The organism is Hamadaea flava, assembly GCF_024172085.1.
Lineage (GTDB): Bacteria > Actinomycetota > Actinomycetes > Mycobacteriales > Micromonosporaceae > Hamadaea > Hamadaea flava.
On the sequence record NZ_JAMZDZ010000001.1, the window covers coordinates 7,364,953 to 7,422,623 of the forward strand.

At 70.9% G+C, this 57,671-nt stretch carries 41 protein-coding genes, 2 tRNA genes and 1 CRISPR repeat array (2 of these 44 only partly in view); of the genes, 21 read left to right on the forward strand and 22 right to left on the reverse strand.

Annotation, left to right across the window (positions count from 1 at the left end; all coding sequences use genetic code 11):
- The 4 genes from HDA40_RS34520 to HDA40_RS34535 form a co-directional block, all read left to right on the forward strand.
- A protein-coding gene (locus HDA40_RS34520; protein ID WP_253761983.1) for a hypothetical protein crosses the window boundary here: on the forward strand, positions 1-48 show its 3' portion. It extends 318 nt beyond the left edge of the window; 48 of the gene's 366 nt are visible here — the last part of the coding sequence; its start codon lies off the left edge, out of view; the stop codon is at positions 46-48.
- 142 nt (positions 49-190) lie between these two features.
- Positions 191-550, forward strand: coding sequence for a hypothetical protein (locus HDA40_RS34525; protein ID WP_253761984.1), 360 nt, complete (start codon positions 191-193; stop codon positions 548-550).
- Positions 551-694: 144 nt separating this feature from the next.
- A CRISPR array of direct repeats spans positions 695-1,088; the repeat unit is 28 nt; unit sequence GGATCACCCCCGCGTGCGCGGGGAGCAG.
- Positions 1,089-1,376: 288 nt separating this feature from the next.
- Positions 1,377-2,123, forward strand: coding sequence for a sigma 54 modulation/S30EA ribosomal C-terminal domain-containing protein (locus HDA40_RS34530; RefSeq protein ID WP_253761985.1), 747 nt, complete (start codon positions 1,377-1,379; stop codon positions 2,121-2,123).
- 239 nt (positions 2,124-2,362) lie between these two features.
- A complete protein-coding gene (locus HDA40_RS34535; RefSeq protein WP_253761986.1) occupies positions 2,363-3,622 on the forward strand; it encodes an SGNH/GDSL hydrolase family protein in 1,260 nt (419 codons plus the stop codon).
- Between the two features lie 25 nt (positions 3,623-3,647).
- Here HDA40_RS34535 and HDA40_RS34540 read toward each other — a convergent pair whose 3' ends face one another.
- Positions 3,648-3,998 carry a winged helix-turn-helix transcriptional regulator gene (locus HDA40_RS34540; RefSeq protein ID WP_253761987.1) on the reverse strand — a complete coding sequence of 117 codons (351 nt, stop codon included), beginning with the start codon at positions 3,996-3,998 and terminating at the stop codon, positions 3,648-3,650.
- Positions 3,999-4,052: 54 nt separating this feature from the next.
- On the opposite strand from HDA40_RS34540, the gene HDA40_RS34545 reads away from it, so the two are divergent.
- Positions 4,053-4,640, forward strand: coding sequence for an NAD(P)-dependent oxidoreductase (locus HDA40_RS34545; RefSeq protein WP_253761988.1), 588 nt, complete (start codon positions 4,053-4,055; stop codon positions 4,638-4,640).
- A 15-nt stretch (positions 4,641-4,655) separates the two neighbouring features.
- Here HDA40_RS34545 and HDA40_RS34550 read toward each other — a convergent pair whose 3' ends face one another.
- On the reverse strand, positions 4,656-5,411 hold the full coding sequence (locus HDA40_RS34550) for a class I SAM-dependent methyltransferase (RefSeq protein WP_253761989.1): 756 nt from the start codon (positions 5,409-5,411) through the stop codon (positions 4,656-4,658).
- Between the two features lie 154 nt (positions 5,412-5,565).
- On the opposite strand from HDA40_RS34550, the gene HDA40_RS34555 reads away from it, so the two are divergent.
- The 6 genes from HDA40_RS34555 (at position 5,566) to HDA40_RS34580 (ending at position 23,744) form a co-directional block, all read left to right on the forward strand.
- Positions 5,566-6,081, forward strand: coding sequence for a GNAT family N-acetyltransferase (locus tag HDA40_RS34555; protein WP_308197799.1), 516 nt, complete (start codon positions 5,566-5,568; stop codon positions 6,079-6,081).
- A 124-nt stretch (positions 6,082-6,205) separates the two neighbouring features.
- Positions 6,206-6,676: a GNAT family N-acetyltransferase gene (locus HDA40_RS34560; RefSeq protein WP_253761991.1), complete on the forward strand. Its 471-nt coding sequence runs from the start codon at positions 6,206-6,208 to the stop codon at positions 6,674-6,676.
- Positions 6,677-7,081: 405 nt separating this feature from the next.
- Positions 7,082-16,915 carry a LamG-like jellyroll fold domain-containing protein gene (locus HDA40_RS34565; protein ID WP_253761992.1) on the forward strand — a complete coding sequence of 3,278 codons (9,834 nt, stop codon included), beginning with the start codon at positions 7,082-7,084 and terminating at the stop codon, positions 16,913-16,915.
- A gap of 48 nt (positions 16,916-16,963) precedes the next feature.
- A complete protein-coding gene (locus HDA40_RS34570) occupies positions 16,964-19,294 on the forward strand; it encodes a DUF8189 domain-containing protein (protein WP_253761993.1) in 2,331 nt (776 codons plus the stop codon).
- 67 nt (positions 19,295-19,361) lie between these two features.
- On the forward strand, positions 19,362-21,683 hold the full coding sequence (locus HDA40_RS34575; RefSeq protein ID WP_253761994.1) for a DUF8189 domain-containing protein: 2,322 nt from the start codon (positions 19,362-19,364) through the stop codon (positions 21,681-21,683).
- Between the two features lie 114 nt (positions 21,684-21,797).
- On the forward strand, positions 21,798-23,744 hold the full coding sequence (locus HDA40_RS34580) for a tachylectin-related carbohydrate-binding protein (RefSeq protein WP_253761995.1): 1,947 nt from the start codon (positions 21,798-21,800) through the stop codon (positions 23,742-23,744).
- A 40-nt stretch (positions 23,745-23,784) separates the two neighbouring features.
- Here the strand turns inward: HDA40_RS34580 and HDA40_RS34585 are convergent, their stop codons facing one another.
- Positions 23,785-26,685: an AfsR/SARP family transcriptional regulator gene (locus HDA40_RS34585; RefSeq protein WP_253761996.1), complete on the reverse strand. Its 2,901-nt coding sequence runs from the start codon at positions 26,683-26,685 to the stop codon at positions 23,785-23,787.
- Between the two features lie 41 nt (positions 26,686-26,726).
- On the opposite strand from HDA40_RS34585, the gene HDA40_RS34590 reads away from it, so the two are divergent.
- Complete coding sequence (locus HDA40_RS34590; RefSeq protein WP_253761997.1) at positions 26,727-30,116, forward strand: BTAD domain-containing putative transcriptional regulator; 3,390 nt, start codon at positions 26,727-26,729, stop codon at positions 30,114-30,116.
- 14 nt (positions 30,117-30,130) lie between these two features.
- On the opposite strand, the gene HDA40_RS34595 is transcribed toward HDA40_RS34590, so the two are convergent.
- Positions 30,131-30,865: a D-Ala-D-Ala carboxypeptidase family metallohydrolase gene (locus HDA40_RS34595; RefSeq protein ID WP_253761998.1), complete on the reverse strand. Its 735-nt coding sequence runs from the start codon at positions 30,863-30,865 to the stop codon at positions 30,131-30,133.
- Positions 30,866-31,089: 224 nt separating this feature from the next.
- On the opposite strand from HDA40_RS34595, the gene HDA40_RS34600 reads away from it, so the two are divergent.
- The gene (locus HDA40_RS34600) at positions 31,090-32,139 is read left to right on the forward strand and encodes a ParB/RepB/Spo0J family partition protein (protein ID WP_253761999.1); all 1,050 of its coding nucleotides are present in this window, start codon (positions 31,090-31,092) and stop codon (positions 32,137-32,139) included.
- Between the two features lie 20 nt (positions 32,140-32,159).
- Here HDA40_RS34600 and HDA40_RS34605 read toward each other — a convergent pair whose 3' ends face one another.
- Positions 32,160-33,059, reverse strand: a complete 900-nt coding sequence (locus tag HDA40_RS34605; protein WP_253762000.1) for an esterase/lipase family protein — start codon at positions 33,057-33,059, stop codon at positions 32,160-32,162.
- Between the two features lie 170 nt (positions 33,060-33,229).
- Between HDA40_RS34605 and HDA40_RS34610 the strand changes: the two genes are divergently transcribed.
- From HDA40_RS34610 to HDA40_RS34625, 4 genes are all read left to right on the forward strand, one after another.
- Entirely contained in the window at positions 33,230-33,778 is a 549-nt protein-coding gene (locus HDA40_RS34610) for a hypothetical protein (RefSeq protein WP_253762001.1), read from the forward strand.
- Positions 33,779-33,856: 78 nt separating this feature from the next.
- Entirely contained in the window at positions 33,857-34,837 is a 981-nt protein-coding gene (locus tag HDA40_RS34615; protein ID WP_253762002.1) for an acetylxylan esterase, read from the forward strand.
- Positions 34,838-34,945: 108 nt separating this feature from the next.
- The gene (locus HDA40_RS34620; RefSeq protein WP_253762003.1) at positions 34,946-35,449 is read left to right on the forward strand and encodes a SigE family RNA polymerase sigma factor; all 504 of its coding nucleotides are present in this window, start codon (positions 34,946-34,948) and stop codon (positions 35,447-35,449) included.
- Positions 35,446-36,765 carry a TolB family protein gene (locus HDA40_RS34625; protein WP_253762004.1) on the forward strand — a complete coding sequence of 440 codons (1,320 nt, stop codon included), beginning with the start codon at positions 35,446-35,448 and terminating at the stop codon, positions 36,763-36,765. The genes HDA40_RS34620 and HDA40_RS34625 overlap by 4 nt, the downstream gene beginning before the upstream one ends.
- Positions 36,766-36,973: 208 nt before the next feature.
- Here HDA40_RS34625 and HDA40_RS34630 read toward each other — a convergent pair whose 3' ends face one another.
- The 13 genes from HDA40_RS34630 to HDA40_RS34690 form a co-directional block, all read right to left on the reverse strand.
- Positions 36,974-38,497 (reverse strand): FAD-dependent monooxygenase, encoded by a 1,524-nt coding sequence (locus HDA40_RS34630; protein ID WP_253762006.1) that lies wholly within the window; start codon positions 38,495-38,497, stop codon positions 36,974-36,976.
- 281 nt (positions 38,498-38,778) lie between these two features.
- Positions 38,779-41,550 carry an AfsR/SARP family transcriptional regulator gene (locus tag HDA40_RS34635; protein WP_253762008.1) on the reverse strand — a complete coding sequence of 924 codons (2,772 nt, stop codon included), beginning with the start codon at positions 41,548-41,550 and terminating at the stop codon, positions 38,779-38,781.
- A gap of 50 nt (positions 41,551-41,600) precedes the next feature.
- Positions 41,601-42,788 (reverse strand): vWA domain-containing protein, encoded by a 1,188-nt coding sequence (locus HDA40_RS34640; RefSeq protein ID WP_253762010.1) that lies wholly within the window; start codon positions 42,786-42,788, stop codon positions 41,601-41,603.
- The gene (locus tag HDA40_RS34645) at positions 42,788-43,957 is read right to left on the reverse strand and encodes an AAA family ATPase (protein WP_372503067.1); all 1,170 of its coding nucleotides are present in this window, start codon (positions 43,955-43,957) and stop codon (positions 42,788-42,790) included. Before HDA40_RS34645 ends, HDA40_RS34640 begins: the two co-directional genes overlap by 1 nt.
- On the reverse strand, positions 43,954-45,099 hold the full coding sequence (locus HDA40_RS34650; protein ID WP_253762011.1) for a leucine-rich repeat domain-containing protein: 1,146 nt from the start codon (positions 45,097-45,099) through the stop codon (positions 43,954-43,956). The genes HDA40_RS34645 and HDA40_RS34650 overlap by 4 nt, the downstream gene beginning before the upstream one ends.
- A 165-nt stretch (positions 45,100-45,264) precedes the next feature.
- The gene (locus tag HDA40_RS34655; RefSeq protein ID WP_253762013.1) at positions 45,265-46,509 is read right to left on the reverse strand and encodes an ankyrin repeat domain-containing protein; all 1,245 of its coding nucleotides are present in this window, start codon (positions 46,507-46,509) and stop codon (positions 45,265-45,267) included.
- A 35-nt stretch (positions 46,510-46,544) separates the two neighbouring features.
- A tRNA-Val gene (locus tag HDA40_RS34660) sits at positions 46,545-46,617 on the reverse strand.
- A 112-nt stretch (positions 46,618-46,729) separates the two neighbouring features.
- Entirely contained in the window at positions 46,730-48,817 is a 2,088-nt protein-coding gene (locus tag HDA40_RS34665; RefSeq protein ID WP_253762015.1) for a hypothetical protein, read from the reverse strand.
- A 13-nt stretch (positions 48,818-48,830) separates the two neighbouring features.
- Complete coding sequence (locus tag HDA40_RS34670) at positions 48,831-49,760, reverse strand: CU044_5270 family protein (protein ID WP_253762016.1); 930 nt, start codon at positions 49,758-49,760, stop codon at positions 48,831-48,833.
- A complete protein-coding gene (locus HDA40_RS34675) occupies positions 49,757-50,335 on the reverse strand; it encodes an RNA polymerase sigma factor (RefSeq protein WP_253763914.1) in 579 nt (192 codons plus the stop codon). The genes HDA40_RS34670 and HDA40_RS34675 overlap by 4 nt, the downstream gene beginning before the upstream one ends.
- Positions 50,336-50,551: 216 nt before the next feature.
- Positions 50,552-52,054 carry an ankyrin repeat domain-containing protein gene (locus tag HDA40_RS42330; RefSeq protein ID WP_253762018.1) on the reverse strand — a complete coding sequence of 501 codons (1,503 nt, stop codon included), beginning with the start codon at positions 52,052-52,054 and terminating at the stop codon, positions 50,552-50,554.
- Positions 52,055-52,081: 27 nt separating this feature from the next.
- Positions 52,082-52,156, reverse strand: a tRNA-Arg gene (locus HDA40_RS34685).
- 48 nt (positions 52,157-52,204) lie between these two features.
- A complete protein-coding gene (locus HDA40_RS34690; protein WP_253762019.1) occupies positions 52,205-52,486 on the reverse strand; it encodes a hypothetical protein in 282 nt (93 codons plus the stop codon).
- On the opposite strand from HDA40_RS34690, the gene HDA40_RS34695 reads away from it, so the two are divergent.
- Complete coding sequence (locus tag HDA40_RS34695; protein ID WP_253762021.1) at positions 52,485-53,663, forward strand: alpha/beta hydrolase; 1,179 nt, start codon at positions 52,485-52,487, stop codon at positions 53,661-53,663. The two genes, HDA40_RS34690 and HDA40_RS34695, sit on opposite strands and share 2 nt — an antisense overlap.
- A 50-nt stretch (positions 53,664-53,713) precedes the next feature.
- Here the strand turns inward: HDA40_RS34695 and HDA40_RS34700 are convergent, their stop codons facing one another.
- Genes HDA40_RS34700 through HDA40_RS34710 form a run of 3 tightly spaced genes read right to left on the reverse strand, consistent with a single transcriptional unit; the run spans position 53,714 to position 55,378 of the window.
- Complete coding sequence (locus HDA40_RS34700) at positions 53,714-54,136, reverse strand: GNAT family N-acetyltransferase (protein WP_253762023.1); 423 nt, start codon at positions 54,134-54,136, stop codon at positions 53,714-53,716.
- Between the two features lie 31 nt (positions 54,137-54,167).
- On the reverse strand, positions 54,168-54,509 hold the full coding sequence (locus HDA40_RS34705; RefSeq protein WP_253762031.1) for a hypothetical protein: 342 nt from the start codon (positions 54,507-54,509) through the stop codon (positions 54,168-54,170).
- Between the two features lie 50 nt (positions 54,510-54,559).
- Positions 54,560-55,378 carry an alpha/beta fold hydrolase gene (locus HDA40_RS34710; protein ID WP_253762032.1) on the reverse strand — a complete coding sequence of 273 codons (819 nt, stop codon included), beginning with the start codon at positions 55,376-55,378 and terminating at the stop codon, positions 54,560-54,562.
- Between the two features lie 72 nt (positions 55,379-55,450).
- On the opposite strand from HDA40_RS34710, the gene HDA40_RS34715 reads away from it, so the two are divergent.
- The 3 genes from HDA40_RS34715 to HDA40_RS34725 all read left to right on the forward strand — a co-directional run bounded on the left by HDA40_RS34715 (position 55,451) and on the right by HDA40_RS34725 (position 56,609).
- The gene (locus tag HDA40_RS34715) at positions 55,451-55,606 is read left to right on the forward strand and encodes a hypothetical protein (protein WP_253762033.1); all 156 of its coding nucleotides are present in this window, start codon (positions 55,451-55,453) and stop codon (positions 55,604-55,606) included.
- Positions 55,607-55,731: 125 nt separating this feature from the next.
- Complete coding sequence (locus tag HDA40_RS34720) at positions 55,732-56,013, forward strand: hypothetical protein (RefSeq protein WP_253762034.1); 282 nt, start codon at positions 55,732-55,734, stop codon at positions 56,011-56,013.
- 11 nt (positions 56,014-56,024) lie between these two features.
- On the forward strand, positions 56,025-56,609 hold the full coding sequence (locus tag HDA40_RS34725) for a cadmium resistance transporter (protein WP_253762035.1): 585 nt from the start codon (positions 56,025-56,027) through the stop codon (positions 56,607-56,609).
- Positions 56,610-56,622: 13 nt separating this feature from the next.
- On the opposite strand, the gene HDA40_RS34730 is transcribed toward HDA40_RS34725, so the two are convergent.
- Positions 56,623-57,671, reverse strand: the end of a protein-coding gene (locus HDA40_RS34730) for a bifunctional polysaccharide deacetylase/glycosyltransferase family 2 protein (RefSeq protein WP_253762037.1). 1,078 nt of this gene lie beyond the right edge of the window; only the last 1,049 of its 2,127 coding nucleotides appear in the window; the start codon falls outside the window, past its right edge — the gene reads right to left on this strand; its stop codon occupies positions 56,623-56,625.

Genomic DNA, 57,671 nt, shown 5'->3' on the forward strand with positions numbered 1-57,671 from the left:
AGCTTCGCGCCTCGCTACGCGACGGCGCAGAAACTGGGGCACCGGTAAGCAGTTGGCCTGCCTCGGGACCGCGAGCAACCGTTGGGTCGCGAAAGGCTACGGCACCGCGAACGGGTTCCTGTTCACGCCGACCTACATCTGGAGCAGCGTCTATACCTTCCCCTGCGAGTAAGGCTCATAGGCTGACGTGATGACGATTCTGCGCCGTAGCTGGTATCACCCGCGCAACCGGCCTAAGACCGTTCCGGAGATCTTCGCGCTAGTGGTCGCGTTCGAGAATGGGCGCGCTCTGCACGTGGTGGTAGAGGGGCCGGCTTCGGCCGATGAGGACAGCTATCAGCTGATGGCTAGCGGGCCGGATGGGCTGCTTCGGCGTACCCATCATGAAGGTCACGGCGACCGCTGGGGACGAGTGCTGGTCGGCACCTTCGACCTTCCCCCAGCGGGATTAGTTCCGCTGACGGTTCAGGTCACCGCCACAACGCCGGATGGCGAGACGCGAACGGTGATGTCGGTCGAGACGACGACGTTGGCGTACGAGTCCGATTGAGACTGCGGCCCGGCCTCACCTTCCGGCCGGGCCGCGCAAGCGGCTCGACACCCTGACAGATGAAGGGTCGCCCTCCGCCCGCGCGGATCACCACGCGTGCGCGGGTAGTAGGTCAGCGATGCCACGATCCGCGACCTCGACACGGGATCACCTCCGCGTGCGCGAGGAGCAGCGCAGCGCGGCCGGGAGCGTCCCCACGAAGTCCGGATCACCCTCGCGTGCGCGGGGAGCAGGCTCGGGGACGGGGCCGGGCTGAAGCTGGGCAAGGATCACTCCCGCGTGCGCGGGGAGCAGAGTCTGCGTGGCCAGCCGCGTGTCGAGTACCACGGATCACCCCCGCGTGCGCGGGGAGCAGTATGGCCATCTGGCCGCGATCATCGACCCGGCGGGATCACCCCCGCGTGCGCGGGGAGCAGCCTTGGATCTTCGCCGTCGGCGATGATGTTCGCGGATCACCCCCGTGTGCGCGGGGAGCAGAGCTGATCGGCCTGGAACGTCTTGGTGCCCGCCGGATCACCCCCGCGTGCGCGGGGAGCAGGCTTGTTCACCTGCGCCGATGAAGATCCAGATCGCGGATTTCCATCACTTTGATTTCCCATCGCCGAGCAAGCGAGCCCCCTAATCCTACGTGGATGGCCGCCGCCACGCACGAGCCATACCTCGCGCTGTCTGCACCGAGGAACGCGCCGAATCGCGAGCGAACGAGGCCGCGTACGGGACCGTAGACCTGCCCCAAGTCGGGCCCTTATGCCCTGGTCGCCGATGCGCCGCCCCCAGCAGGCTGATCGCTGGAGGCCAGCTGGCCGGATGATCAGGAGGTCCACACATGCCGGGGTCCGTCACACCGACTTCGCCGACGGTACGCGTCGACGGCAGCGTCTCAGCCGACGAGCGCGATTGCGCCGAGGCGATGATCGGTGCGGTGCTGGCCCATCACAGTGGCGTGATCGACGATGCGCGACTACGCGTGACGGGCAGCCCGTGTGCGGGTGGTCCGGGGTTGGTCCAGGTGAACCTGCGTGTTCATGGCGCGCCGGCTCGCGTACAGGTGCCGGGGCGGACGGTGGTCGAGGCGATTTCCGCTGCGGCTGCGCGGCTGGATCGGCAGGTTCACCGGTTGGCGACGGCGTGGGAGCAGTGGCCGTGGCCGGATCCCGAGCGGCGTGCGCTCGGTTTGCCGGGTGGTGGGACGGTCGCCCGGGTCAAGAATGTTCGGCTGCATGTCGGTATGCCGTGCCAGGCGGCGTCGACGCTGAGTGCGATGGACTACGACGTCTACCTCTACACCGATGCCGAGACCGGCGAGGACGCGGTGGTCTACCGGTCGGGGCCGACCGGCTTGTGTTTGGCGCGGCAGCGGACGATGCGGCCGCCGTCGCTGCGGTCGGCATTGCCGTTGACGGTCAACCCTCGCAAGACGTCGGCGATGACGGTCGGTCAGGCGGCGGCTCGGCTGGCCGAAGGCTGGCTGCCGTTCGTGTTCTTCACCGACGAGCCGACCGGGCGGGGCAATCTGCTCTATCGCCGATACGACGGGCAGTTGGGACTTGTCACGCCGATCGAAGGCGCCTGATCGCACGGAGAGCCCGTGGGACGCCCCTGACCGCGCGGGGGGCGGGACTGCGCTGATCCGCCACGACTGACCGCGCCGGGGCGAGACAAGCGCCGATCGGAAACGCCTGGCCGGACGACCGTGGGACACGCGGGAAGCGGGCGGCATTAACAGATCTCGCGTGAACGGCGAGAATCGTTGACGGTGAAGATTCTTCATGATTCGATGTGGGCCACCCTGTCCCCATTGGAGATGTCCCTGTGTCAATCCTTCGCCGAGCGGCGTTGGCCGCCGCACTTCTCCTCGCCACGGTGCCCGCCCGCGCCATGGCCGCCCCCGTCGCCGAATTGGACGCTCTGCCTGTCGCCGCCGTCGTGATGGGCGACAGCTTCGTCAGCGGCGAAGGCGCGGGCAACTACTCGAACGTCGTCGACGTCAACGGTGTGTCCCAAGGGTTCCCCGGCTGGTCGGCCGCGAACTCGAACGCGTACTTCTGTCACCGGTCGCCGAACGCGTCGATCTTCCAGGCTTCGCTGCCTGGCATTCAGAACCGCTTCAACCTGGCCTGCTCGGGCGGTCGCCCGTACGACATCACCAGTGCCTCGTCCACTCGCGACAAGGGCCGCTCGGTCAAGTCGCAGATCGACCAGGTGCGCGCGGTCGCCCAGACCAACGACATCGACCTCGTACTCATCGGGCTCGGCTCCAACAACAGCTCGTTCAGCTTCGGCGATGTGGCGAGCAAGTGCGCCAACCGGTTCATCGCCGACGCCTGGACCGGGTGGTGGGAGTTCTGGGCGTACATCAACGGGCCGGTCGAGCAGGACCCGTGCACGTCTGATGATCTGGCCACCGCGGCGCAGGTGAGCAGCGCGACCGCCGAGACGATCACCGCGCTGCGCCAGCTGCTGACCGTCCTGGACCAGGTCGACGCCGACCACCAGCACCGGATCGTGCTGCAGGATTACACCAACCCGCTGCCCTTCGACGTGCTGCCCTCGCTGGTCGAGGCGGACGGTCGCCAGGACGACCGGGACAAGTTCCGCGACCTGGGCGCCGCCCGCTATGCGGCCGGCTGCCCGATCCACCGGGCCAGCCTCGCGCCCGGCCACCAGTTCTCGGCCAACCTCGGCACCATCGTCAAGACCGCGTACACGACGCTCGCGGCTGAGTTCCCGGCTGATGATCTGGTCTATCTCAACGTTCAGCAGGCCTTCGACGGCGCGCGGCTCTGCGAGGCCGCCACGAACCCGGCCACGGCGTTGGCCACGCCGGTACGCGTCCAGGACGGGCCGTCCGGTGTGCCGCTCACCAGCCTGTCCGGCAAGGACAAGCTCGACATCAAGCGGTACGCCGACACGTGCATCACGTATTTCCAGACGTGCCAGGAGTCGTGGCACCCGAACGTGGCCGGGCACGGCGTGCTCGGTCAATGTCTCGCCGGAGCGTACGCCGCGAGTGCGCATTCGGTGAAGTGCGTACGCCAGTCCAACGGCACGATCGTGGTGTCGGCGGCCTGACGTCGCGTCCCGCGATCCCGTCGAACTACACCTCGACGGGGTCGCGGGCGTCCAGGATCTCGTCCCAATGTTCGGCCGTCCACGCGTACAGCGCTTTGAGCGGGCCGAGCAGGCTGCGGCCGAGCGGCGTCAGCTCGTAGGAGACGGCGCGACCGGCCGCGGAGCGGACCACGAACCCGTCGCGTTCGAGCGTACGCAGCGCCCGTGTCAGCTCCTTCGGGCTGGTCCGGTGCAGCACCGTACGCAGTTCGCTGAACCGCAGCGGTCCCGCTTCCAGCGTCCCCAGCACCAGCGGCCCCCACTTGTGATCCATCCGCACCGGCAGGAACGCCGACGGGCACAGCTCGTCGAACAGGTCGGGCTTCGAGTGGATCATAGATCGAGGATAGCTACCCGATCGGTAACCATGCCCGGAACTACGGTCGTCGCCATGTTGAAGATCGTTGTTTTCGGGGCGGACGGCAAAGCCGGCAGCGCTGCCGCCGCCGAGGCGAAGTCCCGTGGTCACCAGGTCACCTCGCTCGACCGGCCGGACACCGACGTCACCGATCCGACCGTCGTGGCCGGCGGCGCGGCCGGGCACGACGTGGCGATCATGGCGGCGGCCGATCCCACCGCCGATCCCGCGGTGTTCTTCCGCTCGGCCGCGGAGAGCCTCATCACCGGGTTGGGTCAGGCCGGGGTCAACCGGCTCGTCTGGATGAGCCTGGCGTCGCTGCTGCCCGACGCCAACGGCGTACGGCTGATGGACATGGACGGGTTCCCGGCCGAGTTCCAGCCGTTCTCGCTGGCACATCGGGCGGCCTTGGAGATCGTGCGCGGCTCCGACCTCGACTGGGTCGCGGTCAGCCCCGCCGGCAACTTCGACACTGGCGGACAGCCTGTCGGTGCGTACAAGATCAAGGAGGGTGACCTGACCGCGAGCGTCACGTATCCCGATCTCGCGCGGGCGCTGATCGACGAGGCCGAGCGCGAGCAGTTCCGCCGCACGCACATCGGGGTGGTCGGCGCGCTGTAGCCGGTGAACGCCGGCTCACGGCTCGCCGTGAGCCGGCACGCCCAGGGTGAGGTACGCGAAGCCCATCACCCCGCGATGCCCGCGCAGCCAGATCGACCGCTGTGCGTCGAGCTTGTCCCGCAGACCGGCGGTCTCGGGATGATCTGGATGATCGAGGATCCATTCCTCGATGTCGGCCGCCAGCCCGGACTCGAACTCTGCCCACTCGTCCGCGGTCGCGGTTCCGATCCGCAACGGCCGGAACCCGGCGGTCACCGCCGCGTCGACCAGATCCGCGAGGTACAGACAGGCGTCAGCGTCGATGCCCGGCCACATCCGGCCGAGCTCGGCCTCCGTCGGCGGCCGCTCCCAGAACTCTGCGCCGAACAGCAGCCGCCCGCCCGGGTGGACCAGCTTCCTCAGCTCCGCCAACGCCTCCGAGATCGTGCCGAAGGCCTGATAGGCGCCGATGCTGATCACCAGGTCGGCGGCCTGCGCGTGCCGCCCCGCCTCACCGGCCACAAAGGACGCTCGGTCGGCCAGGCCGCGCTGTTCAGCCGAGGCCCGGCCCCGGTCCAGATCCGGGCCGTGCGTGTCGATCGCCACCCCCTGCGCCTCGGGCAGCGCGGTCAGCAACCGCAGCAGCAACTCGCCCCACCCCGAGCCGACGTCGACGATGGTCGCCGGTCGGCGGACGGCCAGCCCGGCCACCAGATCCGCCGCCCGCTGCGCGGACAGCGGCGCCATGAACTGCAACTGCGAGCCCGTGCCGAGCGCTGGGGGATCGATCATCGCGCGAGGCTATTCGAGCTGGTACGCAGAGCGCCACCGATTTGCGGGGCGACTCGACGTCCCCTTCTGAGCAGCGGCTGGCCGCCTCTCGCCTCAGTTCGTCCGTAGGCCCGTTTTGTGCCAAGATGGTAGGCCGCCCATTCCCGGAGGACGAGTGAATACTCCACAGATTCCGTCACCCACGTCGAGGTTGGCGTTTCGGCTGATGACCGCCGACGACCTCGACGACATGGCCGGACTGCTCGGCGATCCCGCGGTGATGCGGTACTACCCCAGCCCGAAGACGCGGGCCGAGGCGCTCGCGTGGATCGAGTGGAACCAGCGGCTCTACCGGGAGCACGGGTATGGGCTGTGGGTGGTCACGCTGCTGGACACCGGCGAGTTCGTCGGTGACTGCGGGCTCACGCCGCAGGAGATCGAGGGCGTGGTCGAGCTGGAGGTCGGCTACCACGTCCGGACGGATCTGCAGGGATTGGGATACGCGACCGAAGCCGCGGCGGCATGCCGCGACTACGCGCGGGACGTCCTCGGGGCGGAGCGGCTCATCGCGATTATCCGGCCGGACAACCGGCCGTCGCAGCGGGTTGCGGAGAAGATCGGACTGCCGTTGGAGCGTATGGCTATGTCACGGTCGGGGTTGCCGGTGCAGGTGCATGCCACGGCGTTCTGACAACCTTGCGGCGTGAGCCCTTGGGTCGTGGCATCGGCCGCTGCTGGGCCCCCGTGGTCGGGGACTGGCGGTTCGCGGCGCTGGCCGCTGGATCCAGTCTTTGCCGATCTTGTAGGTTCCTGGCGTGAGTGATGACGGCGAGACACGGATCCGATTCGCGGAGGAGGCAGACGCAGGCGTGATCGCGCGCATCCACATGACCTCCCGGTCGGCGACCATGCCCTATCTGCCCCCGCAGAAGCGCAATCATGAGCAGGTGACCCGATGGGTCCAGGACGTCCTGCTCAAGCACTGCCGTACCTGGGTCGCAGTGCGTGATGCGGAGATCGTCGGCTACGCGGCCCTTGACGGTGACCTGCTCGAACACCTCTATCTACGCCCGGACGTCCGTCGGACGGGAATCGGCACGCTGCTGCTCGACGAGGTCAGGCGGCACAGCCGCGGCGGGGTGTCCCTGCACGTCTTTCAGCAGAACACCGAGGCCCGCGCGTTCTACGAGCGCCACGGTTTCACCGTCCTCGACACGAACGACGGTGATCGCAACATGGAGAACCTGCCCGACATGACGCTTCGCTGGACGCCGCGGCTGCCTTGAAGATCGTCCTTCGGCGCATTGCATCCTCCCCGGGAAGTCCTGAACGGACCTCGCCGGCGGGGATGCTATTCCGTCGAATCGCTCCGCGCGATCGTTCACCATCACTCCCTCCCACCGCCGCGCGTGCTCGATGTGGATCACGGTTACGCATGCCAAACCGGCTCGGTGAAGCATGCGTAACCGTGATCTGCACCCGGTCGCGTCGACGCGTACGCGGGGGGAGCGGGGGAGCGGAGGGAGTGGCGGCTGCAGGGGATGTTCAGCCGAGTGCGGGGAGTGGTTGAACGCTCACGCTTCATAACGATTCGATGTACGCGAATTTTCGCCGCCAAGCGCCGCGATATCTAACTGGATACATCGCCATCCGGCGATGTGACCAGGACGACTTGCGCGCGGAGGTCTGCGATGCATGGCGGCTACCCCGAGATGCCCGGCCGACCCAAGACGATGTGGTCGCGCCGCTTACAGCTCATTGCTCTGTCGCTGTCCGGGCTGATGCTGTTCACCACAGCCGCCAGCGGGGTGTCGGGCATGCAGAAGTGGACTCGGCCGGACACCCCGGGCACCACCGCTGAGGGGGCCGGTGCGTCGCCGCAGCAGGAGTGGACCGGAGCGAAGGGTTCGGGTAGCTCAACCTCTCGTGGAGGTGGGGCTGCGCAGAAGACGAACCGCGTCATCCCCGCTTCGCAGCGGTCGCGGTATCCGGAGCACGAGCTGTCGCAGGACGCCGTCGCGCCGTCCAACGTCGCCTCGGTCGAGACGGGGCCAGTGACCAAGGCGCAGGGCTATCTGGCTGGAAGCAGCCAGGAGCTGTCCGACCGGCGGGACGCGTACCAGCAGGTTTATGTGAACCCGGACGGTACGCAGACGACCGTGTTCTCCACCGCGCGCGTCAACTACAAGTCCGCCGCAGGCACGTGGGAGCCCATCGACGCCCGGTTGTCCGGTGACGCCGTCTCGGGCTGGCGTAACACCGCCGACGAGGTGCGGATCGGGTTCGCTGGTCGCGCCGACGCGCGGGCGTTGGCGAGCTTCACCGTCGCAGGTGGGCAGTCGATCGCGTACGGGTTGTCGGGCGCGGCTGCGGTCGCCGGTCGGTCCGACGGATCGCTTGTGGCGTACCAAAACGTGTTGCCTGGCATCGACGTCGAGCTTCAGTCGCTTCCGGGTGAGCTGAAGGAGACGCTCGTCCTGCGCTCGGCGGCGGCCGCGCGTAGCTATGACTTCCCGCTGCGCCTCGACGGGCTGTCCGCCTCGGTGCGTGACGGCGCGGTGGTGCTGGCCGACGCCAGCGGTACGGCGCGCGCGGTGATTCCGCCGGGCTATGTCGTGGACGCGACAGGCGCGAGCGCCCCCCAGAGTGCGGTCCGCTATGAGCTGCTGACCGTCGGCGGCTCACCGGTGTTGCGGATGAGCGTCGACAAGGCTTGGCTGCTCGATCGAGCCCGAGTGTTCCCCGTACGCGTCGACCCGACGGTCAAACTACCGGTCGCCAGCGACGGCGCCGACTCCGCGATGTACGTCAGCGGCTCGAGTTCCGCCTCGGGTTCCAGCGAACTGCGCGTCGGCACGGTCAACGGCGTCAACACCGCGTCCTACATCAAGTTCGCCGGCCTGGTGGACCGGCTGCGGTACCACACGATCTTCGGCGCGCAGCTGGTAGTGGTCAACTACGACTCGGACTCCTGCTCGGCCCGCCCGGTGACGGTGCACCCGGTGACCTCGGCGTGGAGCCCGGGCACCGGGTACTCGTACCCGGGTCCGTCAGTGGGCGGCTCGCTGGCGCGCAAGTCGTTCGCCCACGGCTACGTCGCCTTCGGGGAGAGCACGTCGCGTTGCCCGGCGGCGGGGGAGGTGTTCGACCTCGGCGGTTCCGGCGCGGACCTGGTGCAGCGGTGGGTCAACGGCGATCAGGCCAACTACGGCCTGTCGTTGCGGGCGCTCACCGGAGCATCGAGCGGCAAGCGGTTCGCCGGTCCGTCGACGGCCAACCCGCCCCGGTTGTACGTGACGCACAGCCCCTACAACGCGTCGTACCAGATCTCCAACCCGGTGCCCAACCCGCCGGTGCTGCAGAACCAGGACGGCCGGGTGAATGTGACGGTCACCAACCGCAGCGCCGAAGCGTGGTCCGCGGGTGGCTACTACCTCGCCTATCGCGCGTACAACGCCAGGACGGGTGCGGCGGTCGGCCAGCAGCGCGCCGCGGACCTCACGGGCAGCGTGGCACGCGGGGCGAAGGTGACGCTGAGCGCGACCATCAAACGGCTGCCGCCGGGGCGGTACTTCCTCGACTTCACCATGGTCCGCGCCGGCGGGGTGGTCTTCACCGACCACCAGGTCGCACCGGCGCGCATGGTGCTGGAGGTCATCGACATCCCGCCGGTGGTGCAGGAGCTGTACCCGCCCAACGGCTACTCGGCGCAGACGCTGTCGCCGCAGCTGTGGGCGCGGGCGGTCGACATCGACGCGCCGCCCGGCGTCACGCTGAGCTACAAGTTCGAGGTCTGCCAGCAGACCGCCACCGGCGGCACGACCGGCTGCTTCGACTCGGGCTTCCAGGCCAAGACGGCCTGGACCGTGCCCAGCGGCAAGCTGACGTGGAGCAAGACCTTCGTCTGGAAGGTCACCGTCAAGGACGGCTCCAACGAGACGCCGTCGCCGCAGTCGACGCTGCTCACCGCCGTGCCGCAGCCCGAGATCACGTCCCGGATCGCCGCGTCGGCCAGCGCCGAGCAGGACCGGGAGTTCGACGCGCAGACCGGCAACGTCACGACGGTCGCGATGGACGCCACGGTCAGCACCGTGGGTCCCGAGCTGAACCTGGTACGCACCTACAACAGCCTGGACCCCCGGCGCGACAGCCTGTTCGGGGCCGGCTGGTGGACCCGGTACGACATGCGGGTCGTGGCCGACGACGACGGGTCGGGCAACGTCACCGTCACCTATCCCGACGGGCAGCAGGTGCGCTTCGGCAAGAACCCGGACGGCACCTTCGCCGCGCCGGCCGGCCGGACCGCATCGCTGACCTGGAACGGAACCGTGTGGGCGCTGACCGACAAGGCGAAGATGGTCTACCAGTTCTCCGGAGGCGGTCGCCTGGTGAAGATCACCGACGCCGCGCTGCGGTCGATCGTGCTGACCTACAGCACCACCGACGGGAAGCTGGCCCGCGCCCGGGTCTCCAACAGCCAGACGAACACCGCCGGCCGGTCGATCGTGTTCACCTGGTCCGGCAACCACATCGCCACCGTCGCCACCGATCCGGTCGGCGGCACCGCGCCGACGTGGACCTACACCTACAGCGGCGACCAGCTCACCTCGGTGTGCGCGCCGGGCAACGCGTGCACGCGGTACGCGTACACGGCCGGATCGCACTATCGCAGCGGGGTGCTGGACGCGAAACCGGAGTCCTATTGGCGGCTCGGTGAGGCGCAGGGCACCGCCGCCGCCAGCGAGGTCGCCGTGAACCTCGGCAAGGACGCGGCCACCTACGCCAACGTCACGCTGGCCCAGGCCGGTGCGCTGACCGGAACCCAGGAGACCGCCGCCGGTTTCAACGGCACCTCCTCCGCTGTCACCTTGCCCAAGGGCGCGCTGAAGAAGTCCCGGGACGGCGCGGTCGAGCTGTGGTTCAAACCGACCGCGACCGGCGGCGGTGGACCGCTGCTGGGCTACCAGGACAAGGACCTGAGCGCCACCTCCACCACCGGTGTGCCGCTGCTCTACGTGGGCACCGACGGCAAGCTGTACGGGCAGTTCGGCGGGACGACGATCGCCCCGCTGGCGTCCACCGCCACCGTCAACGACGGCCGCTGGCACCACGCCGTGCTGTCGATCATGGGCGGTACGCAGACGCTGTGGCTCGACGGCGCCAAGGCCGCTGAGCGTACGGGCATGACGGTGGAGCATTCGCTGCTCACCTTCAACCAGGTGGGCGCGGCGTACGCCACCACGCCGGCGTCCTGGCCGGGCTGGGGTTCGGCGTCGCGGCGCTACTTCACCGGCGCGATCGACGAGGTCGCCGTCTACTCCCACCCGCTGGGCCTGACGGCGGTCGCCGCGCACTACAGCTACGGCGCGGGCGCCAGCCAGCTGTCGTCGATCACCCTGCCCAGCGGCAAGGTGGCTGCCGAGTTCAGCTATGACACCGCGGCCGACCGGGTCGTCAAGCACACCGACCGGCACGGCGGCACGTGGCAGATCGGCGCCCCGCTGGTCTTCGGCGGTAACGACGACCTGCGCCGCAGCGTGCAGATCCTGGACCCGTCGAACCGCCCCTACCTGTTCGAGTACGACGGGATGACCGGCCAGCTGCTGCGCTCGGGCTCGCCGATGGGGCTGGAGACCCGCGAGGAGGACCTCTCCCTGCCGGTCGACCCGCCGGCCGAACCGCCGACCGAGGTCTGCACCGCGCCCGACCCGAGCGACCCGTCGTTCTGCACCGTCATCCCCGGGGACGCCGGCGGGCCGGTGTTCGTCCGGCATCCGCTGGAGGGCATGGCGATCCGCACGTTCGAGTACGACGCCGACGGCAACCAGACGGTGGTCACCAACGAGAACGGCGACGCCGCCCGGATGACCTACGACGCGCGCGGCAACGTCGTCTCGACGCGTACCTGCCGCACGTCGACCGTCTGCTTCACCAGCTACTCGACCTATCCGGCGACCGTGACCGACCTGTTCGATCCGCGTAACGACCTGCCGACCGAGACCCGCGACGCCCGCTCCGCCAGTGCCACCGACGCGACGTATCGCACGACGTACGCGTACACGTCGTTCGGGGAGCTCGCCACCCAGGCGAACCCCGACGGCAGCACGGTGAGCCACACCTACAGCACCGGCGGGGAAGCGGCGTACGGCGGCGGCAGCGTCCCGGCCGGGCTGCTGCTGACCACGACCGACGCCCGCGGCAAGATCACCCGGTACGCCTACTACCAGAACGGCGACCTGTACCGCGTCACGCAGCCGTCCGGGTTGCAGACGAGCTACACGTACGACGCGCTGGGCCGGACCGCCACCGAGACCGAGATCTCTGACGCGTACCCGTCCGGGCTGGTCACGACCTACACCTTCGACGCTCTGTCGCGGCCGGTCACGACTACCGAACCCGTGACGAGCGACGCCGTGACCGGGCAGACCCACCAGAAGAAGTCCATCACGACCTACGACGCCGACGGCAACGTCATAAAGGTCGAGGTCGACGACGTCGCCGGCGCCGACGCCACCCGGGTGAGCACCTGGGAGTACGACGACTTCAACCACCCGGTGCGCATCGTCGACGCGGCCGGCAACGAGACCGTGAAGAACTACGACCGGTACGGCAACGAGACGACGGTCGTCGACGCCAACGGCAACCGGTACGACTACGCGTACACCGCCCGCAACGCGCTGTCGGAGGTCCGGCTGCGCGACTACAAGGGCGACGGCGGCCCGACCGTCGGCGACTACCTGACGCTGCACACCTACTCCTACGACTACGCCGGGCGGCTGGCCAGCGACACCGACGCCATGGGCCGCCGGCTGGAGTACGAGTACTACGGCGACGACCTGCTGTACCGCATCGTCATGAAGAACCTGCGCAACCCCGACGGCACGACGCGGGACTACGTCGTGGAGGAGGACACCTACGACGGGGCCGGCAACCTGTCGCGCCAGGCCGCCGCCAACGGCACCCAGGTGACCCAGCGGACCTTCACCAAGGTCGGCAACATCGCCAGTCTCGTCACCGACCCCGGCGGCCAGGCGCTGACCGCCACCTACACCTACGACCTGATGGGCAACGTCACCCGCACGACCAGCACCGGCCGCCCGTCGAACGTGCCGTGGGTGCTCGCCACCACGACCGAGCAGACCGACTACGTCTACGACGACACCGGCAACGCCATCCGGCAGACGGTCACCGCCGGTTCCACCACCCGCGTGAGCACCAGCACCTACGACCAGCGCGGGCTGCTGACCTCCACCACCGACCCGCTGGGGCGCACCACCACCTACACCAACGACGAGCTCGGCCGCCGGATCAGGGCGATCTCGCCCTCGGTGAGCGTCGAGCAGGACGGCGGCGCGCCCACCACCGTCACGCCGACGATCCTCACCGGATTCAACACGTTCGACGAAGCGGTCAGCTACCGCGACGAGCGCAGCAACATCACCCGGAACGACTACGACCAGCTCGGGCGGGTCGTCAGCAGCGTCGCGCCGTCCTACCGGGCGCCCGGCGCGCTGACCGCGACCGAGTCCACCGTCACCGCCCGCTACGACGCCGCCGGCAACATGCTCGAGAAGATGGACGGGCTCGGTCACGCCACCCGCTACACCTACGACCAGCTCGGGCGGCTCACCGCCACCGACGAGCCCGGCGCGACCGACACCGAACGCGCGATCACCCGGCGCACCTATACGCGTACGGGCGAGCTGCTCTCGGTGACCGGACCCAACGGGGCGCGCACCGAGGCGACCTACGACGACCTCGACCGCCAGGTCACCTCGACCATCGTGGAGCGATACCCGACCGCCCGGACGCTGACCACCCGGTACGCCTTCGACGACGCAGGCAACGTCACGTCGATCACCTCGCCCAGCGGCAACGTCACCACCAACGCGTACGACGGGCAGGGTCAGCTGATCCAGGTCACCGACCCCAGCGGGACGAAGATCTCCTACGGGTACGACAACGACGGGCGGCAGGTGCGGACCAGCGACGGGCTCGGCCGCACCGAACGGGTGGACTACGACCCGCTCGGTCAGGTGACCGCCGAGTCCGACGTCGCCCCGGACGGCACAGTGCTGCGTACCCAGACGTACACCTACGATGCCGTGGGCAACCAGCTCTCCTCCACCAGCCCCGGCGGAGTCACCACGACCTACGCGTACGACGCGCTCGATCGCCTGATCCGCCAGGTCGAGCCGGTCACCGACACGACCTCCATCACCACCGGCTTCGGCTACGACGCGGCCGGCAACCAGACCCGGTACACCGACGGCCGGGGCAATCAGACCCTCATGACCTACAACAGCCTCGGCCTGCTGGAATCGCAGATCGAACCGGCGACCACCGCCCACCCGACCGCCGCCGACCGGACCTGGACGCTGACCTACGACGCGTCCGGGCAGCCCGTGCGGCTCGCCGCACCCGGCGGGATCACCACCAGCCAGACCTACGACGCGGCCGGGCGGGTCATCACCGAGGCCGCCGCCGGGGCCGGCACAGCCCAGCAGTCGTTCGGCTACGACATCGCCGGCCGGATGACTCAGGCCACCTCCGCGGCCGGCACCGACACGTTCACCTACGACGACCGCGGCAACCTGCTCACCTCCGCCGGGCGCGGCGGCTCGGCCAGCTTCGGCTACAACGTCGACGGACAGCTGACCAGCCGCACCGACGCGGCCGGGGCCAGCACCTACGCGTACACGAAGGGGCGGTTGTCGTCGACCCGCGACGGGATCACCGGCACCAGCCAGAACTACACCTACGACGCGGCGGGATTCCTCAAGAGCATCGACTACGGCTCCAGCCGCGTCCGGTCGGTCACCTACGACAACCTCTCCCGCGTCGCCACCGACACCACCCGCAACGGCGGCGGCACCGCGGTCGCGTCGATCGCGTACAGCTACGACGTCGACGACCACCTGACCCGCAAGATCACCACCGGCACGGCCGGGGCTGGCGACAACACCTACGCGTACGACAAGGCGGGCCGCCTCACCTCGTGGACCGGGCCGCAGGGCACCGTGGCCTACGCGTGGGACGCCTCCGGCAACCGCACCCGCGCCGGCTCGAAGACCGCCACCTACGACCAGCGCAACCGGCTGCTGTCGGACACCGACTACACCTACACCTACACGGCGCGCGGCACGCTCGCCTCGCGTACCAGCTCCGGCCTGACCGAGAGCTACACCTTCGACGCCTTCGACCGGCTCACGACGGCCGGCAGCCAGACCTACACCTACGACGCCCTCGACCGGGTGGCCACCCGCAACGGCATGACCTTCTTGTACGCGGGCATGGGCGACGACGTCGTGTCCGACGGTTCCGGCCAGTACGCCCGGGGCCCGTCCGGCGAGGTAGTGGGCATCGCCAAGGGCGGCGAGGAGATGCTGGCGATCCGCGACGGGCACGGCGACGTGGTGGCCGGCATCGACCCGGACGACACCACGATGTCCCGGGTCGCCGACTCCAAGGCGTACGACCCGTTCGGCCAGGTGACCGCCAAGGAGGGCGACACCGGCGACCTCGGCTTCCAGGGGGACTGGACCGATCCGGCCACCGGCCAGGTCGACATGGGCGCCCGCTGGTACGAGCCGGGCACCGGGGCGTTCACCTCCCGCGACACCGTCGACTACGACACCGGGGACTCGATCCTGGCCAACCGTTACACCTACGGCGCGGGCGACCCGCTGGCGAATGCCGATCCCGACGGGAACTGGCCGTCCTGCGGCTGGTGCCGGTCAGTGGTCAACACGGTGAAGCGAACCGCCTCCCACGTCTGGTCGGGCGTGAAGCGAGTCGCCTCGTCCGTCTGGTCGGGCGTCCGGCGCGCGGCGAGCTACGTGTGGTCGGGCGTCCGGTCGGTGGCCAGCTGGGTCGGCTCGGCAGTCAAGCGGGCGGCCAGCGCCGTCTCCTCGGCCGCGAAATGGGTCTATCACAAGGCCAAGAGCGCCGTCCGCTGGGTCGGCAGCAAGGTCAGCACCGCCTATCACTGGGTGAGCCGCAAGGTCTCCTACGCCTACCACCGGGTGTCCTCGACGGTCCGCAGTGTGGCGTCGTCGACGGCGGCCTGGGCCCGGCAGAAGGCCGAGCAGGCCCGCCGGGCGGTGTACGAGGCCAAGAAGCGGATCACCGAGAAGGCCCGCAGCGTCATCGAGTACGCCGTCAAGCACAACCCGGTCAAGGTCGTCGCGGCCGTGCTCAAACCGGTCGTGAACACCATCAAGAAGGTCGTGTCGGCGGCCGCGCACATACCCGCCGCCGTGGTCGCCGTCGTACGAGACGTCGTCGTCGACACGGTGAAGGCCGCCAAGGCCGTCTACCAGACGGCGGTGACCGCAGCCGGCGCGGTGGTGCAGACGGTGTCCCAAGCCGCCGAAGCGGTGGCCGACTTCGCCCAAGCCGCCGCCCCCTACGTGAAGACGGCGTTGAGCGTCGCCGCCGACGCGGTGGGCGTCACCGACCTCGTCAACTGCGTGACCAAGGGCGACCTGGAGGCGTGCGCCTGGACGGCGGCCACCATCGCCGGGTACGCCCTCGGCGGCGCGGGCGGTGGCGCAGTACGCGCCGCTCGGGCCGCGAGCCTGGTCGTGCGGCACGGCGACGACGTGGTCGACGCGGTCAAGACGGGCTCCAAGGTCTTCGACGAGGTGAAGAAGGTCGGCGACGACGTGGCGGACCTGGGTTCCTGCGCCGTCGGCAACAGCTTCGACGGAGCCACCCTGGTGCGGATGGCCGACGGGTCGACCAAGCGGATCGACGAGGTGGCTGTCGGGGACAAGGTGCTGGCCACCGATCCGACGACCGGGCGTAGCGGGGGCTTCGCCGTCACCCACGTCATCGTCGGCGAGGGCGGCAAGGACCTCGTCGAGGTCACCGTCGACACCAGCACCGGCACGGGCGTCGCCAAGTCTGACGCGGCGACCGCCACCGTCACCGCCACCCGGGGACACCCCTTCTGGGACGGCGAGGCCAAGCGGTGGGTCGAAGCCGGCGACCTGCACCCCGACGAGGCGTTGCAGACCTCCACCGGAGGCGTCGCCACCACCGTCGGCACCCGAGAGTGGACCGAGCACAAGCGGGTCTACAACCTGACCGTCGACACCCTGCACACCTTCTTCGTGGTGCTCGCCGGCCTGAACCTGCTGGTCCACAACGACGGAGCCGGGGCGTGCCCAGTCCACCAGGCGGCGTCGCTGCCGGCCGCGCTGAAGGCCAAGAAGCCCGGCGGCAAATGCACCTGTTTCGACGGACCCCCGCAGGTGCTCAAGCGCCAACCGGTGCAGATGGCGACCAACAGCACCCGCAAGTCCGCTATGGACGCCGCCGAGCACATCGCCGACGAGTTCGCCCAGGACGCCCACGAGTACTCCGCGTACGTCCAGCACGGCGGAAACGCGATCGACGACCTCGTCGGCGGCCAAGTCCCGATAGGACACTCCGGCTTCGAGGTCGCACTCGTCGCCGGCATGGTCGGCGCCCGGGTGGGCATCCGAAAAGTCGGCCGGCTGCTGAGCCGAGCCAGATAGCGACGAACCATCAGGCGTGATGACCGAAGCGAGCCCTGGAGAGAAGACGTGACAACCGACGGACGAAGACGAGAAGTCCGCCTTCCGCGGCTGCTGGCGGTGCTGGCACTGCTGCTGACCACGGCGGTGGCGGTACGACCTGGTGCGGCGGCCGCCGACGCGGCCGGCCTCGGCGGCGACTACGTGGCACTACCCAAAGGCGCCGAGTTGCTCGACACTCGCGACGGGACCGGCGGGCGTACCGGCGTGGTCGGCGCGGCCGGGGTGGTGAGCTTCCCGGTGCTCGGCGTAGGCGGCATCCCCGCCTCGGGAGTCAGCGCCGTGCTGGTCCGGCTGGTCACCACGAGCGGCACCGGTTCCAGCTGGCTTCGGGTCTATCCGGACGGCACCACGCCCAACGGTGTGTCGCACTTGAACATCAGCGGCACCGAGCAGGTCTCGAACACCGCGGTCGTGCGTCCCGGCGCCAACGGCCGGATCGCCGTCCGCAACAATTCCGGCAGCGTGCACATCGTCGTCACCGCGCAGGCGTACTTCCTGTCCACACCTGGCGGCGGGGGCGGGTTCGTCCCCGTGTCGCAGAACAAGATCGTCGACACCCGGGACGGCCTCGGCACCACCAAGGCCAAGATCGCAGCGAAGGCCACCCGCACGATCACGCTCACCGGTGGGGTGATCCCCACCGGCGCGAAGGCCGTGCTGGCCGATGTCATCGCGGTCAACGTGACCGCCGCCGGATGGCTCGGCGCGGTACCGGCCGGCGCGGCCGGACCGACGCAGTCGGCGCTCAACTTCGTCCCGACAGGGCATCACTCGCATGCCTTGTCCCTGCCGCTGTCCGCTTCCGGCCAGGTGACCTTCCTCAACCAAAGCTCGGGCGCGATCGACCTGGTCATCGCGCCGTACGGCTACATCACCGCCAGCACCAGTGAGGGCGCCGGCTACCGCTATGTCCCGACCACCCGGCTGTATGACAGCGGCAGCGCCCTGGCCGCCGGCGCGACGGTGGACGTGCAGGTGGTCGGCAAGCTGGGCATGCCGACTCGGGGGGTGGCCGCGGCGATCGTCAACGTCACCGTCGCGAGCCCCAGCGCCGCCGGCAGTGTCAAGGTATGGCCCACCGGCACCACGGAACCCAACATCAGCCAGGTGCACAACCGAGCCGACAAGACGGTGGCCTCCCTCGCGATCGTCAAGCCGGGTGCCAACGGCACGATCCGGATCAAGAACAACGCCGGCACGGCCCGGATCGTCGTCGACATCCAGGGGTACTTCGGTGACCCGGTTCCGCCGGCTCCGACCGAGTCGTACGCCGCGACCGTCGGCCTGCAAACAGGTCCGGTGGCGGGCGCCGCGCTCGGCATGGTGGAGTACGCCTACACCGACAACATCGGCCGGGTCCTGATCGGTCACCAGACCGATGTGGACAATTTCGGCTCCGTGCAGTGGACTGTCGTGTCGGGCAGCGAGGCGTTCTCCGGCCAGCCCTCCCTGGCACTGCTCTCCGACGGCAAAGCTCAAGTCGCCGTCCGCTATTCCGACTCCGACGTGTGGTCGCGTACGCAGTCGGCGTTGGGCTCGGCGACCTGGAACGCGTGGGCGGACTTCGGCGGCTCCATGGCTGCCGCGCCCGCGCTGACCCGGCTGCCGAACAACGTCATGGCGGTGTTCGCGGTGGACACCGACGGAGCGTTGTGGGTATACCAGCAGGCCGGCACCATCCCCGCTTGGAAGTCCCTGGCGAAGCAGAGTCTGGTCGGTACGCCGACGGTCGTGGCCACCCGAACCGGGGTCCGGCTGTTCATCCGGACCGTCACCGGCACGGTGAAGACCGCCGAGTACTCCGGCGACGTCCTGTCGGCGTGGGTGGACCTCGGCGGGACCGGTGCGACCAAACCTGCGGCGGTCGTCTACCCCGGTTACCGGATCCGGCTGTTCGCGCAGCAGGCCGACGGCACGATCGCGACCAAGTATCAGGACGCCGACGGCGTGTTCCCCGAGGCGTGGACGTCATTGGGCGGCTCCCCGGCAGCCGGTGCGCCGTCCGCCGTCCTCGACCCGGTTCTCGGTCGCACTGCCGTGGTCGCTCGGGACTCCGCCGGGAACGTGCTGGTGTCGTGGGAGACGCTCCAGGGCTCGGGCGAGTTCGCCGTTTGGTCGCCGGCGATCCCGGACCTGTTCGAGCAGGCCGCGACGGATCCGACGATCGTGCCGCTGACCAATACCACCGGACAGACCTGGGCGATCCTGTTCCGCACCGTCAACAACGCCACCCGCGTCTATCAGCGGGCGAGCGCCTCCGGTCTGTCGTCGCCGGCCGCCCGTTCGGCGGGCAGCGGGGGATTCACCGCCCACACCCTTCCCGCACCGCCGGTTTAGCCGGAGATCACCCCTGAGCGCCCCGCCGTGCCCCACGGCGGGGCGCTCCCATACGCAAGGAGAGACAGTGAAGTTACGCAATATGTTGGCCGCCCTGGGGCTGGTCCTGGCACTGGGCGCGGTCGACCTCGCCCAGTCCACGCCGGCCGGGGCCGACGCCGCCGGCCTGGGCGGCGACTTCGTCCCGTTCAGCGCCCCGATCGTCGTCATGGACACCCGCGACGGCACCGGTGGCTTCACCGGCAAGGTCGGCGCGGACGTCACCAAGGCGTTCCCGGTGCTCGGCGTCGGCTCGATCCCGGCCACCGGCGTGAGCGCGGTATTGCTGAAGGTCGCCACGGTCGACCCGACCGCCGGCACATACCTGCGGCTGTGGCCCGACGGCCAGAGCGACCCCGGCATCACCATGCTGACCGTGGCCGCTGGGCAGGACATGTCCAACGCTCTCACCGTGGCGCCCGGACCCTCCGGCAAGGTCGTCGTCAGCAACGCCAACGGCAGCACGCACGTGGTCATCGTCGCGCAGGGCTACTTCCGCACGACGGTCGCCAGCACCGGCGGCGGATTCGTCCCGGTCACCCAGACCAAGGTCGTCGACACGCGTACCGGGGTCGGCACGACCGAAGCCAAGATCGCCGCCGGGGCGACCCGGACGATCTCCCTCACCGGCAGCCTGGTCCCGGCCGGCGCCGCCGCGGTCGCCATCGGCATCTGCGTCCCCAGTGCCACTGACGCCGGTTACCTGACGGTGCTCCCCGCCGGAACGTCATCCAGCCGGTCCACCTTCAACTTCGAGACCGGCACGTCATCGTCGTTCGCCGCGGTGAAGCTCTCCTCGGCCGGTCAGATCACCGTGACCAACCGCAGCAGCGCCGCCGTCGACCTGGTGATCGTGATGGAGGGTTACTTCACCGCCTCGCCGACGACCGGCGCCGGATTCCGCCTGGCCACCGGGCGCATCCTCGACACCCGGCAGACCACGGCGATCCCCGCCAACGGCACCATCGACTTCCAGCTGACCGGACGGCTGGGCATGCCGACCCGGGGCGTGGCGGCGGTGGTGGTCAACCTGTCCGCGGTCGGGCCGACCGGCACCGGCTGGCTACGGATGTGGCCGGTGGGCAGCTCCGAAGCCCCGGCGGCGGGCCAGGCGCACTTCAACGCCGACAGCACCAGCGGCAGCCTGGTGATCGTCAAACCCGGCACCGACGGCAAGGTACGCCTGCGCAACGGTGGAAGCACTGCCATCGACGTGGTCGCTGACGTGCAGGGCTACTTCGCCGACCCGATCCCGGTCGCGCCGGTGGAGGCGTACGCGCCGACGGTCGGCGTCCAGGCCGCCCCGGTTGCGGGAGCCTCGCTCGGAACGGTGGACTACGCCTTCACCGACAACATCGGTCGGGTCCTGATCGGACATCAGACCGACGTCGACAACTTCGGCTCCGTCCAGTGGACCGTCATGTCCGGCAACGAGGCGTTCACCGGACGGCCGGCACTGACGAAGGCCGCCAGCGGCAAGCTCGAATTGGCCGTGCGCTACTCCGACTCCGACATCTGGTCGCGGGGCCAGACCGCGGTGGGCGCGGCGACCTGGACCGCCTGGTCCGACCTCGGCGGCTCGATGGCGGGCTCGCCGACGCTGGCCGTCACCGACGGACTGACCTCGGCGCTGGCCGTCGACGCCGACGGCAAACTGTGGATGCGTACGCCGTCGGGCCTGGCGCCCGCCTGGCGCAACCTCGGCGACAAGAACCTGACCGGTACGCCGGTCACGGCGGCCACCCGCGACGGCATCCGCGTCTTCGCCGTCGACACCGACGGAGCGGTGCAGACCGCGACCTACACCGGCGGAATCCTGTCGGCGTGGACCAGCCTCGGCGACGTCGACGCCACCGGGACGCCAGCCGTCGTGGTGTCTCCGGGTTACCGGATGCGGGTCTTCGTGCGTACCGCCACCGGGGTCGTCCTCACCAAGCAGCAGGACACCACCGGCGTCTTCCCGGCCGAGTGGACCACCTTGGGCGCGTACCAGTCGGCGGGCTCGCCGTCGGCGGTGCTGGACCCGGTCCTGGGCCGCACCGCGGTCGTCACCCGCAGCCCGGACGGCCAGATCATGCTGGCTTGGGAGACCGCACAGGGCTCGGGAGTCTTCGGCGACTGGTCGCCGGCGATTCCCGACCTGTTCGAGACCGCCGCGGCCGATCCCACCCTGGTGCCCATCACCAACACCACCGGGCAGACCTGGCTGATCCTGTTCCGCAACACCAACAACGCCAACCGGATCTACGAACGCCAGCCGGTCAGCGGGCTGGCCGGGTTGACCAGCCGGACCGCGGGCGGCGGCGGGTTCACCGCGCACACGCTGCCCACGCCGCCGGTACGGGACTAGGTACGGGAAGCGCGATGAAGGTCGCGTTCCACCACCGGTCGCTAGCGTGCCCGCCATGGGCTACGCAATCGGCAAGTGGGACCTCTTGGCTTCGATGATTGTGAATCCAGAGGGATGAAGACGCCTCTCCGGCGACCGGGGCTGACCGTCGCACTCGTCATGGCACTCGCCACGACGGTGCTCACGGCGGTCGGCCCCGCCCCCGCCCAAGCGGCCGACACGGTCACCTGCGCACCGCAGGCGACGGTCTTCGCCGCCGACACCGCCGGCAGATTGTGGCGGTATCCGCTCACCAATCCGGGCAATGCCAGCTCGAGCTGGTCCGCCCGCAGCCAGATCGGCAACGGCTGGCAGACCTACGGCCGCGTCCTCGGCGGACCCGGCGGACGGGTCTACGGGATCAAGTCCAGCGGCCTGTTCCGTTACCGGTGGACCGGCAGCGCCTGGGAGGTCGTCAACGGCAGCCCCGCGGTGAACATCAGCACCGGCTTCACGCAGTACGCCACCGCGAGCTTCCGCGACAAGATCACCGTCGACGAGCGCGGCGACTTCTTCGCCGTCGACGGCAACGGAAAGCTGCGAACCTTCCGCTACAACGAGGCCACGAGCAGTTGGACCTTCTCCGGTCGGCTGCTGGACAGCGACTGGGGCAAGTACAACCTCATCGTCGCCGCCGGAGCCGGGGTGCTATACGCCCGCAATGCCACCACGGGCAGCTTCTACCGGTTCCGGTACGAGGCCGACAGCCAGCGCTGGATCGAGTACAACGTCCTCGTCGGCACCGGCTGGCAGGTCTTCACCAAGGGCATCTTCTCGGTCGGCGGGGACACCCTGTTCGGCATCAAGGCCGACGGAACGCTGTCCCAGTACCGGTTCCGTGAGGACACCCACGCCTGGGTCATCTCCGGTCATCTGGCCGGAAGCGGCTGGGCGGGGTTCGCCAACGTCCTCGCGGTGACCGACACCTGCCGGCTGGCCGTCTCCCACGTGCCGGACCGGCCCGCCGTGTCCGTGACGCGCAACGCGCCGACCACGATCACGCAGGCCGCTTCGACCTCCATCGAGCTGGCCTACACCGACAACATCGGCCATCTGATGCACGGGCGGATGAGCCCGGACAACTTCAGCTCGCTCCAGCTCACCCCGATCTCCGGCAACGAGGGATTCAGTGGGCGACCGGCTCTGTCCGAGACCACCGCGAACCTCGTCCGCGTCACCGCCCGCAACCTCAACAGCGACATCTGGACGCTGACCCAGTCCAGCGCGGGCAGCCCGGGCTGGAGCGCCTGGACCGACCTCGGTGGCCGGATGTCGTCCGCACCAGCGGTGGTGCGCCTGTCCAACCAGCGTGAGGTGATCTTCGCCGTCGACGCCGGCGGCGCTCTGTGGGCGCGCTGGCAGGACCCGGTGCAAGCCGATCTGCTCGCCTGGCGCAAACTCGGCGGCACCGCTCTCGCGGGCACCCCGGTGGCCGTTCCGCTGGCCGACGCCGCCGCGATGGTCTTCGTCACCGACACCACCGGCGCGCTGCAGGCGGCCCGCTACTCGGGCGGGACGCTGCAACCGTGGACCAACCTCGGCGGTGGTTCCACCGAGCCGCCGTCGGTCATCACACTGCCCGGTTACCACCTGCGGCTGTTCTCTCGCGACGCCACCGGCCGGGTGGTGACGACGGCGGCCGACTCGACCGGCGTCTTCGGCAGCGAGTGGGCTCCGGTCGGCGGCACGGCGACGACTCCGGCCGGAGCACCGAGCGCGCTGCTGAGCCCGGTCACCGGACGGATCGGCGTGTTCGTCCGCGGCACCGACGGCTACATCCACTACGCGCCCGAGACGGCACAGGGCTCCGGCGTCTGGGGCGACTGGATTCCAGCGCAGGAGATGTTCGAGACGTACGCCACCGACCCGACCGCGTTCGGCTTCCGCAACGCCAACGGCGCCAACGCGGCGTACGTGGTGCGAACTGCGGCGCAGACGGTGCGGCTCTACACGGTGCAGGAACCGATGAACCTCACGCCGTTCGGCACGCAGTACCCGTCCGCGAGCGCCGAACAGCCGTAGGCGGCTGCGACGACGTGTTCTTCGGCCGCTGACGTCCAGTTCAGAGGCCGAAGAACGCGGCGTACATGGGGGAGCGGAAACCGGTGAGGCGCTTCAGTTCCGCGTATGCCTCCTCCGCCGGCTGATGCGCTCGCGGGTCGTCGCCGGACGCGACGGCCATCGCGTGCGTGGCGACCGCCCGCAGATACCGGTCGCCGATCCGCCCGGCCAGGTCGCGGGCGGCGGCGGCATCGTCGACCGCGTCGCCCCGCCCGACGCTCAGTCGGACCGCGCAGCGGGCCAGCGTCGCCTCACACTGAGTCGGCAGATCCCCGGTCGTCGCGGTCAGCTCGATCGTCTCGGCCAGTGTCCGCTGGGCCGCGACCGCGTCGCCGAGCCGGAACTCCAGCTGACCCAGCATGGCCAGCGCGGCGCCCTCCACCCCGGTCGCGTTGATCCGCCGGGCGATCTCCAGCGCCTCCCGGACCCCGACCAGCGCCTGCCGCTGACGGCCCGCGTCGAACCGCGCGTCGGCCATGTTGCTCAGGCTGGCCGCCACATGCAGCGGTGTGCCGTGCGTACGCCGCAGCCGCAGCGCCTGGTCGTGGCACCGCAGCGCCTGCCGTGGATCACCCCGCAGATAGAACAGGTTTCCCAACGCGTCCAGGCAGCCCGACCGCCGAAGCTGATCGCCGAGCCGCCCGGCCAGCTGCGCACCCGACCGCAGGTCGGCCTCGGCGCCGACGGCGTCTCCACCCGCCTGCCGGAGCTTGGCCCGGTAGTACAGGGTCACCGCATGCTCTGTGGTCAGGTCCAGCGCCGCCGTCATGGCCAGGCTGCGCTCGATGAGCCGGTGCGCCTCGGCCGGCGCGCCGCCGCGCCAGAACAACGCATAGCTCAGCCACGCCAGGCGTACCGCTGGGCGGGTGGCCACGCCGCCGATTTCGCTGGCCCGGGTCACGGCGGCGGCGATGTTCGGCTGCTCGGCGTCCAGCCAGGCCGGCACCTCGGCGGCGTTGCCCGGCAACGGCGACCATGGCGGCGACCAGGGCCCGTCCGGTGCCGGACGGACCGGATCCGATGGGGAGTTCGCCGGTGTCCAACCACCGTTGAGCAGCGCCGTCGCGTGCTCCACCGCGAACGCGTACGACTCGATCAGCCGCACCAGCGCCGCCGCCCGCTCCGGCGCGCTCTCCCGTGCCCGCGCGTCCTCCCCGGCGAGGATCCGCAGCAGATCGTGCAGCTCGTAGCGGCCCGGCAGCCGCGGCTCCAGCAGCCGCTGATCGGCCAGCGTCTCCAGCACCTCATGCGCCTGCCGGGGCGCGACGCCGAGCAGCGCCGCGGTCGCCCCGACCGTCACCACCGCCAGCGGCACCTCGCCGATCAGGCGGAACGCGCGAGCGCACAACTGCTCATGCGGGCCGCCCTCCGACAACGGCTCATACCCCAGCCGCAAGGTCCGCCGGACGCCGACGTCGTCATAGGACAGCTCGTCCAGCCGCCGGGCCGGGTCGTCGAGCCGCTCCACGAACGCCTGCAACGGCCACCCCGGCCGGCTCGCCAACCGGGCTGCCGCGATCCGCAGGGCCAGCGGCAGGTTTCCGCACAGCTCGGCCACCCGCCGAGCCCCGCCGGGATCGGCCGCGATCCGCTGCCCAGCCCCGGCCTGCCCCAGCAGCTCGACCGCGTCCCGCTCGGCCAGCACCTCCACCGCCAGGTGCCGGCCACGGGGGAGCGTGGCGAGATGTCGGCGGCTCGTGATCACCGCCGCCGCCGGACCGGCCGGCAACAGGTCCGCGACCTGCGCGGCACTGTCGGCGTTGTCCAGCACCAGCAGCAGCCGCCGGTGCGCGGTGTGCCGGCGGAACGCGGCGGCCGCCTCGGCCTCCTCACTGGGCACAGCAGCAGCTGGTACGCCGAGCGCCCGCAGCAACCGGGCGATCGCGTCGACCGGGCGTACGGGGATCGCACCCGTCTTGGCCCCCCGCAGGTCGAGGTAGAGCACGCCGTCGGGAAACCGAGCCGCCAGCTGATGGGCGACGTGCACCGCCAGCGCCGACTTGCCCACCCCACCGGGCCCGTGCAGGGCGACGACCGATCCGGCGTCGCCGTGCAGATCCTGCAGAATCGTCGCCGTCTCCGCCGCCCGCCCCACGAACGGCTCCACCGCCGGGGGCAGGTCGTGCACGGCCGGTCGGCTGGACACCGTCGCGACCGGATCACGATGGTGCAGGATGTCGTCGTGCAGCCGCTGCAATCGCGGCCCCGGATCCAGCCCGGTCTGCTCGACCAGGACCCGCCGCGCCGTCCGGTAGGCGTCCAGCGCACCGGGCACGTCGCCCAGCCGATACAGCCCGAACATCAGCTGCTCCCAGGCCCGCTGCCGGAGCGGGTCGTCGTCGAGCAGCGCACGCGACAGGCGTACCGCCTCGGCGATGGCGCCGTCGCGCAGCGTCGCCTCGGCCAGATCCTCCGCCACGAGCATCCGCCGTTCCCGCAGCAAGCCGATCCGGCGCGTCAGCAGCGGCGACGGCGGTACGTCGGCCAGCGGCTCGCCGCGCCACAAGCCCGCCGCCTCGCTCAGCTCCGCCCGAGCCCGGGTCGTGTCGCCGGACGACAGGTACGCCCGGCCGCGTTCGGCGGCGGCGTCGAACCGCTCCACATCCCGTTCGTCCGGCCGCACCCGCACCAGATATCCGCCGCTGCGGGCGGCGATGCGCGGCGGCGTACCCGGTTCCTCCAGCAGCCGCCGCAGCCGCAGCACATAGGTACGCACATTGGCCGCGGCCGACGCGGGCGGATCCGCGTCCCACAACGCCGCCATCAGGTCGGCGGCGGTCAACGCCTCGTTGGGCCACAGCAACAGCGCGGACAGGACCGTGCGCTGCTTGGCGGACGGCAGCGGCACCGGTTGTCCGGCGGTGTTCTCGACCGTCAACGGACCGAGCAGGTTGAACCGCATCGAACCCAAAGCCTTTCGCCTGCGCCTTGTAGCATCAGCGGGTGCCGAGAGCGACCTGGGGAAGCTCGCCGGAGCCGTTGGCCGGGCTACTGCGGCGGTTACGCGAACAGCTCAACCTCACCCAGCAGCAACTGGCCACAGCCGCTGTGGTCAGTGTGGCCGCGATCCGGGATCTGGAACAGGGGCGTACGCATACTCCGCGTACAAAGACCGTCCAAGTGCTGGCAGAGTACTTCCGCCAGGCCGGGGTCGACGGCGACGCCTTGCTGGCCCGGGTCGCGCCGGCCATCCCCGCTGCACGCCGATCGACCGCCGAACCGGTGGACACCGGACCGCTGACGGTGGCGGTACTCGGCCCGCTGCGGATCGCCCGGGGTTCCGTCGAGGTGAAGCTCGGCTCGGACAAGCTGCGCTGCCTGCTGGCCCGGCTGGCGCTGGCCGCCGGGACGGCGGTCGGCCGGGAAGAACTGATGGACCTGCTGTGGGGCCCGACCCGCCCACCGTCGGCCACCAACCTGCTGCACGGCTACCTCGGCCGGCTGCGGCGACTGTGGACCGGCGACGACGGGGCACCGGTCCTCGCCGCCGCCGGCCGCGGATACCGGCTCGACTTGACCGCCGACACCCTGGACCTGCTGCGATTTCGCCAGCTCGCCGAGGCCGGTGCGGCGACCGCCGCCGCCGATCCCGCCCAAGCGCTCGGGCAACTGCTCGCCGCCGCCCGGCTGTGGCGCGGCGAGACCGACGTCGAGCAACTGCGCGACAGTCCGCTGATCGCCGCCCTGACCGAGCAGTACGCCACCGTGCTGTGTCAGGCCGCCGCGCTCGGCCGGCGCCTCGGCGAGACCGACCAGGTGTTGCCGCTGCTGCGCGACCTCGCCGATCGGCTGGAACTGCACGAACCGCTGTACGCCGAACTCGTCGCGACGGCGGCGGCCGCCGGACGGCAGGCCGAAGCGCTGGCGGCGTACGACCGCATTCGGCGGGCACTGTCCACACAGCTCGGCGTCGACCCTGGCGTCCACCTGCGACAGACGCACGAGGACGCGCTTCGGCCCCGGGCCGCGACAGTCGCTGACGCAGATCAGCCCAGCCCGCCGATCCGTCAAGTCCCCGCCGGGCCGACGGACCTCGTCGGCCGCCACGCCGAGCTGGACCGCATCGACACGGTGCTCGCCCCGACCGGCGACCTGACGGTGCGGCTGGTGCTGATCAGCGGCCCGGCCGGGGTCGGCAAGACCGCCCTGGCGCTGACAGCGGCGCAGCGGCTCAGCTCGCGCTACCCCGACGGGCAGCTCTACGCCGACTTGCGCAGCGGCAGCAGCGAGCCGGTCGCGCCGATGGACGTGCTCGGCCGGTTCCTGCGTGCGCTCGGCGTACCGGCCCGGCGGGTGGGCGCGGACGAGGCCGAGGCGTCGGCCCTGCTGCGCAGTGTGCTCGCGGATCGCCGGATGCTGCTGGTCCTGGACAACGTCCGCGACGCGGCCGCGGTACGCACCCTGGCACCCGGTCCGGGCGGCTGCGACGTGCTCGTCACGAGCCGCCAACGGCTGCCCGACCTGCCCGCGACCACGGTCGTCGACCTGTCGACGCTGTCGGTCGCCGACTCCATCGAGCTCATGGACGCGACCGTGGGCGCGGGCCGCATGTCGGCCGACCCGGCCTCGGCCGACGAACTGGCCGTCGCCTGTGGACAATGGCCGCTGGCCTTGCGCATCGCCGCCGGTCGGCTGGCCAGCCGACCCGCCTGGACCGCTGCGGAGCTGGCCCGGCGGCTGCGCGACGCGAACCAGCGGCTGACCCAGCTGAGCGCCGGAGACTCCAGCGTGCTGGCCAGCTTCCAGCTCAGCTACCAGGATCTGAGCGAACCCGCCCGGCAGGCGTTCCGGCTGTGCGCGCTGCACCCCGGCGACGACTTCGGCACCGCCGCAGCCGCCGAACTGCTCGGCGTGGACCCCGCCACCGCCGACGACGTGCTCGGCGAACTCCTCGACGCGAACATGCTCCTGCAGTACACCGCCGAACGCTTCCGCTTCCACGACCTGCTCGGCCTCTACGCCGCCCGGCTGCTCGGCGACGAGGACCCGCAGATCGTCGACGCCGCCCGGGACCGCCTGCACCGGTGGTCGCTGCGGATGGCCACCGCCGCCGTCGACCTCATCTACCCCTCCGCGATACGGCTCGTCACCGACCGCGACGAAGGCTCCTTCCCCGATCAGGACGCCGCCGTACGCTGGATCGACGCCGAAGCCGGGTCGCTGGTGGCGCTCGTCGAGCGTACGGCGGGGACCGAATGGCATCGGCTCAGCTGGCTGCTCGCCGAACAACTGCGCGGCTACTTCCTGGTACGTCGGCACGTCGACCGGTGGCTGCGTACCGCCGAAGCCGGGCTGCGGGCCGCCACGGCCGACGGCGATCCGACCGGGCAGGCCGTCATGCTGCTGAGCCGGGGCCAGGCGCGATGGGTATTGGGCTGGCACGCCCAAGCGTTGGAGGACTTCCGCCGGGGAGAGCAGTTCGCGCATTCCGCCGACTGGCCACCCGCCTCGCCCTACCTGTGGCACAACATCGGCGTGATTCACGCCGAGCAGAGCCGGTTCGACGAGGCGGAGTCCGCCTATCGGGAGGCGCTGCGCCGGTGCGGGGAGGATTCGCAGCTGGCCCCGGTGCGGGCGCTGGCCCTCAACGGGCTCGGTGCCATGTACGCCGACCAGGGCCGGCTCGCCGAGGCCGCCGACTGCCTGGAGGGTGCGGTGCGGATCAACGAGGCCGCCGGGCGGACGGAATCGGTCCTGTCCACCCGCGGAAACCTGGGGATGGTGCTGCGCCAGCTGGGCCGCGAGCAGGAGGCCGAGGAACACCTGCTGGCCGCGCTCGAAGGCTACCGTAAACGCGCCAACCCGCACGGCGAACTGTCCAGCCTGGACGAGATCAGTCAGCTGCACGCCCAGCGCGGCGAGGCCGAGGCCGCCGTGGCCACCGCCCAGCGCGGCTACGAACTGGCCGTGCTCGTGCGTGACCAGCGCGCACAAGTGGCCCTGCTGTGCACCCTCGGCGAGGCCCACGGCGTCGGCGGCACGACGACCGAGGCGCTGCGCTGCCTCGACGAGGTCCTGACGCTGGCCACCGAACACGGCTACCCCTATTTCGCCGCACGAGCACAGGTCGCCCTGGCCGGCGTACACCTTGGTGCTGGAGCGCGGGACGCGGCCGCGAGATGCGCGCGAAGCGGCCGGGACCTCGCGGCCGCGCACGATTTCCGGGTGGTGGAGGCGACCGCGCTCGCCGCGCTGGCCCGCTGCCTGGCCGGCGGTTCCACGGGCGAGGCCGCAGCTGCGGCCGCCGTCGAGGCGTTCCGGGCCACCGGGGCCGACGAGCTGGCCGATCGGTTGCGGGACCAGCTGGCGGTGGGCGACACCGACCCGCGGTGACGCCCACCGGCTGATCAGATCCCGCAGGACGACGCGGACCAGAGCTTGACCGGGTCGTTCGCGACGTGCGCGTGGTCGCTGTGGTCGGGATATCCCGGCCCGAGGATCTCCCGGAAGCCGTGGTACCGAGCCTCCTGCGCGAGCTTGCAGAACGACGGCGTCCCCGTCAGGTCGGCCGCGTCGCCGAACAGGTGACGGCTGTTCGACGCCCCACCGACCGCGTTGTTGCACGCGTAGCTGCGGAACCCGCTGCTGATGGTGATCGGCACACTGCCGAGCGCCTTGCGCAGCGCCTGCAACTTCCACATCGTCACCAGCGCGTTGAACTTCGCCTGCGTGGCCGAGACCGCCCCGCCGGCCCACGTCGAGTTGCACTTGTTCAACTCGGCGTAACTGAAGTTGATCGGGGTGCAGTCGTTGTCCTGCAACGCGTAGATCTTGGCGTAGGTGTCCTCCCCGGCGACGCCGTCGGCGGCCAGACCGTACGCCTTCTGGAACCGGACGACCGCGGCCTCGGTGGCCGGGCCGAACTCTCCGTCGAGCGCGAGCGTCGCGTTGTAGCCGGGGTAGCCGGAGACGCGGATCTGCAACTGCCGTACGTCCTCGCCGCTGGTGCCTTCCTTCAGCACCCGCGACCAGGTGTAGCAGCCGTCGGCGTGCGCGGGGGCCCCGGCGGCGAAGACTGCCGTGATCGAGGCCGTGAGCGTCATGAAGGCCGCGAGGGCGAGACTGATGATCCTTCTGCGCATAGATACTCCACGGTGGTGAGTAGCTGCTGTGCCCGACCAGCGCACCTTGCGGGAGATCGCGCGAAAGCGTCAAGGACGTTCAGGCTCTTCGATGAACACTGCGCGCGTGTACGCCGCGTGTACGGCCGTTGTACCTGACCAGCCCGAAGATTCGTTAGCGTTCACGCGCACCGGGCAGCACCGCCGGGTGCCCGTGAAGCGGCGTCCGACAGGAGCACGAATCCATGGGGCGTATCGAGGACATGCTCGCGCGGATCGGCGACCAGATCGACTGGGTCGACGCCGAACTGCTCAGGGACGGACTGTCCCCCCGGCTGGACGGGCTCACCGCCGCCCACGTACGCCATCTCGCCGAGCTGCAGCAGGACCTGCCGCCGCTGGTGGTGCAGCGCGCCACGATGCGCGTCGTAGACGGCGCCCACCGGCTCGCCGCCGCGCGCAGCCGTGGCCTGACCCGGCTGCCGATCGTCTACTTCGACGGCGCCGACGACGAGGCGTTCGTCATCGCCGTACGCCTCAACGTGGTGCACGGCAAGGCGCTGCGGCCGAGAGACCGATCCGCCGCCGTACGCCGCATCCTCGACACCCACCCCGAATGGTCGGACCGGTGGATCGCCTCGGTCTGCGGCGTCGCCCCCCGCACCGTGGCGGCGCTGCGCCGGACCTCGGCCGACGACGGCCACCGCCTGGCCACCCGGGTCGGCCGCGACGGCCGGCGTCATCCGCTGTCGGCCCAGGAGGGCCGTCAGTCGGCCGCGGAGATCATGCGCGAGGAACCCGGGATCAGCCTGCGGCAGGTCGCCCGGCGGGCCGGCGTCTCCATCGGCACCGCCCTCGATGTACGCCGGCGCCTGCTGGCCCAGGACCCCGCCCTCACCCGAGACCCCGCCCTCACCCGAGACCCTGCGGAACCCGGCGGCCGGCCCGGTGGGGCCACCCTGCGGGCGGTCCAGCGCTGGGGCAGCCCCGACGACGGCCAGCGCAGCGGGCCGACAGTACGCGACCAGCTGGAATGGCTGTCGCGCGAACCGTCGCTGCGCTACACCGACCGTGGTCGTGCGCTGCTCCGGCTCGTGACGATGACGCTGGCGTTCCTCGACCCGGGCAGCCCGCTGGCAGGCGCCGTCGCCGGCCACTGCCGCCCGTCGCTGCAATCCGTCGCCCGGTCCTGCGCCCGCAGCTGGCTGGACCTGGCCGACCAGCTCGACGCCGCCGAGGAACTCGACGCCGCCACGGCCTCGCCGTCGGTCCCAGCTTCCGCGCAGGCGGCCTGAGCGGGCGGGCAGCCCTCCGGTCACGCGGCCGAGCTGTCGTAGACGGCCTGGTACGTCCGGTCCACCGGGGCGTTCTGCAGGGTGAACGGGGTCCAGCTGGAACCGCGATCGTGAATCCGGACGCAGTAGAGCCCGGTCCGCTTGTGGATGAAGTCGCTGTGCTCCAAGCCCGGCTCACCGCCCGTGCACTCCGCCGCGTTGTACTGCAGCCGGTGGTCGGCGTCCACGTTGACACCGGAGCTCTCCAAGGTGATGTCGTCCTCGAACGACGACGTCACCGTCCAGTCGGTGCCCATCGCCGACACCGGCAGCGTCGGCCGCCCGCCGCTGCCGGTGCCCAGGACCTCCAGCTCGCCGAAGAAGCCACTGCCCGGGTACATCTGGCGGCACTGCAGATAGAGCAGGGCGCAGAACCCGGCGTCGCGGGCGCCGTCATGCGGAGACGCCAGCGTGACGACATCCTCGACGTACAGGTAGGGCGGCCAGCCAGGGGTTCCCCGCTGGACGTTCAGCAACGCCGAGCGGATCACCAGGCCGCCCATCGAATGGGCCACCACATCCACCTTGCGGCCCTTGCTGGAATAGTTGTCGTAGATGACGTCGGCGAGCTGATGCGCCACCGTATGGATCGACGTGTTGCGGTTCCCGTCGTTCGGGAACGAGCACCGGGTGTCCCCGCCGTAGTACCCGAAGGTCATCAACTCTCCGGTCCAGCCGTTCGCGCGCAGGTGTGCGCCGACCGAGGACCACTGGCTGGTGCAGTCGTAGCCGCCGGAAGCGGCGAAGCCGTGCACGAAGATGATCGGGTTGTCCTTGGTGTCGCCGCGGGGCGGTCCGGCTTGAGCGGGCTCAGCGGCCAGGACCAGGCCGACCGTGGCGCTGAGCGTCAGGGACGCCAAGAGGGCGGCGATGCGTCGCATCCGCGTACCTTTCCTAAAGAAGTCTGTCGATCCGGATCGCTCGACGATGCGACTGCCGACGGCTGCCGTCAAGGCGCGTGTTCAACCCACGCCGGACCGAGGGCGCGTCCCTCGGGTGCTGAGACGTCGTCAGGTGAACGTTGTCCTAGGTCGCGGCTAGCATTCCTCGCGTGCTGCTGGATCAGATTCGCAATGACTCCGACCTCGCGTACGCGTTGAGCTACGCGGCCGACTTCGACGTGTCGCGGACCTACGAGTTCGTGGAAGCCGTGCACCTGTCCTCCGGCGCCGCCCTGGAGCGCGTCGCCGGTGATGCCGCCGGCGGTGCGTTCTTCCTGGTCGGCGAGGGTGGCGAGGGCCGCCCCGTGCTGTACGCCGACTCCGAGGGCTCGGCCGGGCTCGTCGGCTGGAACCTGCGCTCGGTCGTCGAGGCGGTCGTTTTGCTGCCCTATTGGCACGACCTGCTGGGCAGCGGCGCTGCCAGCCTGGCGGAGCTGCGCCAGACGGCGGCCTCGTTGGTGGGGGAGTACGCCGAGATCACCGCGGACGACCCGGATCAGCTGGTCCAGCAGCGGGTCGCGATCGAGAGGCTGGGCCTGCCCTGGAGCGAGGATCCCCTGGCTGCCCTGTACGCGGCGATGACCGCGACCAGCCCCGACTTCGTCCTCTTCAACAGCGAGGAGGGGAATCCCTACGAGCTGCTGGGGCCGATTGCATGATCGGGGTCGAATCCACGATGACATGATCATGGGCACCGACGACCGACGGAGCTTTCCTCACCCCGAGAGGCGTCCACCATGTCCACGGCAGCCCCCGGCCTGCACCACGACCTGCCCTTCGACCCGGCCTACGGGCACACCCTCGACACCTTGCTCGCCATCGGCCCACCCTCGGACGAGCCCGCTGACTTCGACGACTTCTGGGCCACGCGCTATCGGCGGGCCCTCGCCGTCGACGTCGCACCGGCGCTCGGGCCCGCGAGCCGCGTCGGCGGGCACCTGATCCAGCCGATCCACTACACCTCGACCGATGGCGTACGCGTCGGTGGCTGGCTGACCGCACCGGCCGACGGCCCGATCGTCCGGGGAGCCGTCTACCTGCACGGATACGGTGGACGCGCCGAACCCGAACCGGACCTGCTACCACCAGGCACCGCGGCGATCTGGCCCTGCGCCCGAGGACTGGGCACCGAAAGCCGGCTGCCCGGCGTCGCCGACAACGGGGCCGGGCATGTGTTGCACGGCATCGACACCGCCGAGACCTACATCCACGGCGGCTGCGTGGCCGACGTCTGGTGCGCCGCCACGGCGCTGACACGGGTGCATCCGAAGGCCGCGCAGCGGCTGGCGTACGTCGGCGACAGTTTCGGCGGCGGCATCGGAGCCATGGCCGTCGCCTTCGACGACCGCTTCGACGCCGTGATGCTCGGCGTGCCCAGTTTCGGCCACCACCCGCTCCGGCTGACCCTGCCCTGCACCGGCAGCGGAGACGCCGTACGCCGGTATCACCACCACCATCCCGAGGTCATCGAGGTTCTGCGCTATTTCGACGCCGCGACCGCGGCCAAACGCGTACGCCATCCGGCGCACGTGGCGGCCGCGCTGTTCGATCCGCACGTCCCACCGCCGGGACAGTTCGCCGTCTACAACGCGCTACCCGGTCCGAAGACCCTGCACGTGCTCACCGCAGGGCATTTCGACCACCCCGGCGCCGTCACGGAGCGGTCAGCCCTTCAGGCCGCTCGAAAGGAGTTCCAGTCAGCGCACGCCTCGGACTGAGCTGCGAGCTGTGCGAGGCGAATCGAGTATGTCGGAGCCAGCGGCCTGCCGATTCCGGGGGGCCATTCGTGCTCAACCTTTTGCGGGTTGGGTCGCGTTACAGATGTCGTGAGGTCTGACGACGGTTTCCGGGAGTTCGTGGCGGCATCCTCCCCCGCGCTGTCGAGGGCGGCGTACCTGTTGACCGGCGATCACCAGCTGGCCGAGGATCTGCTGCAATCGGCGTTGGCGAGCACCTACCGCCATTGGCGGCGTGTCCGCGACGGCAACCCGGCGGCGTACGTCCGTCAGGCGATGCACCGCGAGCAGATCTCTTGGTGGCGGCGTCGCCGCCTGACGGAGCAGCTGTCGGGTGAGCCGGTGGACCGCATGGGCGGCGGCGATCTCGCGGCCGACGCGGTGAACCGGATCACCCTGGTGCAGGCGCTCGCCCAATTGCCGCCGCGGCAGCGCGCCGTGATCGTGCTGCGGTTCTACGACGATCTCACCGAGGCAGAGACGGCCCGGGTGCTGGGCTGCGCTGTCGGCACCGTCAAACGACAGGCCCACGACGCCCTCGCGCGGCTGCGTACGCTGCTGCCGGCCGGGCTCCAGCCGGAGGTGTCCGCATGATCCCCGACCTGCGTACCGCGTTGCACGCCGAGGCCGATGCGGTCCCCGCGTACTCGGTCTACGAGCGCGCCGTCCGGACCGCTCGGCGGCGACGGCGTACAAGATGGGCCTTGTCTGCGGCCGCAGCCGTCGTCGTGACCCTGGTCGCGCTGTCCGGGGTCACGGGGGTGATGCTCGCCGACCCGCCGCCGACCGGGACGGCCGGAACCCGGCCGTCGGTTCCCGACCGGCTGGCGTTCCCGCCCGCCTTCTGGCCGAGCGTCACCGGCAGCCCTCCGGGAACGGCGTCGGTGCTGTTCGGCGGCACCGGATTCGCCGTCGACCGACCGTTGAGGCTCCTGGACAACGAGGGCGACCTCGCCGTCGTCGGCGCCACCTCCGACGTCTACCGGGTGATGCGCGTCGGATACGAGGGGCATGCCGGAGAAGACGCGCTGATCTCCCCGGACGGAAACCGGCTCGCGCTGTCGTCCGGCTTCGGGGGCTACGCGGGCATTCTGGACTTGACCACCGGCACGACGACTCGCCTGGCCGCCTTCACCGGCCGCGACTACGTGACGCCGATGGCCTGGGCCCCGGACGGCCGTACGCTGGCGGTCCGGGTGGTCGGCGGCGGAAGCGTCCAGGTCGGACTCGTCGACGTCCCCGACGGATCGTTTCGTAAAGCGAGCTGGGCGGACGGCTCCGCCACCGTGCCCGGGTTCGAGGTGGCGTTCTCCCCGGACGGCAAGCTCTGGGCCTACGCCACGCGTGGCGAGATCGTCGTGAGCCGCCCCGACCTGACCATCCTCGGCCGGATCAGCCTGCCGCCCCAGACCTGGCTCGCGGGCAAGGGCGCCTGGACCGCAGACGGCCAGCTCATGACGATGTCGCTGATCGACGGGCGGTGGCGGCTGCAGGCCGTCGACGTGACATCGGTCGTGCCGACCGCGCCGAAGGCGTCCGGCCAGGTGTGGCCGATCGGTGGCGACGAGCTGACAGCGGTGCGCCTGCTCGGGTGGAGCGGCGGGCAGCCGGTGGTCGCGGTCTACGAGCGGGAGCCGGGCAACAAGGCCGGCCCGCCCGTCACCTACTACCAGGCCGTGCGGACCGTCGCGGTCTGGCGGCTGACCAGCTCCGGCCACGATGTCATGCTCACCGCCCCACGCGATGCGCAGTCCATCGACATCTCCGACGCTGCGATCATCGGCGGCGAGACGCGGCCGGGCAGCCCGCCCCGGTTCGGAGTCCTGACCATCGGGCCCGTTGCCCTGCTGGCGATCGCCGTGGTGGCAGGCGGCTGGCTGCTACGCCGGTCACGCCGCTCGCGCCGATGAGGGGCACCTCTTCGGCCGCTGCCCGCAGTAGCCTGCTCGCCGAGCGCTCGCCGCGCTGGATGGACGCATGGGTGGGCACTCCGGGCTGACTGGCCAGGGCATGTGCCGGGCGAGCCACTCGCCCGCACGGTGGCCTTCATGCCGGGCCGGACGATTGTCGACGGCGAGCCTTACCCGGCGGTAGTCCGACGCGCTGCGTCCGGCGTCGTCATCGCGGTTCGCCGAACCAGACGCTGAGCGCAGCGCGCAACGCGAGTGCGGCTGCCTCGGCGGGTTCGTCGATGCTTGCGGCCCAGGCGATCTGCGCATCCGGGCGGATCAGGAGCGCGTCCGCGGGCCGGTCGCCGGCGTTCGCGGTGTGGAGGTCGATCCGATGCCGCCACTGGTGAGCGATCTCGCGCAGTTCTGCTCTGTCGGCCAGGTCGAGCAGGACCGGCCGGGCAGTGTGCATGAGTTCCGCCACGCTCGTCGTGCCATCGCCGGTCTGCAGGGTGAGGTCGGGCGCGAACGTGCCGGTCAAGGAGTTCTGGTCGCCGCCGGGCATCGGGTAACGGATGTCGGTGCCGGCGATCATGGCCGCCACGCGGCGCCGGGCCGGCTCGTCGGCGAGCAGATCCTGGATGACCTCCCGGAGCGCATCCGCCGCCGGGTCGTATCCGCGTCGGAGTGCCACCTGAGCGCGGGTGTGCCGCAGCGTACGCACACCGGCGAGATGCCGTTCGCGGTGATATGTGTCCAGCAGCCCGGCCGGTGCCCAGCCCTGGACGTCGGCAGCCAGTTTCCAGGCGAGGTTGACGGTGTCGAGCAGGCCGGCGTTGAGCGCCACGCCGGTGGCCGGGAACACATGGGCGGCGTCGCCGGCCAGCAGGATCCGCCCGGCGCGATACGTCTCGGCCTGCCGGGCCTGGAACACGAAGCGTGACAGCCGACGCGGCTCCGTCAGCGGCAGCTCCCCGCCGAGTATTCGGCCGACACTCTCACTCAGCTCGCCGAGCGTCATAGGCACGTCGTCGGTCGGGTCGAGTTCGTCTTCGACGGTGGACAGGATCATGATCTCCGGGGTGAGCCAGCCGAACGCGACCACACCACGATCTGTACGCGTGTAGCCCGCACTGATCCGGCCCAACCCGGGAGTCTCGATGTCACCGTTGTCGTGCCGGGTCACCGCGGCCGGGATGGCGACCTGGCCGAGCCGATTCACGTCAGGGTAGGTGATCCCGGGGAACGCGATGCCGGCCAGGTCGCGGACGCTGCTGTAGGCGCCGTCGCAGCCGACGAGGTACGACGCCCGCAGCTGGGACTGCCCGTCCGGACCGCGTACGTCGACGACGACCCCGGTGTCGTCCTGAGCGACCCCGACCACTTCGCAGCCCCGGCGGATGTCGGCTCCCAGCTCGCGGGCGCGATCGTAGAGCAGCCGTTCCAGTCGCGGTTGGGGCACTTGCAGGGCGGACAACGGCGGATCGTCCAGTCCGGTGAGGTCGAGATGGACGCCGCCGAACGGGTAGCGGGGGGCCGGATGTGGATCGGTGCTCGCCGCCTCGAATCGCTCCAGCAGACCCCGATAGCGCAACAGCTGGAGGATCTGGCCGCTCAGCCCGTTGGCCTTCGGGACATCCCGGGGGTGTCGATGCCGTTCCAGGACCAGCGGCCGTACGCCGGCGAGGCGCAGTTCGGCCGCCAGCATCAGGCCGGTCGGGCCGGCGCCCACGACGATGACATCGGCATCCACTTCGTTGCTCCGTTCACGTGGGGTGGCTTGTCGCAGGCCAGCCTGCCGCGCGGAGCGCCGGAAGATCAACAGCTGTCTTCGCACCGCCGCATAACACTGCGCTTATGGATGGGGCGACCGGATCACGTCGTGCGCAGGACCTGATAGACCTGACTGCTCGCGTCCACCGCCGTCACCTCGCTGTCGCCTCTCCTTGCCTGGACGGTAGGCGGGATCAGGTGGTCTGGAATCGGCACAAGTACCCATGCCCACCGGCTCAGACAGCGTAGCCACCGGGGCAGTCAGCCCGCACGCTGTGAAGGGAGGTCGCGCAATGCCCGGCGGGCGTCGTCGGCTTCGGGCCGGTCGAGGTCGTCGAGGATCAGGACGGCCTCCGCGAACGACCGGGCCGCGCCGTCGACCTCGCCGAGCGTCCGCTGGTCGTTACCGAGGCGGATGAGCGCCTGCCCTTCGAGGTACCGGTCACCGCTCTCCCGGTGCAGCGCCAGCGCCCGACGGCAGCAGTCGATGGCCTGCTCGGTGTCGCCCGTCAGGTCGTGGATGACGCTGAGGCTGTCCCAGGTCCCCGATTCGCCGTACCGGTCACCGGTCTTCTGTTGCAGCGTCAGCGCCTCCTCGCAGCTGGCCAGGCCCGCCTGCGGGTCGCCGAGATGGGCCTGGCACCAACCGAGCGCGTTCAACGCCAACGCCTCACCGTTGGTGTCGCCGACCTCGCGGAACACCGGCAGCGAGCGGGTTGCCTGGGCACGAGCGGCTTCGAGGTCGCCGCGCATCTCGTAGATCTGGCCCAGCGAGAGCTGCGTGTGCGCTTCGCCGGCCCGGTCGCCCAGATCGATGAACAGGGCCAGCGCCTGACACAGGTGCTCGAAGGCGTCGTCCAGGCGGTCCAGCTCGCGGTGGGCTCGCGCGAGGCCGCGATGCGCCCAGGCCAGTTCCCGCCGGTCACCGAGCCGTTCCACCGCGCGCAACGCGACCAGCCTGGTTTCGGCCTGCTCGCCGCGTCGGCCGCTGCGGGGCAGGAAGCCGCCCAGCGCCCACGCCAACAGCACCGCGTGCCGGTCCAGCCCCGTCGCCACCGCTGCGGTCAGGGTCGCCTTCAGCACCTGGCGCTCGGTCGCCAGCCAGGCCAGCGCGGCTTCGCCGGGACTCTCCGGAGTCACTCCCGCCGCCACGTCGGCCTCCATCATCGGCGGGTGGGCCCGATGTGGATTCACCTGGTACGCCGCTGTCAGCGAACTGTGCAGGTAATGGTCGAACATCCGCCGCGTCGCCGGCTCCCGCTCGGTCGCCGCCTCCGCCTCGACCAGTTCCATCGCGTACGCCCGGAGCAGATCGTGGAAGGCGTACCGGCCGGGGGTGTGCTCGGTGAGCAGATGCAGCCGGGCGACCTCGGCCAGCGAAGCCCGCGCCTGCGCCACCGTGACCGCGGCGACGCTCGCGGCCGCCGCGATCGACACGTCCGGACCGGGATGCAGGCCCAGCAGCCGGAACATGCGGGCCGCCGCACTGGACAGCGTCCGGTAGGAACAGGCGAACACCGCCCGTAGGTCGGTCACCAGGTCGCCACCGGCCAACGCGTCCAGCCGGCGCGGTGACTGCGCCAGTTCGGCGGCGAGCGCGGCCACCGGGAAGCTCGGACGAGCCGCCGCCCGGGCCGCGACGATGCCGAGCGCGAGCGGTAGCCGCCCGCAACGGTCGATGATCTCCGTGACGGCTTCCGGCTCGGCCTCCGCCCGAGCCCGCCCGAGCCGCCGAGCCAGCAGCCGGTACGCCTCGTCCGGTGCGAGCACGTCCAAGGTGAGCAACTGCGCGCCGTCGTACGCGATCAGCCCGGTCAGCTCGTTGCGGCTGGTGACCACGACAGCGCAGCCGGGCGTACCGGGCAGCAGGGGGCGGACCTGGTCGGCGTCGCGGGCGTTGTCCAGCACCACCAGCATCCGGCGGCCGGCCAACCGGCTGCGATACAACGCCGCCTGCGCCTGCGGATCGGCCGGAATCCGGGCCGCCGACACTCCCAACGCCGACAGGAAACCGCTCAGCACGTCGCCGGGGGTGATCGGCGGGTTCGCCGGATCGAAGCCACGCAGGTCCGCGTACAACTGCCCGTCGCCGAAGCGATCGGCGGCCCGATGCGCCCAGTGCAACGCCAGCGCGGTCTTGCCCACCCCGGCCGGACCCGCGATGGCCAGCACGATCGGGTCCGGTCCCGGGTCGGTGGCGATGTCGGTCATCTGGGCGAGCGCGTCGGCGCGGCCGGTGAACGATCCCGCCCCGGCGGGCAGTTGCCGGGGTGTGGGCGCGGCGGGGCGGACCGACTCCTCAGGCGCCAGCTCACCGGAGAGGATCCGGCGATGCACCGCCTGAACTTCCGGACCGGGTTGTACGCCCAGCTCGTCGGCCAGCGCCCGATACAGCCGCTGGTACGCCGCCAGCGCGTCGGCCTGCCGCCCACTGCGATAGAGGGCGGTCATCAGATGTGCCCAGAGTCCTTCGCGGACCGGATGCCGGGTGGTCAGCTCGGTCAGCTCGGCGATCAACTCGGCGGCGGGCCGGGTGGCCAGGTCCAGTCCGAGCCGCCGTTCGACGGCCGTCCAGCGGCGCTCGGCCAGTCGCGTCGCCTCGACCTGGAGCTGCCAGGTCGACGGCAGATCCTGGAAGGGCTCGCCGCGCCACAGCGCCAGCGCTCGGCGCAGCCGGTCCTGCTCGGCGTCGGCGTCCGCCGCGGCCCCGTCCAGCAGGCCCGTGAACTCCAGGGCGTCGACGTCGCCCGGCGTGATCGCCAGGACGTACCCCCACGGCTCGGTTCGGATCGCGTCCGATCCCAGCAGCTTGCGCAGCCGCGTGAGGTAGACCGTGAGCGCCCGGCGCGGATGGCTGGGCAGCCGCTCACCCCAGACCGCGTCGGCCAGCTGATCCGGTGGCACCGGCCGACCGGCCGACAGGGCCAGCACCGCCAGCGTGGTCCGCAGCCGGCCCGCCGACACGACGATCGGCTGCCCGTCCGCCGAGACGGTCAGCGGCCCCAACACCCCGATCCGCAACCCGCCCGTCACATGTCCACTTTGCCGTATCAGCGCAACCGCGTTTACGCGCACGGTCCGGCTCAGGACGGAATGTGGATCGTGGTGATCCACGCCGGTGGCTCGTCCGTCCCACCGCCGATGATGCCGGCGATCACCCGGGTGCGTACCAGCTGCTCCTGCGGCCACGGCGTGAAGCCGTCGGTCAGCACGATGACGAACGCGGGCGGATCGGGCACCGCCACGGCGGCGTCGATGCCGATGCGCATGTCGGTGCCGCCGCCACCGGCGAGCACCACCTCGCCGACGGTGCTGACCCGGCGGGCGATGTGCACCGCGGCGTCGCACGACAGCACCGTGACCCGGTTGCCGCCGATCCCCACCGCCCGCAGTACGCCGCCGACCTCGGCCAACGCCGTCGCGAGCGCGTCCTCGTCCATGGAACCGGAGGTGTCGACGACCACGGCGACCCGGGGGACCGGCTGCCGCAGCCGGGGCAGCACGACCCCGCGCAGCGCCGCCGACCGCCGGGACGGCCGCTGATAGGTGTAGTCGACCGCGCCCGCCGCCCACGCCGCCGCTTCCCGGATCGCCCCGGTCAACGCCCGCCGCCAGTCGACCACCGGCTCCAGTACGCCGTCCGCCCAGCGCAGCCAGCCGTCGGGCACCGAGCCCCGGCCACGGGCGGCCTGCCGGATCGCGGCCGCCGTCGACCGGCGCAACGCCTGAGATTCGACCTCGCTGACCGATCCGCCGTCGTTGCCGCCGGGCAGATCCCATGGCCGGGCCACCCCGTGCGCGGCCGAACCACAGTCATGCGAATGGATGTGCGCGGGCAACAGCGGCAGGTACTGCTCGAACAGCAGCCCGGTCGGCAGCCCCAGCCCAGCCGGATCGACCCGGTCCGCCGGCAGCGGCAGCCCGTCCGACAGCAGGTCGTCGTTGATCTCGGCGTCCTGCGCCACGTTGACCCGATGATGATCGCGCCGCTGTCCTGGTGGCAGCAGACTCGCCCGGCCGTGATGGTCACGCAGCAGGTGCGCCACCTCGTGCAGCCAGACCGCGGCGAGCTGCGCCACGGGCAGCCGGTCGACGAACTCCGCCGACACGTAACACCGCCAGTGCTTGTCGACGGCCATCGTCGGCACCGACTGCGACTCGACCACGGTCAGGCTGTACAGGGCGCTGGCCAGGTAGGGCCGGTCGGTGGCCGCCCGGAACCGGGCCGCCAGCAGCTTCGTGCGGTCCAGCTTGCGGTCCGGTTCGGTCATCAGGCCAGGCGGCCCGACAGGCGCAGCACGTCCACGAACGCGTCCACGGTGGTGGGCACCGGCCAGTCGGTGTCGCGGATGGCGGCCAGGTCCATCGCCGCGCGAGCGGCCACGTCGGGCACGCCGGCCTTGACCGCCTGTGCCAGCACGACCCAGGCAGCTTCCCAGCGGGTACGCGTGGTGTTGCCCTGAACGGCTGAGACGACGGCGGTCAGGCAGGCCAGTTGCCGGTCGCCCCGATCGGGCAGCACGAAGGCGTCCGGGTTGGCCAGGACGCGTTCCGGGTCGGGAAGGTCCAGTTCGGACAGATAGGTGGTGAACTCCAGCCCGGGGCCGTCGCCGATCGCGCCGCAGATCGCCATCGCGAGCGCGTCGGCCGAGGCGTTCGCGCAGTGGTGCACGGCCAGCAGCCGCAGCACCATCTCCCAGGTACGCGGCGACGGCCACGCGCCGCCGCGACTCTCCGCGTCGGTCGGCAGATGGTGCGCCAGACCGGGGCGGGCGGTCAGGAAACCGGCGACCGTGCCCCGGGCCTTGGCGATCGCGGTGCTGGAGCGGGCCGCGTCGACCGTCGGAACCTCCACGGCGGGCCAGGTCCCGGCCAACCCTCGGGCGACGACGGCGGCGTCATGCGTCCACTGAAGATGGACGAACCGGTTGGCCAGCGGCGGGCTCAAATGCCAGCCGTCGGCAGCGCTGGCCGGCGGGTTGGCCGCGGCGACGATACGTGTCGCGGCCGGCAGTTCCAGGCTGCCGACGTGCCGTTCCAGCACCACCCGCAGCAGCGCGGCCTGCACCGCCGGCGGCGCCGACGACAGCTCGTCGAAGAACACCAGGCCGCCGCCCCGATGGGCGACGCGTACGGCCCAGTCCGGGGGCGCCATCGGCACACCGGTGGTCGCCGGATCGTCGCCGACGATCGGCAGCCCGGCGAAGTCGCTCGGCTCGTGGACGCTGGCGATGACCGTCTCCAGCGGCGTACCCAAGCTGTCCGCCAACTGCCGCAGCGTCGCCGACTTGCCGATGCCCGGCTCGCCCCACAGCAGCACCGGCAGATTCGCCGTCACCGCCAGGGCGAGCGCCTCCACCTTCGGATCGCGCACCGGCTCGGTACGCCACGCGCGGACCGCGTCGAGCAGCGCGTCGGCCGCGTCCAGCACCCCGCTCACCGGTACACGCTCGCGATCGCGCGTACATCTTCGGGAATCTCGATCGTGTCGCGACCTGGCAGCTCCGCGGCGACCTTGCGCCGCATGCGGCGGGGGACGCCACCGCGAAGCCCGAGGTACGCGAGAGTCGGATGGTTCTCCGCCGCCGCGACCAGCAGGCGGGCCCCGCGCCCGCCGACTCCGGTACGCCGCAGGTCGAGCCGCCGCAGCTGAGCCGACGGCAGCGCCTGCGCCAGCGCCGCCGCACCCGTGTCGCCGACCTCGTTCGGCACCGCCAGCAAGGCGCGTTCCGACGGCGGACGGCCCAGATCGAGCACCCGCCAGGCAGTCAGATGCTCGGCGAGCGCGGCCGTGCCGGCCGGGGTGAGCCCGTTGGCGCCTAGCCCGATCGTCATCGGCCGGCCGTCGGCCGCTTCCGCCAGCGTCTGTGCCCCGGCGTCGCCGAGGTGGTTGCAGGCCAGGTACAGCTCGTGAATCCCGGCGTCGCGGACGAGCGTGGCCAGCAGCGGCGCGGCGTCGGCCGTCAGCCCGTTGCCGCCGAGGAACAGCCGATCCAGCTTGACCGACCGCCCGACGAGCGTCGCCGTCAGATGCCGGAGCCCGTCGACGCTCAGCCCCACGTTGACCAGGTCCAGCGTACGCAGCGTCGTGTTGACCGCCAGCGCCGAGCAGATCCGGGCCACGCCCTCGTCGCCGATCGGATTCCGCTTGAGCCACAGCGCCCGGACGGTGTCGTCGGTGGCCAGCCGGTCGGCCAGCGGCGCGACCGCGTCGGCGTCGATCCGGTTGCAGCCCAGGTACAACGTGCGCAGATGGTGGCCGGGCCGCAGGGCGTCGGCGACCGCCTGAGCGCCCTGCGCGCCGAGATTGTTGGTGCCCAGCAGGAGATGGCGCACCGCCCCCGACTCCGCGGCGGCCTTGGCCAGCCGGGCGGTCAGCATCGGGCCGACACCCTGCTTGCACAGGTCGAGACGGCCGTCGGGCTGAATCGTGCCACGCGGGAACACCTCGGCCTCGGTCGCGCCCGCCGCCTGACCGAGCCGGTCGAGTAGCGCGACGAAGTCGTCCGGATCGGCCAGCTGCCGAGTCGGGTCGGTGATGACCGGGCAGCGCACCGGTGTCGGTGTGCCATCGGCTTGCATGCACGAACCCCTTCGCTGCCGGGAGGCTCCGATTCGGCGCGAGCCCTGGTCGGGGAGGCGGAGCCGGCCGGATTTGCACCGGCGTCTTCACGCTCTGAAGGCGTGCGCGACGACTTCTGCGCTACAGCCCCGCCTCGCGCGAGAGTGTAGATCACCGGTCCGACGCTACGAATGCGAGCGCCGCAAAAGCCGATGGAACATGGACTGCTTCGGCGGCTCGGCGTCCCGGCGCAGCAGCTTGGCGTACCGGTCGTGGAGTTTGGGCGTCCGAGCCTTCGGAAGCAAGCCCTCGTCGTCGGCGATCGACGAGTCCGCCCCCGCATCGAGCAACGCCTCGACCACGTCCGGACGGGCTGCGGCGTACGCCCAATGCAGTGGCGTCCGGCCGCGTTTGTCCCGCCGATCCGGCGACAACCCGGCGCTGAGCAGCTCCGGCAGCAGATCCCCGCCGAGCCACGCCGCATAGTGCAGGAACCCGGCGCCCTCGCCGTCGACCGCCGTCCGATCGAAGCCCGCCGCCAAGGCCGCTACGATTTCGTCCCCGTGCCCCCGAGCGGCGACGTCGAAGAGGTCCGCTCGAAGCCACCGCAACCGTTTCGGCAGCCACCCCGTCCCGGTACGCCACGCGTGGACGACGCTCGCGCAGCGCACCATCGGCCCCGAGAGCCCGCCCAGAGCGAGTTCCCGGTCGATCTCGGCGGCCGAATGTCCACTGGAGACGAGCTGGCCGTCCGCCAGCCGCAGCTCGTGCCAGCTCGATCCACACCGGACCGGCACCGGCTCCCACGACCACGCGTACGCCGAACGCCGCTGAACACGGTCCGGATAGAGCGCGTCGTGGAGCAGCGGATGCAGGTCGTCGGGAGACAGCCCGCCGTCGGCGAGTCCGTCGGATTCCAGCTGCGCCTCGCTGAACCGGCTGACGTGCGCGGCACGCCGCTGCTCGACGGCATCGGCTCGCCAGCACCACACCGGAAGTTCGCGATACCACCGCAGCCAGCTCGGCCGGATCACTGCCAGGCGCAGCGCCGGACCCGGCGGTTCCGGGAACAACACCAGTGTCGGCAGGTCCGACGTGCCGGCCCGGTCCGCCTGCGTCCACGAGAGGGTCGTCAGCTGATCCGACAGCACGACCGGGCCGTGCCCCGGCGTCCAGGCCCGGTACGGCGAAAGATACTGCCGCAGTAAATCGGGCGCCGCAGCGTGCAGCTGGTCGGCGATCGCCGCCGCCTCCTCCGGCGGGTACGTGCGCATGACGTCGTCGAGGTCGACGTCCACCGTCACCCCGGCGGCGGCGTACGCGGCCCGCCAGTCACCGGACCGGCGACGCGCGGCACATTCGTCGATCATCGACCACGGCGCCCGGCGTACGCGCGCCAGCGGCGACGCCGGCCGATCCCGATGTGCCATGGGCGAACCTTTCGATCGCTACGCTGAAGAGAGGGCGGAGCCGGCCGGGTTCGCACCGGCGTCCTCTTCCTTGTCGGGAAAGCGCGACGACTTCTGCGCTACGACTCCGCCCGCGCAGGAGTGTAGATCAGCATCACGACTCCAGTGCCGCCAACGGGACGCGGGCCCAGCGCCGGGACTGCAACGGCGGCAACCAGCGCTGGACCCTTCCTCTGACGGGCTACCGGCCGAGGGCGTACGCCCGCAGCACCGTCAGTCGCTGCCGGGTCGTCGCGTCCAGCGTCACGGACGCCCGGAGTGAGACGTACCCGGAGGCGGGCTGCACCAGGCGCACGGTGAATCGGTTACCGCTGCCCGTCACGCCGGCGGGCCGCCAGGTCGCGCCGTCGTCGAAGGACGCCTCCACGGTCAGGCTCGCCGTCCCCGACCCTGCCGTCGTCACCGTCGCCGGGAACGCGAACGGGCCGGCCGGCGCGCGATTGCGCAAGCTGAGCGCCGGATCGAACCGGACGGCGAGCAATGGCAGCGGCATACCGGCGTCGGCGGCCGACGAGCGGAACAGCCACTCGGCGTCGATTCGCGTCGCCAAGTGCCACCAAGGCTGATCCCGGGTGACCGAGGCGGTCAGCCGGTACGAGGCCGGCTCGGCCGGGACGGCGAACCTCGCGGCGTCAGGCACCGGGACCGAATCGACGAGGACACCCTCCCGGTGCAGGCTGATCGAACCGCTGTCGAGGCCCGCGCTCGGCGTCACAGGGCGGCCGGACGCGTCCCCGAACAAGGGCAGGATCACGTCGATCGCGTCGGCGTCCCGGTACGCCCAGGGTCGCTCGCCGGCCCGGGTCCTCGTCGTGCCGCTCAACGACGGGCTGAACACCGGCTTGTCCCAGGCGATCGCCGGGTTGAGTCCCGCCCGCAGGTCGTAGGTGCCGGTCACGACGCCGCCGGGCCGCCCGTACGGGGTGACGGTCAGCTCCCACCGGCCTGGGGTGAAGTACTCGATCCGCTGCTGGGGCGCGGCGGTCGGCGTACTCCACATCGCCCGCACCGTGGAGCCGAAGAACACCTGCCCCGCGTGCGCGAATCGAGCCGAGCCCGCCTCACCGTCGTGATAGGACACAGGCAGCGCGGCGAGGGTGGCTGTTCCAGGCCGGTAGATCTGCGGCGTGACCAGCCGTCCGGTCACCCCGTACGCCAGCTCGTAGCGCAGCCGCGGGCGTGGCGAGCTCGCGTACGACACGCGCTGGGCGCCGGATCGGGTCAAGGCGGCGAACCGGTCCCCGGTCGTACCCCACCCGACGAGCACCGGCAGCGGCAACGCCGACAGATCACCGTCGTAGAAGGCCGAACCGGCACCTCGGGGCACCACCAGGGCCAGCCGTGCGCCCCGACCGCTCAGCTCGGTCAGCATCGTCAGCAGGTCCGCGTACGGCAGGTCGCCGGGCACCTCGATGACGACGAGCCGCCCCGTCAGATCTCCCTTCCCGATCTGCTCGGCGTGGACGGCGATCACCCCGGCCCGATCCTCCTCGGCCTCGAAACCGGGGTCGAGCCACTCGGCGCGTACGCCGAAGGGGTCCGTTCCGCCGGCCACGAGGTCCACCGTCGGCTCGGTCGCCCGGCGCGCCTGGCCGAAGGCGTACGCCGCCGACTGCGTGCCGGGGATGGTGGCCGCGTACACCTCGTCGAAGCGTGGATCGAAGACGTAGCGGACCACCAGCGGAAACGGGGAGTCGGCCACCTGCGTGAACACCATCACGTCATGGCTGCCGCCCCGGGCGGCGAGATCGTCGGGCTCGACCGACACCCGCTGGGCCGCGCGGGCGTCCAGCGTCACCGTCCGATGCCGGTCCAGCCGCAGTTCCGGGTGCGTGAGGACACTGTACGCGGGATCGGCGCCGGTCCGGGCGGTCGCGACGTCGGCCGTGATCGAGTACCGGCCCTCCGGTAGATCGACCGGCCCGGGCGCGCCCCAGTAGAAGACGTCGCCGAGGTCGAGGTTCTGGATGATGACGGTCGGCCGATCGGTGGGCGCCGCCACGGCACCCGACCGATCGAGCACCGCCACGGTCAACGTCCAGGTCTTCGCACTCGGAGCGGCCGACGCCCGGGTGCCGGTGTCGGCTGTGACGGGACGGCCGTCGACGTGGGTCTGCCCGGTGATCGGCCGGACCGTCCGCTCGCGTACCCGGACTCCCGGCGTCACGGCCGGGGCGGCGTACGCGGCGGGGGTGAACCCGGCCATGGGGGTGATCATCGTCGCGGCGGCGGCGACCGCCGGAGTGATCAGCAGCGTGCGTCTGCGCACAGCGGAGGCCCCCTTACTTCGCGCCGACACGGTCGACGATCGAGACGGACAAGACGGCGGCGGAATACTGCACCTGGTCCCCGGCGACGGTGCGGATGCCGAGATAGGAGTGGTTCGCCGGATCGAAGATGAGGTCGGTCCGGGTGCCCTGGACCTCGCGCTGCGAGATCGCGACGCCGCTGCGGCCCGCCTCGTCCGTGACGTCGCCGACGATGGCGACGCCGGGGATCTTCGCGAGCGCGCCATAGACCGCGGCCAGTACCGCCGGTCGCCGGTACGCCTCGCCGATCAAGTTCGCCGCTGCCTGGAACGCCTCCTGGTCGCGCGGGTTCTTGGTGCTGCCGGCGTCCCGATACAGGTACGCCAGCATGCCGTCCACGGTGGTGGGCAGTCCGTCGGTGTACGCCGGATCCGGCGTACACGGCGATGTCGTGGTGACCCCGCGCTTGGACTGGGTGGCTCGGCCGTCCTTGCAGCCGGGGACGAGGAGATCCGTGGCGCCGCCGTCCTGGTTCTGCTCGCGGATCAGCCCGTCGTGGGTCCCGTCGGCGGAGCGCCAGGCCCACCGGTGCACCCCATGCACGGTGGACTCTCCCGTGGACTCTCGAGTCGACCGGACCGTCGCGACGGACTCGATCAAGATGAACTGCTCCGGGCGTACCACCTGGTCCGGCTGGAGCGTGGCTTGCCCCGCCGCCGCGAGCAGGATGTCGGCGGCCTGCGCGCGGGCGGCCGGGGGCCGATCGCCCAGCGGAACCACCTGGATCGCCAGGGCGACGGCCGTGACCGTGGCGGCGAGGCCGCCGACGATCGCGAGCCGCAGCCAGCGACGTCGTGACGGCCGCCGGGTCTGGGTGAGCACGCGGCGGCGCAGGCCGGGCGGCGGCGGACCAGCCGGGTCCAGCGTCGCTCCGAGGTCGTCCAGGATCGTCAACTCGTTCATCGCCGCTCCTCCGGGAGGATGTCGTAGGTGTCTTGGCCGAGGCTGTCGCGCAGCCGTCGCCGGGCGCGGTGCAGACGCGAACGCACCGTTCCGATCTTGATGCGGAGCGTCGCCGCGACCTCCTCATAGCTCAAGCCGCTCCAGGCGACGAGCAACAGAACGTCACGATCGCCCGGGGAGAGCCGGCGCAGGCCCTCGGCGAGCCGGCCCCGCGAGGCCTGGGCCGTGACGGCGGCGCTGACGTCGTCGGCCAGCCCGTCCACGGCCTCCACCATGGATGTTTTGGCAGTGGCCCGATAGCGCGCCTCTTCGGCGCGACGGCGGCGCGCGATCTCCTTCGTCACGATGCCGAACAGCCAGGGCCGGGCGTCATCGCGGCTGAGGTCATAGCGGCCGCGATGCCGGAACGCGGCCAGGAAGGTCTCGGCGACCACATCCTCGGCGTGCTCCGGACCAAGCCGCCGGTAGGCGTATCGGTAGAGCATCGCCGCGTAGCGGTCGTAGATGACGCCGAACACCTCGGCGTCCTGATGGGACGCCGCGATGATCGCGGCGTCGGGATGGGCGGCCGTCATCGGCAAGCTGACCAATGCACCGTCGTCCTCTCCTGACTGAGTGATGTGACACCCATGTCTCTCCCTCAGAGCAGGATCGAGTTCACGCCTTTTCGCACGCTCGTCCACCGGCTGGTGCGGACGTCGGCGACCGCGCGGATGCGACGGTGGGTGAGCAGTCAGTCGATCGCCCTTCGTACGTCTCGGTGACGACGACCCGGGCCGCGCGGAGGTAGATCAGCCGCGGCCTTGCTTGGGGAGCATGTCGCGGACCCAGCCGCTGCCTCGCCACGTCGCCGTGTAGGAATCCGCGCCGTGGACGGTCTCGATCGCCGGGTCCGCCCCCCGATCGAGCAGCGCCTGGACCAGCTCCCGCCGCGCGCCACCCATGATCGCCAGGTAGAGCGGCGTACGCCCGGTCCGGTCCTGCACGTCGACCGGCAGCCCGGCCGCGTCGAGCAGCGGCAGCAGCCGCTCGTGGTCGACCATCATCGCCATGTGCATCAGCGACCAACCGGCCGGGTCACGCATCAGCGGATCGATCGCCCCCGTACGCAGCCCGTCGACGAGCCAGTCGGTGTCGCCGACCAGCGCCCGTTCGCGTACCTCACGAGCCTGCCGGGCCAGCGCCTTCGGCAGCCTGCCCTCACCGTGCAGCCAGGTCTGGCGTACCGCGAAGCACCCCGCCGACGCCCCGCCGAGTGACCGCAGCACCGACTCGCGCTGCACCTCCTCGTCGGAGTGGTCGTGCAACCGCAGCGCTCCACTCTCGACAGACAACGAGTGCCACACACCTCGGCAGCGCACCCGGACCGGCTCCGGCCCGTCGAGCGTGGCCGTCATGACGTTCGCCTGGGCGGTGAGGCCCGGCAGGGCCTGGCGTACCAGCGGATGCAGTTCGTCCGGCGTCAGCAGGCCCGCTTCCAGCAGCGCCAGGTCGGCCGGGACCGGCTGCACGACGACGCTCGGCACCTCGTAGAGGTCGTAGAACTCGGCCGCCGTGCCCGAGACGGTGTCGCCGGAGACGGTGAACATCAGCGGCGAGGAGTGCAGTGCGCCGACCTTCTCCACGCCGAACGCGCGGGCGACCTCGCGTACCTCGCGGGCCACCCCGACCGGGCAGGTCGGCAGCGCCGTACGCGGCTGCAGGCCCTCGTCCGACTCCAGCGCTATACCGCACCGCCGCCACGCCTCGACGTATTCGCCGGCCGCGAGCAGCCGATAGATCTCAGCGGTGGCCGGGTCGCCGACGCCCCAGGCCTCGGCCAGCTCACCGCTGCGGCGCACATCCCAGGTGTGCCGGGGCATCACGACCCAGCGTTCGTACTCCAGATCTTCGAACGACCCGACGGACAACCGCAGCCGCTGCGGGCCGAACGGCGCGAGCGGCGTCTGGAGGCGCAGATGCGGACCCAGCGTCGCGTTCTGCTCCGGCGGCAGGATCAGTGTCTGCCGGGCCAGCACGGTCGTCATCCCGGCCCGATGCCGGGGCAGGTGCCACCACAACAGGTCCGGCGCTAGGTGATGCAGATCGGCCTCGAAAGCGGCCGACGCCTCCACGCCGAACTTCTGGCGTACCGCGTCCACGTCGATGTCGACGTCTACCCGGGCGGCCTCGGCGGCGGCCCGCCAGTCACCGGCCTCCCGGGCGGCGGTCGCCGCCGCGATGAGGTCCGGGGACACCGTGAGCGACCGGATGCGACGCCACTGCGGCAGATCGTCACGCAGCGACGCGATCACGGCGAGCCCACCTTTCCGGCTTGAGGCGGCAGACCGGCCGGATTCGAACCGGCGTCCTCCAATTTCGCGAAGTGGCGCGACGACCTCTGCGCTACGGCCTGCCGCGCGGGAGCCTACCCGAAGCCTTGCGGGGACGGAGAATCGAGCCGCTCAGCCGATGCGCGGGAGGCGCTGAGTGAACAGATTGTCGTAGCCGCCGCCCTCGTCGTCTTCATCGTCCTCATCGGACGAACGCCGGAATTGATCGTGCACCGGATGGTGGCGGATTTTATGATCATGGTCAATTCCATGTCGCCATAACGCCGCCATAACGACGTGAAAATGACCATGATCAAGAACGGCCCGGGCGTCGGCAGGCGCAGGTTCGAGTTGATCAACTACCGGGTCGCGGGGGAGAGTAGCGGGGTATGCGTAGATCTTGGGAGGTTCCATGCCCGTCGGCTACATGTTCACCGTGTTCTGCGTCGCGGTGGGCACGCTCTTCGCGCTCGCGCCGGTACGCCGCCCGCAGCCGATCTCCACGGTGAGTTACTTCCTCGGCCTGGCCGTGAACGAGCTGCCGTTCTTCGCCGGCATCTACTGGCTGGGCATCTCGACCACGCTGGCGTTCGCCGAGGGCGACATCGACTCGCCGATCGCCTGGGCGACGGTCGCGTTGGCCGCCGCTGCCGCGCTCGGGCTGGTCGTCGTCGCGTACCAGGGTTGGCGCGACCGTAGTGCGATCGAGCGCGCGGTGGTCGACGGGCTGGGCGCCGACTGGCGTACGACGATCGACGCCGACCTCGCCGCTGGGCTGCACCACCGCCTCCCGTGGGCCCGCATCCTGTTCCTGCCCTTCTTCCGCCGCCGGCCCGACGTGCGCCGGGTGGCCGACCTCTCCTACGGCGACGCGGGCCGCCGCAACCTGCTCGACGTCTACCACCACCGCTCGACGCCGACCGGCGCGCCGATCCTGATCCACATGCACGGCGGCCACTACGACAGCGGTCACAAGAACAGCCAGTCGTTGCCGCTGCTCTACCGGCTCGCCGGCCACGGGTGGGTGTGCATCAGCGCGAACTACCGGCTTCGTCCCCAGTACCAGCATCCGGATCACCTGATCGACTTCAAGAAGGTCATCGCCTGGGCCCGGGAGCACGCCCACGAGTACGGGGCGGATCCGTCGACGGTGTTCGTCGCCGGCAGCTCGGCCGGCGGGCACATGGCGGCACTGGCCGCGCTCACCCAGAACGATCCCGCCTACCAGCCCGGCTTCGCGGACGCCGACACGTCCGTCAGCGCCGCCGTCCTGCTCAACGGCTGGTACCGCACCTATTTCGACAATTCGCCGGAGTCCGCGCCGGCGTACCACATCACCGCCGACGCGCCGCCGTTCTTCCTGGCTCACGGCGGCAAGGACACCCTGGTGCCGCTGAGCCACGCCCGCGAACTCGCCGACCACCTGCGCCGGGTGTCGACCGCACCCGTCGTGTACGCCGAGATGAAAGGCGCGCATCACGCGTTCGACCTGTACCACTCGCTGCGGTTCGAAGCCGTCGTCGACGCGATCGAGGCGTTCGCCGCCCGGGTCCGCTCACGGGAGCGGGCCGGCCAGCGCGAAGCCCGCTGAGACGGCGTACCGGGGCGGCTGCTGCGTTCGCACCGGCCGCCCAGGCTGAGTCACGCGTCGGCCGGCTCCCAGAGCAGGAGCTGCCGATGATGGCTGAAGCCGTTACGCAGGTAGAAGTCGACCGCGCGGCGGCCGGAGTGGACGGTCACGTGCAGCAGCCCCCGCGTTCGGGCCTCGGCCAGGATCGCGGACATCAGCGCGGCGCCGATGCCGCGGTTGCGGTGCTCCTCGCGAACCATGACCGACTGGATGTCGCCGTACCACCGCTCCGGCGAGCCGTTGCCGGGCACCCGTTCGGCGATGAGCAGCCAGGCGGCGCCGACCACGGCCCCGTCGATCTCGGCGACGAACGGCAGATGCGTCTCCGCATGGGCGGCCACCCAGCCGGCGAACGACAGGATCCCATCCCCGTCGATGCCGCGCAGGTCAGCGAGCACCGCCACATCCGCCACACCGGCTCTCCGTACGATCACCTGGCGGAGTCTAGATGCATCGGCTAGGGGCTCAGTCGCCGCGCAACTCCAGGACGATCTCGGCGGACCTCGCTAGGTCATGGTCGATCCACGACAGATAGGCGAGCGCCGCCTGGTCCACCCGGGACTTGTCCGGGCACAGCAGCGTGAACAGCCAGATGTGGGCCGACCGATGCCGCTCCGACAACGCCGCCCAGTCGGTGGCGCACGCGTCCGCCAAGGCGTTCACGCTGTACGCCAGGGCCAGCGCCTCGTCGCCGGCGAAGTCCAGCTGGACCCACCGCTCGAAGTTGGCCTGCACCAGGCTGAGGTCCTCGGCCGTCGCCTGGCCCTTCAAGGCGCGATCGACGATGGCGAATTGGGACTCCGGCATCCGGACATTGTCATGGTCGATTGGGCCGCACATCAATGTCGGAGATGCGACTAAAGCTCGCGTTCGTGGCCGCTGAGCTGGGCACTGTCCGCTGTGAGGAATCCGATGAGGAACGGCAGAGTTCGCTCGAGTGGGCCGGGATCATCGGCCGACGCCAGCTCGCCGAGATAGTCGCCGTGATTGCCGGGCACGATGAGCAGCCGCGCGTGGGGGATGAGCGAGGCGAGCAATGCGGCGTGCGCCGGCCGGACCACGTCCCGATCGGCCGCCACGACCAGCGTCGGCGCGGTGATCGAGGCGACCAGGCTGATCGGGACGTCGGCGAACCCGGTCAGCATCAGCTCCCGATCCAGGTGGAACATGCGCTCGGCGTGCCCGGGATCGCCGCTGACGGCGAGGTCCGCCGCGCGGTAGGGCTCGGGCAGGTCGGCGTACGTGGCGTTGGCCAGGCCCTCCCAGAAACCGTCGATCATCCCGTCCCGCCGGAACGGCGCCGACGCCACGACCAGCCGCCGCACCAGCTTCGGATGCCGGGCCGCCAACTGGACGGCCACCTGGCCGCCGTTGCTGAACCCGAGCACGTCGACCGGCCCGGCGCCGAGTTCGGTCAGCAGCTCCGCGAGGCCGTCCGCCGATCCCTCGAACGACGCCGGTCCCACCCCCGACCCGGTGCGCCCGTGCCCCTGCAACTCGACGGCCAGCAGACGCCGGGACGGCGCCAGTGCCGGGATGAGGCGGCCCCAGTTGGACTCGATCGTCGACCCGCCGCCGTGGATGAGCAGCAGCGGCGGCTCCGAACCGGAGGACTCCCCGTGCCACTCGTAATAGAGCGGAAGGCTGGACGAGGAATACCCTCGCTCGTCACCCATCTTCGGAGCATAACCGCTCGCCTGGCGGCCGTATGATGACGAGACCCTCGACGATGATCATGGAGCGTGCTCATGAAGCGACTGGCTGTGTTCATCGGCGTCTTCTTCTTCGCGATGGTCGTCATCGTGTTCCTCGGCGGAGAGGGCCTCGACCGGTACGAGATCGTGGTGGGCGCTCTGCTCGTCGCGGCCCTCGCCTCGACCTTCGTCCGCACATCCCGGCTGTGAAGCGGGTCCCGCAGCGGGAAACCGTGGAACTTCCCCGGTGGCCACGGCCGACCGGGGGAACCCGACCGGCTTGCCCACGCGCGTAATCCTTGCGGCCCGGCACATTCGGGGAAGGATGGGCGTCGATGGTGGACATGGTGAACATGGCAGACGACGCGGGCGACCCGGAGGCGACCGAGGCGTACCACCTGCCCGACGAGGGGTGGGACTGCGCGGCCTGCGGCGCGGCCTGGCCGTGCGAGGTCACCCGTACCGACCTCGTCCGCGACCTCGGGGGGACGCCCGCCGCGATCGACAAGGTCATGCGCGGGTACCTGCTGGACGCGCTGACCGTCCGGCCCGACCTGCCCTCCCGTGAGCTGGCCGACCGCCACCTGAGTTGGATCGGGGTCTCCGGCTCCCCGTAGGCTCTCGCGCCATGGATCTCGTCGGCACCGTCGCGGTGGCCGCCGGCACGTTCGCCGGCACCAACGTCGACGACCTCATCGTGCTGACGGTGCTGTTCCTGTCCGCCCGCGCCGCCGGCCGTCCCCGGCCGTGGCAGATCTGGACCGGCCAGTATCTCGGCGTCGGGGCGCTGGTCGCGATCTCGGCCGTGGCCGCGCTCGGGCTCACCGTCGTCCCCGACCGCTGGATCGGTCTGGCCGGGCTCGTGCCGTTCGCGATGGGCGTACGCGGCCTGGTCAAGGCGATCCGCGGCGGTGGTGAGGACGGCCCTGTGATCGCAGGCAGCCTGACCGCGATCGTCGGCGTGACCGTCGCCAACGGCGCCGACAACATCTCCGTCTATACGCCGTTGTTCCGCACGATCGGCCTCGGGGCCAGCCTCGTGACGGTGGCGGTGTTCGCGGCCGGGATCGCGCTCTGGTGCCTGGTCGCGCGGCGGCTCGGCTCGCACCGACGGATCATCGCGGTGGTGGAGCGCTGGGGCCACTGGCTCGTGCCGGTGGTGTTCATGGCGATCGGAGCCGTGATCGTGATCGAGTCCGGCCTTCTCGGCTGACGCTGCTGAGGGCTCAGCGGGACGCCGACTTGAGCAGTGCCGCCGCCTCACCCGTACGCTGCATGCGCTGCCAGCGCAGCCGGTTGCCGAGCAGCGCCGTCACGGTGGACTGCACCACCACGAGGTACATCAGCTGCCGGTACACGATCTGCTGGAACGCGATGCTCCACAGCGGCCCGTACCGTTCCCGATCCAGGCGTAAGGCGTACCAGGCGGTGAAGATCTGGATGGCCAGCAGGCCGCACCAGGCCGCCAGCATCTGGACCCACGGCAGGAAGATGAACCCGTAGACCGCGAAGACATCGACAGCGGGCGCCGCGAGCGGCAGCGCGACCTGGAAGACGAGCAGGTAGGGCAGCCCGCGGCGGCCGAGCCGCCCGCCACCGCCGCCCTCGACGACGGCATGGCGATGCTTCCACATCGCCTGCATCGTGCCGTAGCACCAGCGGTATCGCTGCCGCCACAGCTGGCGCAGCGACGACGGGGCTTCGGTCCAGGCGATCGCGTGCTCCGCGTAGACGACCTTCCAGCCGGCCCGCAGCACGGCCATGGTCAGGTCGGTGTCCTCGGCGAGCGTGTCGGGGGAGACGATCCCGGCACTCGTGGCGACGTCCTGCAGGACCTCGCGGCGGAACGCGCCGATCGCGCCGGGGATGGTCGGCATGCATCCGGCCAGGTCGAACAGGCGGCGGTCGAGGTTGAAACCGATCACGTACTCCAGGTGCTGCCACCGGCCGAGCAGGCCCTTGCGGTTGGCGACCTTGGTGTTGCCCGCGATCGCGCCGACCTGGGCGTCGACGAAGTCCTGCACGAGGTTGTAGACGGTGTCGCGCTGGAAGACGGTGTCGCCGTCGACGAGGATCAGCAGGTCGGCGCGGGCCGCCCGGATGCCGGTGGTGAGCGCGGCGGGCTTGCCCGCGTTCGCCTGACGCAGCACGCGTACGCCCCGCAGCCGCAGCCCTTCGACGATGTCGGCGGTGTGGTCGGTGGACCCGTCGTCGACCACGATGACCTCGAGGTACGGGTAGTCGCTGGCGACGAGCGAGCGGACGGTCGCGGCGA

Coding starts and splice junctions, on each gene's coding strand:
- HDA40_RS34525 (WP_253761984.1), top strand. CDS start 191: ATGACGATTCTGCGCCGTAGCTGGTATCACCCGCGCAACCGGCCTAAG.
- HDA40_RS34530 (WP_253761985.1), top strand. CDS start 1,377: ATGCCGGGGTCCGTCACACCGACTTCGCCGACGGTACGCGTCGACGGC.
- HDA40_RS34540 (WP_253761987.1), bottom strand. CDS start 3,998: ATGATCCACTCGAAGCCCGACCTGTTCGACGAGCTGTGCCCGTCGGCG.
- HDA40_RS34545 (WP_253761988.1), top strand. CDS start 4,053: ATGTTGAAGATCGTTGTTTTCGGGGCGGACGGCAAAGCCGGCAGCGCT.
- HDA40_RS34550 (WP_253761989.1), bottom strand. CDS start 5,411: ATGATCGATCCCCCAGCGCTCGGCACGGGCTCGCAGTTGCAGTTCATG.
- HDA40_RS34565 (WP_253761992.1), top strand. CDS start 7,082: ATGCATGGCGGCTACCCCGAGATGCCCGGCCGACCCAAGACGATGTGG.
- HDA40_RS34580 (WP_253761995.1), top strand. CDS start 21,798: ATGAAGACGCCTCTCCGGCGACCGGGGCTGACCGTCGCACTCGTCATG.
- HDA40_RS34585 (WP_253761996.1), bottom strand. CDS start 26,685: ATGCGGTTCAACCTGCTCGGTCCGTTGACGGTCGAGAACACCGCCGGA.
- HDA40_RS34595 (WP_253761998.1), bottom strand. CDS start 30,865: ATGCGCAGAAGGATCATCAGTCTCGCCCTCGCGGCCTTCATGACGCTC.
- HDA40_RS34600 (WP_253761999.1), top strand. CDS start 31,090: ATGGGGCGTATCGAGGACATGCTCGCGCGGATCGGCGACCAGATCGAC.
- HDA40_RS34605 (WP_253762000.1), bottom strand. CDS start 33,059: ATGCGACGCATCGCCGCCCTCTTGGCGTCCCTGACGCTCAGCGCCACG.
- HDA40_RS34615 (WP_253762002.1), top strand. CDS start 33,857: ATGTCCACGGCAGCCCCCGGCCTGCACCACGACCTGCCCTTCGACCCG.
- HDA40_RS34625 (WP_253762004.1), top strand. CDS start 35,446: ATGATCCCCGACCTGCGTACCGCGTTGCACGCCGAGGCCGATGCGGTC.
- HDA40_RS34640 (WP_253762010.1), bottom strand. CDS start 42,788: ATGACCGAACCGGACCGCAAGCTGGACCGCACGAAGCTGCTGGCGGCC.
- HDA40_RS34650 (WP_253762011.1), bottom strand. CDS start 45,099: ATGCAAGCCGATGGCACACCGACACCGGTGCGCTGCCCGGTCATCACC.
- HDA40_RS34655 (WP_253762013.1), bottom strand. CDS start 46,509: ATGGCACATCGGGATCGGCCGGCGTCGCCGCTGGCGCGCGTACGCCGG.
- HDA40_RS34670 (WP_253762016.1), bottom strand. CDS start 49,760: ATGAACGAGTTGACGATCCTGGACGACCTCGGAGCGACGCTGGACCCG.
- HDA40_RS34675 (WP_253763914.1), bottom strand. CDS start 50,335: ATGACGGCCGCCCATCCCGACGCCGCGATCATCGCGGCGTCCCATCAG.
- HDA40_RS34695 (WP_253762021.1), top strand. CDS start 52,485: ATGCCCGTCGGCTACATGTTCACCGTGTTCTGCGTCGCGGTGGGCACG.
- HDA40_RS34690 (WP_253762019.1), bottom strand. CDS start 52,486: ATGGAACCTCCCAAGATCTACGCATACCCCGCTACTCTCCCCCGCGAC.
- HDA40_RS34705 (WP_253762031.1), bottom strand. CDS start 54,509: ATGCCGGAGTCCCAATTCGCCATCGTCGATCGCGCCTTGAAGGGCCAG.
- HDA40_RS34710 (WP_253762032.1), bottom strand. CDS start 55,378: ATGGGTGACGAGCGAGGGTATTCCTCGTCCAGCCTTCCGCTCTATTAC.
- HDA40_RS34715 (WP_253762033.1), top strand. CDS start 55,451: ATGAAGCGACTGGCTGTGTTCATCGGCGTCTTCTTCTTCGCGATGGTC.
- HDA40_RS34720 (WP_253762034.1), top strand. CDS start 55,732: ATGGTGGACATGGTGAACATGGCAGACGACGCGGGCGACCCGGAGGCG.
- HDA40_RS34725 (WP_253762035.1), top strand. CDS start 56,025: ATGGATCTCGTCGGCACCGTCGCGGTGGCCGCCGGCACGTTCGCCGGC.